Annotated in this window: 41 protein-coding genes and 3 tRNA genes (1 of these 44 running past the window's edge); 40 read left to right on the top strand and 4 right to left on the bottom strand. The window is 43.4% G+C overall.

Translation table 11 applies throughout. The annotated features are described in order from the left end of the window. The first annotated feature begins 88 nt into the window (after positions 1-88). The 30 genes from ATZ99_RS06830 to ATZ99_RS06685 all read left to right on the top strand — a co-directional run bounded on the left by ATZ99_RS06830 (position 89) and on the right by ATZ99_RS06685 (position 29,228). Entirely contained in the window at positions 89-1,309 is a 1,221-nt protein-coding gene (locus ATZ99_RS06830) for a uroporphyrinogen decarboxylase family protein (protein WP_068748487.1), read from the top strand. A 131-nt stretch (positions 1,310-1,440) separates the two neighbouring features. Continuing rightward, on the top strand, positions 1,441-3,210 hold the full coding sequence (locus ATZ99_RS06825) for an ASKHA domain-containing protein (RefSeq protein WP_068748486.1): 1,770 nt from the start codon (positions 1,441-1,443) through the stop codon (positions 3,208-3,210). A 109-nt stretch (positions 3,211-3,319) separates the two neighbouring features. Further along, complete coding sequence (locus tag ATZ99_RS06820; RefSeq protein WP_068748485.1) at positions 3,320-4,129, top strand: methyltetrahydrofolate cobalamin methyltransferase; 810 nt, start codon at positions 3,320-3,322, stop codon at positions 4,127-4,129. 96 nt (positions 4,130-4,225) lie between these two features. Further along, the gene (locus tag ATZ99_RS06815; RefSeq protein ID WP_068748484.1) at positions 4,226-5,092 is read left to right on the top strand and encodes an amidohydrolase family protein; all 867 of its coding nucleotides are present in this window, start codon (positions 4,226-4,228) and stop codon (positions 5,090-5,092) included. Between the two features lie 96 nt (positions 5,093-5,188). Next, positions 5,189-5,857, top strand: a complete 669-nt coding sequence (locus tag ATZ99_RS06810) for a cobalamin B12-binding domain-containing protein (protein WP_068748483.1) — start codon at positions 5,189-5,191, stop codon at positions 5,855-5,857. Beyond that, positions 5,854-6,603, top strand: a complete 750-nt coding sequence (locus tag ATZ99_RS06805; protein WP_068748482.1) for a GntR family transcriptional regulator — start codon at positions 5,854-5,856, stop codon at positions 6,601-6,603. The genes ATZ99_RS06810 and ATZ99_RS06805 overlap by 4 nt, the downstream gene beginning before the upstream one ends. 79 nt (positions 6,604-6,682) lie before the next feature. After that, entirely contained in the window at positions 6,683-7,024 is a 342-nt protein-coding gene (locus ATZ99_RS06800; protein WP_068748481.1) for a PAS domain-containing protein, read from the top strand. Positions 7,025-7,105: 81 nt separating this feature from the next. Beyond that, positions 7,106-7,181, top strand: a tRNA-Lys gene (locus ATZ99_RS06795). Positions 7,182-7,189: 8 nt separating this feature from the next. Continuing rightward, positions 7,190-7,264, top strand: a tRNA-Glu gene (locus ATZ99_RS06790). A 79-nt stretch (positions 7,265-7,343) separates the two neighbouring features. Further along, positions 7,344-7,418, top strand: a tRNA-Gly gene (locus ATZ99_RS06785). A gap of 349 nt (positions 7,419-7,767) precedes the next feature. Further along, positions 7,768-7,947, top strand: coding sequence for an SHOCT domain-containing protein (locus tag ATZ99_RS06780; RefSeq protein WP_068748480.1), 180 nt, complete (start codon positions 7,768-7,770; stop codon positions 7,945-7,947). A 12-nt stretch (positions 7,948-7,959) separates the two neighbouring features. Beyond that, positions 7,960-8,238, top strand: a complete 279-nt coding sequence (locus ATZ99_RS06775; RefSeq protein WP_068748479.1) for an SHOCT domain-containing protein — start codon at positions 7,960-7,962, stop codon at positions 8,236-8,238. A 204-nt stretch (positions 8,239-8,442) separates the two neighbouring features. Continuing rightward, a complete protein-coding gene (locus ATZ99_RS06770) occupies positions 8,443-8,865 on the top strand; it encodes a DUF6917 domain-containing protein (RefSeq protein WP_068748478.1) in 423 nt (140 codons plus the stop codon). A 43-nt stretch (positions 8,866-8,908) separates the two neighbouring features. Then, complete coding sequence (locus ATZ99_RS06765; protein WP_068748477.1) at positions 8,909-10,375, top strand: hypothetical protein; 1,467 nt, start codon at positions 8,909-8,911, stop codon at positions 10,373-10,375. A gap of 15 nt (positions 10,376-10,390) precedes the next feature. Further along, positions 10,391-12,205 (top strand): cobalamin B12-binding domain-containing protein, encoded by a 1,815-nt coding sequence (locus ATZ99_RS06760; protein ID WP_068748476.1) that lies wholly within the window; start codon positions 10,391-10,393, stop codon positions 12,203-12,205. Positions 12,206-12,310: 105 nt separating this feature from the next. Then, positions 12,311-13,804, top strand: a complete 1,494-nt coding sequence (locus ATZ99_RS06755) for a M1 family metallopeptidase (RefSeq protein ID WP_068748475.1) — start codon at positions 12,311-12,313, stop codon at positions 13,802-13,804. A 23-nt stretch (positions 13,805-13,827) separates the two neighbouring features. After that, positions 13,828-14,688: a DMT family transporter gene (locus ATZ99_RS06750; RefSeq protein WP_068748474.1), complete on the top strand. Its 861-nt coding sequence runs from the start codon at positions 13,828-13,830 to the stop codon at positions 14,686-14,688. A gap of 104 nt (positions 14,689-14,792) precedes the next feature. Next, positions 14,793-16,145 carry a peptidoglycan DD-metalloendopeptidase family protein gene (locus tag ATZ99_RS12220; RefSeq protein ID WP_068748473.1) on the top strand — a complete coding sequence of 451 codons (1,353 nt, stop codon included), beginning with the start codon at positions 14,793-14,795 and terminating at the stop codon, positions 16,143-16,145. An 80-nt stretch (positions 16,146-16,225) separates the two neighbouring features. Then, on the top strand, positions 16,226-16,975 hold the full coding sequence (gene dapB / locus ATZ99_RS06740; protein ID WP_068748472.1) for a 4-hydroxy-tetrahydrodipicolinate reductase: 750 nt from the start codon (positions 16,226-16,228) through the stop codon (positions 16,973-16,975). Between the two features lie 74 nt (positions 16,976-17,049). Then, the gene (yycF, locus tag ATZ99_RS06735; protein ID WP_068748471.1) at positions 17,050-17,736 is read left to right on the top strand and encodes a response regulator YycF; all 687 of its coding nucleotides are present in this window, start codon (positions 17,050-17,052) and stop codon (positions 17,734-17,736) included. A gap of 15 nt (positions 17,737-17,751) precedes the next feature. Next, complete coding sequence (pnpS, locus tag ATZ99_RS06730; protein ID WP_068748470.1) at positions 17,752-19,506, top strand: two-component system histidine kinase PnpS; 1,755 nt, start codon at positions 17,752-17,754, stop codon at positions 19,504-19,506. An 83-nt stretch (positions 19,507-19,589) separates the two neighbouring features. Next, positions 19,590-19,979, top strand: coding sequence for a hypothetical protein (locus tag ATZ99_RS06725; RefSeq protein ID WP_068748469.1), 390 nt, complete (start codon positions 19,590-19,592; stop codon positions 19,977-19,979). A 13-nt stretch (positions 19,980-19,992) separates the two neighbouring features. Next, positions 19,993-21,291 carry a two-component system activity regulator YycH gene (gene yycH / locus ATZ99_RS06720; protein WP_068748468.1) on the top strand — a complete coding sequence of 433 codons (1,299 nt, stop codon included), beginning with the start codon at positions 19,993-19,995 and terminating at the stop codon, positions 21,289-21,291. Next, entirely contained in the window at positions 21,291-22,019 is a 729-nt protein-coding gene (gene yycI, locus ATZ99_RS06715) for a two-component system regulatory protein YycI (protein ID WP_068748467.1), read from the top strand. Before yycH ends, yycI begins: the two co-directional genes overlap by 1 nt. A 94-nt stretch (positions 22,020-22,113) precedes the next feature. Beyond that, positions 22,114-23,430 (top strand): nickel-dependent lactate racemase family protein, encoded by a 1,317-nt coding sequence (locus tag ATZ99_RS06710; RefSeq protein WP_068748466.1) that lies wholly within the window; start codon positions 22,114-22,116, stop codon positions 23,428-23,430. Between the two features lie 37 nt (positions 23,431-23,467). After that, positions 23,468-24,589 carry a DUF362 domain-containing protein gene (locus ATZ99_RS06705; protein ID WP_245641332.1) on the top strand — a complete coding sequence of 374 codons (1,122 nt, stop codon included), beginning with the start codon at positions 23,468-23,470 and terminating at the stop codon, positions 24,587-24,589. Positions 24,590-24,636: 47 nt separating this feature from the next. Next, positions 24,637-25,701, top strand: a complete 1,065-nt coding sequence (locus ATZ99_RS06700) for a S1C family serine protease (protein ID WP_068748464.1) — start codon at positions 24,637-24,639, stop codon at positions 25,699-25,701. A 47-nt stretch (positions 25,702-25,748) separates the two neighbouring features. Further along, positions 25,749-27,755 carry a molybdopterin-containing oxidoreductase family protein gene (locus ATZ99_RS06695; RefSeq protein WP_068748463.1) on the top strand — a complete coding sequence of 669 codons (2,007 nt, stop codon included), beginning with the start codon at positions 25,749-25,751 and terminating at the stop codon, positions 27,753-27,755. Beyond that, positions 27,752-28,231: a 23S rRNA (pseudouridine(1915)-N(3))-methyltransferase RlmH gene (gene rlmH, locus ATZ99_RS06690; RefSeq protein ID WP_068748462.1), complete on the top strand. Its 480-nt coding sequence runs from the start codon at positions 27,752-27,754 to the stop codon at positions 28,229-28,231. Before ATZ99_RS06695 ends, rlmH begins: the two co-directional genes overlap by 4 nt. A gap of 58 nt (positions 28,232-28,289) precedes the next feature. Beyond that, positions 28,290-29,228, top strand: a complete 939-nt coding sequence (locus ATZ99_RS06685; RefSeq protein ID WP_068748461.1) for a DMT family transporter — start codon at positions 28,290-28,292, stop codon at positions 29,226-29,228. On the opposite strand, the gene ATZ99_RS06680 is transcribed toward ATZ99_RS06685, so the two are convergent. Next, the gene (locus ATZ99_RS06680) at positions 29,201-30,418 is read right to left on the bottom strand and encodes an MFS transporter (protein ID WP_157074728.1); all 1,218 of its coding nucleotides are present in this window, start codon (positions 30,416-30,418) and stop codon (positions 29,201-29,203) included. The genes ATZ99_RS06685 and ATZ99_RS06680 overlap by 28 nt on opposite strands. 180 nt (positions 30,419-30,598) lie before the next feature. Here ATZ99_RS06680 and ATZ99_RS06675 point away from each other — a divergent pair, with 180 nt between their 5' ends. Continuing rightward, positions 30,599-31,141 carry a flavin reductase family protein gene (locus ATZ99_RS06675; RefSeq protein WP_068748459.1) on the top strand — a complete coding sequence of 181 codons (543 nt, stop codon included), beginning with the start codon at positions 30,599-30,601 and terminating at the stop codon, positions 31,139-31,141. On the opposite strand, the gene ATZ99_RS06670 is transcribed toward ATZ99_RS06675, so the two are convergent. Together ATZ99_RS06670 and ATZ99_RS06665 are read right to left on the bottom strand one after the other, a co-directional pair. Next, positions 31,128-31,553 (bottom strand): EamA family transporter, encoded by a 426-nt coding sequence (locus ATZ99_RS06670; RefSeq protein ID WP_068748458.1) that lies wholly within the window; start codon positions 31,551-31,553, stop codon positions 31,128-31,130. The two genes, ATZ99_RS06675 and ATZ99_RS06670, sit on opposite strands and share 14 nt — an antisense overlap. Then, positions 31,550-32,206: an endonuclease III domain-containing protein gene (locus ATZ99_RS06665; RefSeq protein WP_068748457.1), complete on the bottom strand. Its 657-nt coding sequence runs from the start codon at positions 32,204-32,206 to the stop codon at positions 31,550-31,552. Before ATZ99_RS06665 ends, ATZ99_RS06670 begins: the two co-directional genes overlap by 4 nt. Positions 32,207-32,315: 109 nt before the next feature. Between ATZ99_RS06665 and ATZ99_RS06660 the strand changes: the two genes are divergently transcribed. Further along, a complete protein-coding gene (locus ATZ99_RS06660) occupies positions 32,316-32,987 on the top strand; it encodes a GntR family transcriptional regulator (RefSeq protein WP_068748456.1) in 672 nt (223 codons plus the stop codon). A 35-nt stretch (positions 32,988-33,022) separates the two neighbouring features. Here ATZ99_RS06660 and ATZ99_RS06655 read toward each other — a convergent pair whose 3' ends face one another. Further along, positions 33,023-33,382: a MerR family transcriptional regulator gene (locus ATZ99_RS06655; RefSeq protein ID WP_222927092.1), complete on the bottom strand. Its 360-nt coding sequence runs from the start codon at positions 33,380-33,382 to the stop codon at positions 33,023-33,025. 305 nt (positions 33,383-33,687) lie between these two features. Here ATZ99_RS06655 and glnA point away from each other — a divergent pair, with 305 nt between their 5' ends. From glnA to ATZ99_RS06615, 8 genes are all read left to right on the top strand, one after another. Then, positions 33,688-35,022 carry a type I glutamate--ammonia ligase gene (glnA, locus tag ATZ99_RS06650; RefSeq protein ID WP_068748454.1) on the top strand — a complete coding sequence of 445 codons (1,335 nt, stop codon included), beginning with the start codon at positions 33,688-33,690 and terminating at the stop codon, positions 35,020-35,022. Between the two features lie 352 nt (positions 35,023-35,374). Then, entirely contained in the window at positions 35,375-35,905 is a 531-nt protein-coding gene (gene ilvN, locus ATZ99_RS06645) for an acetolactate synthase small subunit (RefSeq protein WP_068748453.1), read from the top strand. After that, a complete protein-coding gene (gene ilvD / locus ATZ99_RS06640; protein ID WP_068748452.1) occupies positions 35,902-37,560 on the top strand; it encodes a dihydroxy-acid dehydratase in 1,659 nt (552 codons plus the stop codon). The genes ilvN and ilvD overlap by 4 nt, the downstream gene beginning before the upstream one ends. 387 nt (positions 37,561-37,947) lie before the next feature. Next, positions 37,948-44,928, top strand: coding sequence for an IPT/TIG domain-containing protein (locus ATZ99_RS11845; RefSeq protein ID WP_068748451.1), 6,981 nt, complete (start codon positions 37,948-37,950; stop codon positions 44,926-44,928). A gap of 45 nt (positions 44,929-44,973) precedes the next feature. Next, positions 44,974-47,502, top strand: a complete 2,529-nt coding sequence (locus tag ATZ99_RS06630) for an S-layer homology domain-containing protein (protein WP_157074727.1) — start codon at positions 44,974-44,976, stop codon at positions 47,500-47,502. Positions 47,503-47,519: 17 nt separating this feature from the next. Next, the gene (locus ATZ99_RS06625; RefSeq protein WP_068748449.1) at positions 47,520-49,055 is read left to right on the top strand and encodes an S-layer homology domain-containing protein; all 1,536 of its coding nucleotides are present in this window, start codon (positions 47,520-47,522) and stop codon (positions 49,053-49,055) included. Positions 49,056-49,144: 89 nt separating this feature from the next. Next, positions 49,145-49,345 carry a CLC_0170 family protein gene (locus ATZ99_RS06620; protein WP_187694832.1) on the top strand — a complete coding sequence of 67 codons (201 nt, stop codon included), beginning with the start codon at positions 49,145-49,147 and terminating at the stop codon, positions 49,343-49,345. 28 nt (positions 49,346-49,373) lie between these two features. After that, positions 49,374-50,875, top strand: the 5' portion of a protein-coding gene (locus ATZ99_RS06615; protein WP_068748447.1) for a spore germination protein. It continues 109 nt past the right edge of the window; the window shows 1,502 of its 1,611 coding nt (coding positions 1-1,502); its start codon is at positions 49,374-49,376; its stop codon lies off the right edge, out of view.

The raw sequence follows: 50,875 nt of genomic DNA, 5'->3' as shown, positions 1-50,875 counted from the left end.
GTATGCGGGGGCGGATGCGTGGGCTGACGATGCGGCAAAGGGAGTAAGGCTGTGCAAAGAATTAATGGGGATAGAGGGGTGATGGAGGATGGCAAAGACACCGGAGGAACTGGCAAAAGAGCGTTATAATAGAATAATGGCCGCTATCAACCTTCAGGAGCCCGACAGGGTTCCCCTGAGAGGCTTTGGAGGCGATATTGTCCCGGCTTATTACGGAATTACTCAAAAAGAATTTTGCTTTGATTATGAAAAAGGCACAAAGGCGATAGAAAAATATCTTACTGATTTTCCCTTTGACTGGCCTTCTGCGGCAATAACCGGTCTGGACGGCAGGGTATTCAGCGTAGCTTTTTCGGAATACCCGGAGGTAGCCGTAAGCACGACTTTTATCACCGGTCCCATGCATGAAGTCCTGGGAGATAAATACTATCGTTTTCCGGGTATGGAAATAGCCGAAATTGCATCTCCTCAATTCATAGGCGGTACTTTTATGCAGCCCGATGAATACGACGAACTCATCGAGAATCCGCCGAAATTCGTAGCGGAAAAAGTTCTGCCGAGAGCCTGCAGGAATCTTGATACACCGCAAAAAACCATGGCTACCATGGTAAAATTAGGAATAGAATTTACGAGATTCGGTTCTGTGGGAAGGGAAATTGCAGGAATTGCTGCAAGGCTCGGGTATCCATCCATTCCGATGGGCGGTGCTTATGCACCTCTGGATATCATAGGAGACTTTTTAAGGGGAATAGAAAACGTTCTTTTGGACATAAGGAGATACCCGGATAAAGTAAAACAGGCTGCGGAAGCTCTGGTCGAGCCAATAATAAATTATGCTCTATCCTTCAAAAAAAGAGGCTTTAAATGGGTTATGATCCCGCTGCACCTCAATGAATACCTTTCTCCAAAACTTTATAATGAATTCTACTGGCCGACATTGAAAAAGGTAATTCTAAGATTGCTGGAAGAAGGGATGCAGTCCCAGGTATTCTTTGAAGGTCGTCACGATGTCCATTTAGAGACCATTCTTGAGCTTCCTAAGGGCTGGGGCATAGCCTATTTTGAAAAGACGGACCTGGTAAAGGCGAAGAAGGTTTTAGAAGGACATACCTGCGTAATGGGCGGAATACCGATGAGCCTTATCGTAGGTGGAACTCCCGATAGCATCAAAGAATATATGAAAAACCTCATCGAACAGGTAAAACCGGGAGGAGGGGTCATCCTCTCTCCGACCATAGGGACCGCTCCAAAAGAAACGCCAATAGAAAATATCTATGCATTAATCGAAGCAGTAGAAAAGTACGGATAGGATTAAAAAACACCGGTGGGTTAATGCCCACCGGTGTTCATATAAATTTAATAATTATTATGCTAAAATATATTATAATATTTATTAAACTTAGAATTTACAACATATTATCAATTTAAGGTGGTGCTGTAATGGGAAAACATCTTGTAAAATTTATTCCGGATAATATAGAAGTAATGGTCGAAGACGACGTTAGATTAAAAGACGTAATTGTTCAAAAGGGTATAAAGTTTGAATTTCCCTGCGGTGGAGTAGGTAAGTGCAAAAAATGTACGGTGGATATCATAAAAAATGACCGGAGAATAAATACCTTAGCATGCCAGGTAATGGTAAAAGAAGATATGGTTGTGGAAATTGCCAGGAAGGATAAAAATTACAGCATTCTGGATAAGGGAGAAGAACGCAAGGTAGATGTGCAGCCGGTTATAAGGAAGGTGAAGGTAAAAACTTCAAATCCCTCCTTAGAAGACAACAGGGATGACTGGAGCCGGGTAAAAGAAAGCTTGGGGATGGAAGAAACAGGTGTTAAACTTAATGTGCTGCAGGACCTTCCGGAAAAAATCCGGGATGGTAATTTTGAAGTCACCCTTATCTTTTCTGGAGACGAAGTAATTGCCGTGGAAAGTAAGGATACCACGGATAGGTTACTGGGCATGGCTTTTGATATCGGTACCACCACCCTGGTAGGGTATTTAATAGACCTGAATACGGGAAAGGAACTTACCCATGTTTCCTCCCTTAATCCGCAGACCAAGTACGGTGCGGATGTAATTTCAAGGATAATATACGCTTCGCAAACGAAAGAGGGCCTGGAGAAACTGCACGAAGAAGTAGTCGGGGAGATGAATAATCTAATAAAAAAAGCATCCGGGGATACGGGATACAAGCCCGAGGATATCTATGCGGTTACGGTAGCCGGAAACACTACCATGCATCATCTTTTTTTCAAAATACTCCCTCGCTATTTGGCCAGCGCCCCTTACGTTCCTGTAGTAAAGGATAGTTTAACGGTAGATGCTTCGGAAATCGGGATAAAAATAAACCCTGCGGGGAAGGTGATAGCATTACCCAACATCGCAGGCTTTGTAGGGGCGGATACGGTGGCTGCTGCCCTGGCGGCCGAGATGGATAGGGCAGAGGAATTAAAACTTTTGATCGACATAGGTACAAATGGAGAAATAGTGCTTGGGACGAAAGATAGGCTTTTTGCCTGCTCTACCGCAGCCGGTCCTGCCTTTGAAGGTGCTCATATATCCTGCGGGATGAGAGGAGCTACCGGGGCGATAGATCATATTACAGTTGGTGAGGATTATAAATACACTGTAATAGGAAACACTATGCCGGCAGGAATTTGCGGGTCCGGGTTGCTGGATGCGGTGGCAGAACTTTTAAAAATAGGTATAGTGGATAAAAAGGGAAGGATTTTAAGACCCGAGCAGATTACTAATGATATTGGAATGCGGTATAAAGAAAGGATCAGAAATATTAATGGAATACCATCCTTTATACTGGAAAACGAAACTTCTACGGGCAAACCGGTATACATAAATCAGAAGGATATTCGTGAACTTCAATTGGCAAAGGGAGCTATTGCAGCTGGAATCCAGGTTCTCTTAACATTATACGGGGCAAAAGTAGAAGATATTAAGGAAGTACTTCTCGCAGGGGCCTTCGGTAACTATTTAAAACCCGAAAGTGCATGCAAAATTGGGTTGATTCCCCACGAGCTGGAAGGAAAAATCAAAGGGATAGGTAATGCGGCAGGGGTAGGAGCAAAATTAGTCCTTTTATCCAAACGCGAGTTAGAAAGGGCAAAACAGCTTTCTAAAAAAATTAAGTATGTGGAACTAAGTGCGGTAAAGGAATTCAACAGCTTTTTCGCAAACAATATAGGATTCTGACAATATTAATAAAAATAGAAAAATAAAAAAATATTGACAAAAAGAAAGAAAAATGATAATTTTAAGATGTATATACATGTTATATATTTTATAGAAGGAAGGGATATTTATGATAATAATTGGAGAAAAAATAAACGGGACTATTCCATCGGTGGGACAGGCGATTCAAAACCGGGATGAAAATTTTATCCGGGATTTAGCAATAAGGCAGGCGGAAGCTGGTGCCGATTACATTGATGTTTGCGCCGGGACATCACCCGAGGAAGAACCGGATACCTTAAAATGGTTGATGGATATCGTGCAGGATGCGGTTGATAAACCCCTTTGCATCGACAGCCCCAATCCTAAGACCATAGAAGCGGTTTTCAAGTACGCTAAAAAGCCCGGGATTATAAATTCCGTATCGGGCGAAGGGAACAAATGTGAAATAATCTACCCCTTAATCCAGGGGACACCCTGGCAGGTAATAGCCCTTACCTGTGACGACAGGGGGATACCTTCCGATGTGAACACCCGGGTGGAGATATCAAAAGTGCTGGTAGAAAAAGCCCTGAAGTACGATATACAGCCGGAGAGAATACATATAGATCCTCTTGTAATATCGTTGCCCACGGATAATCAGTCTCTGCTGAAATTTGTTGAAACGATGAACATCATAAAGCAAATGTACCCAACGGTTAAGATAACTTCCGGTTTAAGCAATATTTCCTTTGGCATGCCTTACAGGAAAATAGTAAATATGTGCTTTTTAACCATTGCCGTTTTTTCCGGAATGGATTCGGCTATTATGGATCCGTGCAATAGAGACATGCTCGCGGCGGTACTGGCAACAGAGGCCCTTATCGGCAAAGATAGATACTGCAGGAAGTACAACAACGCTTACAGGAAGGGATTAATAGGAGTGAAAAAAGAGGGTTAAGGGATAAAATTAAAAGTACCTGTCGTCCCAGACGGCAGGTATTTTTAAATATTTAATTTAGCAAATAAAACCTAATTTTTAGAAGGGAAGCTTTATATGTATATTGATTGCCATATTCACATTGCATTGATGGGAGAACGCACAAAGGAATACCGCGACAGGATACTTATGGGAGATTTCTTTCCTTTACAGGAGGTTTTAAAAAAGTACAAAGATAAAAACATACTCTACTTGAGGGATGGAGGAGATAGATACGGCATATCTTTAAAGGCAAGGGAACTGGGTAAGGAGTTTGGAATGGTTCTAAAAACTCCTGTTTACGCCTTTTCAAAAAAGGGAAAATACGGTAATTTTCTCGGGATACCCATATCGGGGATGGACGATTTTAACAGAGAATTCAAAAACCTTCTCAAATTAAAACCGGATCATTTTAAACTAATTATATCCGGAATTGTGGATTTTAATTATCCCGACCGGGTTACCGAAGAGCTAAATTTTGCATTTGATGAGATATATTATATGATACAAAAAGCAAAAGACAAAAACCTCCGGGTAATGGTGCATGCGAATTCTTCAAAAGCGGTGCAAGCTGCGGTAAAAGCCGGAGCCGATACCGTAGAGCACGGATACTTTATTTCGAAGGAAGAGTTGTATTTAATGGCGGAAAATGATGTTATCTGGGTCCCCACTGTTTCACCGCTGGGAAACCTGATCGAAAAGGAAGATAAAAAATTTAAAAATCAGCTGGAAAATATAAGAAGGATTTATTTGAAACATATTGAAAATATAAAAGAGGCTTTTGAATTGGGTATAAAAGTAACTGTCGGGAGTGATGCGGGCACTTACGGTGTGGACCACGCAGATGGCTTTTTTAATGAAATACGGCATTTGAAAAATACAGGATTAGATGAAGCAAAGATAATGGACAAAGTTTTTAAAAACGGTATAAGGCTTTTTTTGTAAAAATCAGAGAAAAAAATTTTAAATAACAAGACTTTGAAGAAAAATCCGAAAAATGATATAATACCTGATAGGCAAAAAAATATGAGGAGTGTTTATATGGAAAGGCTGCTGGATAAGTCCATTGTGAAAGCGGTGGAGGAGCTCAATGAGGATAATGTACTTATGCTGGTAAAAAACTCCTTGGAACAGGGGGTAGATCCTTTCTATTTATTGAACTTAGTGAAAAAAGGCATGGACAGGGTAGGCAGGCGATACGAAAATAAGGAGTATTATATTGCAGACCTTATTATGGCAGGTATTATATTTAAAGAGGTATTGAATATTATTAAAAACACCGATGTGTTCAAATACTCCCAGAAAATGTTCATGGGGAAAGTGGTTCTCGGCACGGTAAAAGGGGATTTGCACGATATAGGGAAGGAAATTTTCAAGGGGCTTATGGAGGCCAGCGGTTTTAACGTGATTGACCTGGGGGTAGATGTGCCCAAGGAAACATTTGTGAAGACCGTTGAGCTCTATAGGCCGGAAATAGTAGGCATGAGCAGCGTCCTCACCTTTACAGTAGATTCCATGAAGGATATAGTAGACGCACTGATTGAGGCGGATTTGCGGAAGGACGTGTTCGTAATTGCAGGAGGTAGTCATTTGAATCAGGAGTTATGCCGGTACATAGGCGCTGATTATTTTACTAATGATGCATTGAAAGGTGTAAAAAAGTGTAAGGAATGGATTGAAAAAATTAAGAATAAGGAGATGCAAAAATGAAGCTGCCGGTATATCTTAAAATTGCTGCAGATATTAGAGAAAAAATTTTAAAAGGGGAATTAAGACCGGGGGATGCGATATATTCCGAGCATGAATTGTGCCGGGAATACAATGCGAGCAGGATGACCGTAAGGAAAGGGCTTGCGATATTATTAAACGAAGGGTATATTTATTCCATTCAAGGCAAGGGAAATTACGTAAAGGAACCGGAACACGACAAATACGTGCTTTATTTCAATGAAATAAAAAGCATTACCGGAAAAGTAAACAATATGAAGCTGTTAAAGGCAGACATTATAAAGCCTCCCGTAGATATATGCAACCTTTTGCAGATTTCGGAAAGCAAAAATGTGGTTTTGATAGAAAGGCTGTTCTATGAGGACGACGAACCTGTGGCGTACGATAAAAAATTTTTGGTTTACTTTAAAGGTATGCCCATTATTGAAAAAGAATTAATATTTTACACCTTCCCCGAACTTGTTGCAAAAAGCTTTGATGTTTACACTATGAAAAAGGAGCTAACCATTTACGCTAAAATGCCCGATGAATTCCTCAAAGATAAGCTTAAAATCTCCGAGTTAATGCCACTGATGGTGGTAGAGCAAAAGCTTTACAATAAAGACAACAGGCCCGTAGGTTTCGGCACGGTATATTTTAGAGGAGATTATTTTAAATTATTTGCTCAGGCTTCGCTTTCGGATGATAATAATAAAAAATTAGTGAAAGAAAATTTTTTCTCTCCTTGAGGAGAGACTTTTTTATATTGAATCGGGGTTAAAAGTCAAGTAATATAAAACTAAATATATTTAGAAAGGGAGAACTGAAATGGAAAAAGATTTTATCCATAAACTGCCCGTAGCGATTACCGTATGCGATAAAGAAGGAAAAATAATTTATATGAATGAAAAGTCCTGCGAGACCTTTAAAGAAGACGGAGGGGAAGACCTTATAGGGGAAAATGTCCTGGACTGCCATCCCAAAGGTGCCAGGGAAAAATTAGAGCAAATGCTTTCCAAAGGGGAAAAAAACTGTTACACCATCGAAAAAAAGGGTGTAAAAAAATTAATTTATCAAACCCCCTGGTACGATGAAAAGGGAGAATATGCCGGCTTTGTGGAACTTTCTTTGGAAATTCCCTGGGACATGCCGCACTTTGTCAGGGGCTGAAAATGGGTAAAAAATCCTTTAAATTCGGGGTTGACAGAATAATTTTTTTATAGTAGTATTATATTTGCTTTTGCAAATTCCGAGCCATTAGCTCAGTCGGTAGAGCACCTGACTTTTAATCAGGGTGTCCCGCGTTCGATTCGCGGATGGCTCACCATTTTAAGTGGCCCCGTGGTCAAGTGGTTAAGACACCGCTCTTTCAAGGCGGTAACAGGGGTTCGACTCCCCTCGGGGTCACCATTTTGTATTGGTGTTAAAACCTGATAATATTGACTTAAAAAAATTATCTGATATAATTATCTTTAGAAAAATTAAACGGGCGGAAGTAGCTCAGCGGTAGAGCATCGGCTTCCCAAGCCGAGGGTCGCGGGTTCGAATCCCGTTTTCCGCTCCAATAAGGAAAATAAAGGGTTCTGGTGATCGGCACCGGAACCCTTTTTTGATACTTAGTGAAAAGTCTTTTGACTTTTAAAAATCTAATTTTTTATCGTTTGAGTCCCATCGAATTAAATATCAGCATTAAGATATTAAATTAAAAGGCACGTTTTATGTGTTAAAAGGTGGACAATCATTTAAAAAGCGCTTTAAGGTAAAAATAATTCTCACTAAGGATGAGGATTTTTTTATGCCTCTATTTAGGACATAAAACCTTCACAAAAAAATCAAAAATCAACGGGGAAACTTCATAGTTTCATAAAAAATAAGTGATAAAGTGTAGATAGTAAAAAGGAGGGACATTTTCTATGATGTGTATTTTATTTTTGTTAGTCATCGCCTTTATATTATTAAACTCTAAGGGAATTTTTGAAAGATTTGACAGGTTTGATAAAAATAATGCCTTAGCCCTTTTAAACGAAAAATACGCAAAGGGCGAAATATCCGATGATGAATACGAAAAAAGAAAAAAAATATTAAGCACATAGGAGGGATTTATTATGTGGAGAGGATGCGGTTTTTTTGGATACGGCCCCAATTTTATCGGTAGAGGCGGTTTTGACCTGTTCCCGTACTGGTATATAATGCTCGGAGTTAAGGTGGTAATAGGCATAGCTTTTATCTTTGCGGCTATTTATTTGGCGAAACTTTTATTAAATAAAACCTATGCCAAAGGTATTTCAAGTGCAGCACTGGAAATATTGAACGAAAGATATGCCAAAGGGGAAATCGACGAACAGGAATACATCAGCAGAAAGAAAAAAATTCTCGGTTATTAACTGAAAAAGAATGAATTTTAACAGGGTGGACATTTAAAAGTTCTACCCTTTATTTTTTTTTTTTGATATAAATTTTTTCCAAAACAAATTCAAAAAATAATATAAAAAAATATTTCAGGAAAATTAATTTATTAGCAGGAATTTGAGATTTTATAGAGAATACTTATTTAGTAAATATACTCATCAGTGATGAGGAGGTAAAAAATGAAGGATCCCTATAAAGAGGGAATGTTCAAAAACAATCCCTATGCAAAAAAAAAGCCCGTTAAGGGTATCATAAAAGTAGTATTGGATGGAATTTACGATGAAAGGGGGTTAAATTTAATAGTTCAACCCTCCAGGTGTTTGTTAAAAAACGAAATTCACGAACTTATTCTAACTACCGAAGAAGTAAAACCCGGGGACGGAGTAAATAAAATCGCTTACTTGGGTTTTTTTGAGGTAACGGAAGGATCGGTGGCAGTATACGGAGATCCGGTCAAGATAGGTGGAAAACAGGTGGGAGTTATTGCCGGATACGATGAAACCCATTTCCCCAACCACTACAACATCGTGGTGAAGGGAACGGAGCTTTTATCGGGCAAGGATAGACTTTTGGAACTGGATATGGAAGTGGAGATTGGATAATAAGTTTTTTAACATAAATAATAAATTAAAAGGAGGACTTAGTATGCCAAAGTTTAAGAAAAAGTTTGAAATGTACCGTCACCTTCAAATGAATATTCCCAATATCTATGCAGAGGCGAGAAAAGCAGCCGATGAAATAGGTATCCCTGCGGAACTTCGCGGGAAATTCGGCCTTACGGGTGCTATTTCCGGATGCCCCTCTCCTTTAACCAAAAAGGTCAGGGAAGCTCTGGATAAGGGAAGCACCGAGGTTATACCCTTAGCCAAGCTTGTAGATGAAATAAGGTCTATTGTAAAGGATGTTTACGGAGATGAGTACGATGCAGCCCCGATTAACACCTGTGAAGCAGGGCTCTGGGTTACCTTCGACACCCTTTTCACACCCCCCATGCAGGGAAGAGGGGATAACTATTTAACCAGGTACATCATACCCTATGAAAAGCACCTGCATCATCACGGAGGTTATGGAAGGCCCTTCCCGCCAAAATTCAAGGATATTCTCGCCGACAGGGGTTGCACCGCTGGAGAGCTGGGATTTTACGGCAAAAGGCAGAATAACCTGAGTGAATACATCGTTCCCTTAGTAGGAGCCGACTATTCCGTTCACGGAATTAAGTACCATCCGGTCATACTCCTTACAAAAGTAGATCCCGAAGCCTCCGCCAAAAAGATCAAGGTCGTAGCGGAAAGACATTGCACCATGCTTTCGGGTATTACATCCTTGGGATACGATACCCCGGGATACGGCTACGGTGTAAAAGACCCGGATGGCACGCCGGTGCTCCAGAAGAGACTGGCAGAAATAGCCCATGAATACGATGTACCTTATGTCATCGATAACGCCTGGGGCGTACCTTTTGTAGGTCACGATATAAGAAAGAGCGGTGCGGATGTGGTAATTTACAGCATGGACAAAGCCAGCGAATCCACCACCGCAGGTTTAATAATAGGTAAAGAGGATGTAATGGTGCAGATAAGAAGGGCCTTGGGATATCACGGCGACAGGTATGGCACCACCGCCTCTTACGGAAAAGCGGCATACGTCACCAACGACCCCGGCAAGGAAGCACTGCTCGGAGTGATAGAAGCGTTAAAAGAGTTAAGGGACAATCCCGAAGCCCTTACCAAACCCGTCGATGACCTTTACGAAGTCGTTGTAGAAGAATTCGAACAAATTCATCCCAAGATAAAGAAAGGGCTTATCATTACCAAATCCTACAACAGCAGGGCGGTAGAAGTAAACTACGAGAACACATGGACAAAGGATGAACTGGGACTCCCCATATTCTCCATAGAGGATATGTACGCCGGCTCCAATATATTCCAGAGCGGTGTGTCTCAGATGGGCGTAATACCCACCGTCGCCTATGATGCCAACATCTTCATTTCTCCCGGACTTGGAACGACGGATGAAGACGGCCAGCTCATTAAGGACAATGCTAGATTCGCGGTCAGGGCTCTGGTAAAACTTATGGAGATAGTTGCAAAATACAGCGGTTATCTCGACTAAGAAGGAGTATAAATTATGGCTGGAGTAAAAAGGAAGGTCCTTCTTGCTCCGCTTGACCCGGTCCACGATATAGGCCTTAAAGTAATTAAGAGGGGGCTGGAGAAGGCAGGTCACGAAACCATTCTCCTCCCCCCTGACCTTACTCATGAGGAAGTAATAAAGGCTATAATAGAAAACGATGTGGATGTGGTTCTTATAAGCAGAACCCTGGGTTACGGAGTTGCCGAACTGCTCGCCCGATTTATCGACTTGACCGAGGCAGCAGGCATCAGGGAAAAAGTAAAAATCGGTATAGGAGGCATGGCGATTAAACCTGAACTTGCTGCGGAACTGGGTTTTGATGCGGGATTTGGTCCCGGAACCACCGTGGAAGAAGCGATTGCTTTTGTAGAGGGCAGGGAATACGTGCCCGTAAATTACACCCAGGAGAAGCAAAAGGTAGATATCACCGAAGGTTACACCTATGCTTTTAAAAACAAAAACATTGAAAGCCTGCTTCTTAAGATAACCGATGGTATCTTAGATTACGTTAAAGGCCTTTCTACCCCCGGTATTAAAAGGGCACAGATCCGGGAGAAAATCCTTGAGGAAAAGGATGAAAAAACAAAGGATGTTCTTCGCAGGGAATACGCTTCTTACTGTGATGAGATGATAAAAGCCTTTTACGAAAAAGGCAACTTAAAGAGCAAAACCCGTTTTCTGACACAGAAAGAAATAGCCTCCTTAAAGGATTACGTACAAAGAACCAATGAAAATCTCCAAATTACCAGGCTGCAGCATATAAAGGAAAACCCGGTGGTTTTTGCCCAGTACGGCACCGGCTGCCCCTTTATGGATATTGCCCATATAAAGGTGTGTGAAGCCTGGGGGGCGGATGGAGTTGTACACTTTGACCCTTCCTGGGGAGCGAGAACCGAAGGGTTTTACGAGGGATATATCACCCATGAGGAAGACGGCTCGGTAATTACTTACGAGAATTTAAAAGGAATTAAGGACTCGCTTTTACCCTCCACTCTCTGGCAGGTAAGGGCTCACAGGGGTTTGAACACTCCGGAAACCGTACTTTTGGCGGGTAAAATCGGCGCCGACCTCACCAAAATTAACATTGCCTACGGGTCGCTGGGAGGCGGTACCGATCCCGAAAGGCTGACGGTTGATGCGGTAGAGGCGATAAGATACGCTGCAAGATTTAACATGCCCTTTGATGTGGTGACCAACGAAGAGCTCTGCGGAGTGCCCGCCTTCAAAGCCTTTGCCGGCATGCTCATAACGGTGATGCTGGGCATAAGACTCGGGGCAAAGCCAATCCTTCAACCGCTCTTTTGCTATTCTCCCGAAGTTATGATAAACGGCAGAATGGAAAATAACTACGTGGATTTCAATGCGGCAAAAATTATTGCTTTGAGGAATATAATCGATGCACCCATATGGTGCGGTGCACCCATAGGTTTTCTCACTCAGACCGAAGACAGGGTGCAGTCTTCTCTGAGCACAGCCCTTCATGCATCCTTGGCCTCTTCCTTGGGAGTTGATGCCATTACCATTGCTTCTGCCGACGAAGCGTATTCGGGAGGGCCAATTTCCGCAGCATCGAGGGTTGATACCCTCCGAGCTGTCCAGGCTTCCTTCAGGTTTTTTGGAAACTGCAGTATAGCACCTTCGGATAATGCTGAAAAATGGGCCCGGGAGTTAATTGAAGGTATAGAAAGGGTGCTTTACCGGGTTTCCACGGCGGAAAGCTTTGTTAAAGCTTTATACGACGGGGTGATGGGAAGCAGAGAAGATGGCGCCTATCCCGGCAGGGCCGGTCAAAATTCAACCTTTCGGTAAAATCACCGAAAGGTTTTTTATTATTTAAGGTTTTATAAAAGGAATAATGAAATTAAGGGGGAATATAATTAAGTAATATAAAATTTAAATATAGGAGAGGTTTTGATGAAAAAAAGACAACTATTTTTTATATCTCTGATCGTAATTATTTTACTTTTTGCGCTTGGCTGTTATTTCTTTTTTTCATCAAGGCAGCCCGGCCGGGAGGCTCTACCCTCTGTTAACGACATACCAAGATACGAAATTGAAGGTGAATTTTTTCCGGATTCGGGGGTTTTTTCCGGAAAGGAAATGGTATATTATAAAAATAACGAAGGGGAGCCTTTAAAGGAGCTTTTTTTTCATATTTACCCCAATGCCTTTAACAAAAAAGAGACGGCTCCTTTTACCGCTGAAGAATTCGAACTGGCCTATCCCGAGGGTTTTTCCTGGGGAGGAATTGCCATTACCAAAGTTTTATTGGATGGCGTGCCCGCTGTTTTTAAAACCGAGGGAACCATCCTTGCGGTGAATTTGAACGGAGAATTAAATCCCGACCGGGAAGTAAAGGTATACATAGAGTTTAAAATAAAACTTCCAAAAAGTCCCGGCCGTTTTGGATATTTCAAGGATACGTACAATTTCGGCAACTGGTACCCAATCCTTTGCGTTTATGATAAAGAGGGCTGGCACAAAGACCCCTATTATAAAATAGGCGATCCCTTTTACAGCGACATAGCCTATTATAATTTCACCCTTTACGCACCCTCGGAGTACATTCTGGCAACAACGGGAGAGATAGTGGAGCAAAAGGAAGAAAGGGGCAAAAAGAAATGGGTTGTTAAAACCGGTCCCGTAAGAGACTTTGCCTTTGTAATGAGCAAAGAATTTAAAATTAAGGAGGCGTATGCGGGAAAGACCAGGGTAATTTCTTATTATTTTAAAGAAGATGAGGAAAACGGTAAGAAAGCCTTAGAGGCCGCCAGAAAGGCAATAAACTATTTCAGCGAAGCTTTTGGCCCATATATATACAGCACCTATTCCGTTGTGGCTGCGGATTTTTACATGGGTGGGATGGAATACCCAAATCTGGTTCTTATAGATAGAAACCTTTATAAGGACGGGCTCATGCTGGAATACGTAATAGCCCACGAGACGGCCCACCAGTGGTGGTACGGAATGGTAGGAAACGATGAAATAAAGGAACCCTGGCTGGATGAAGCTGTTACGGAATACTCCACAATACTTTATTTTGAAAAGCACTACGGAAAAAGGCAGGGTTCGGAAATTTACGAGAATTTCATCCTGAACCCTTATAAATTTTACCAGATGGCCAGAAATACCGGGCCAATTATGCGACACCTGAGCGAGTTTAACGACTGGAGGGAATACGATGCAGCAGTATATAAAAAAGGGGCTATTATGCTTAAGGAGCTGGAAAAAAGAATAAGCAAGCCCAAAATGATAAAAGCCTTGAATGTCTATTATCACCGAAATTTTTTGAGGAATTCAACGGTCGAGGAATTTATCAGGGCAATAAACGATACTACGGGTACGGATTTCAGGGAGTTGATTTTTAAAATGCTAAGAGAAGAAAAGGAATTAAATCTTGCTGCATGACTTTTTTAAAAGGGGGTAATTTTTTGAAAGTAAGAAGCAACAAGGGGCTTTTTCTTGCGATCCTGGGGACGGTGTTTTTTAGCACAAGCCCCGTTCTGACCAGGATGGTACACAAAATACCTTCCCAGGAAATAGCTTTTTTCAGGATGCTCTTAGGGTCCCTCTTCATATTTACCGCTTCCAGGATTTCCGGGGTAGATCTCACGCTGCAGAAAAGGGATATTGTAAAGTTTGGATTTTACGGAATCATTACCGCCCTGCATTTTCTTTTCTACATAGAGTCGGTGATGTATACGACCATTGCCCACTCCTTGAGCCTTGTATATACTGCGCCCATAATGATTACCCTGCTTTCGGGAATTATTTTAAAAGAAAAGATACCGAGAAAAAAATACTTGGGTATACTGGTGGTTATCTTAGGAGTGGTTATCCTTGCGGGCTTTGAACCGGTGCTGACGAAAAAGATGATCCTGGGGGACGTTTTTGCCCTTTTATCCGCTTTTTGTTTAGCCCTTTATTCCATAGCGGGAAGAAGGGAGAGGGATGCCTATCCCCTTTTAAAATACGTTTTCTGGGTCTACTTTTTATCAGCCCTGTTTTTATTTTTACTTTCCCTCAGGAATTTTGTAATGCCCTCCGCGTTGAGCCAGTGGATTCCTTTGGTACTTCTGGGGCTGTTACCAACCACCTTAGGGCACACTTTGTATAATGCGGGACTCAGGTATATCCATCCCACCTACGCAAACCTCATTTCCACCCAGGAAGTAACGGGAGGGATAATCCTCGGCATATTATTATTAGGGGAGGTACCTTCTCTGAATTCAATAATAGGGATTCTTGTGATGTTCGCCGGGCTTTACTGGGTTCTTTCCGATGTTGGATAAAAAAAGAATTTGATTTAGAAGGAAAAATATGATATATGTAGAAATATAAATATTACAAAAGGATTACATTTTTGTTACAAACTGTGTAAGAAAGGAGTGGGGGGATGAGGTTAAGGGTCCCTTCCGGGTGGAAAGGCAAAAATCCCATTTTTTTTATTACACCACTGGTGATCTTTTTGCTGGTGGCGGTAGCTTCATTAAGAAGCGGAGCGTACATAATTACCTGTAACGGTCAGGAACTGGGCGGCGTAAAGGATAAAGCGATGCTGGAAAAGGCAAAACAAAAGCTTACCGAAAAGTACAGAGGAACCTACGGCAGCGATATAATAGTTGAAGGGGAATTTACTTTCCTACCTCTGAGGAAGGAAAATGTCCAATTTTTAAATGAAGAAGAATTGGCTTCTAAAATTGAAAAAAGCGCAAGCCTTAAAGCCAAGGCTGTTGCTATAAATATCAACGGCAAGGATGTAGCCTTTGCCAAAAACCAGGAGGCGGCTCGGCAAATCCTTGAGGATGTTAAAAAATATTACGTGGATATGGTACCCGGTGAACTTGTGAAGGTGGAATCACCGGATGCGATTAAATTAGAAGAAAAGGCAGTGGAATTGGAAAAAATTCTGGGGGATACTGAATTAAAGCAGCTGTTAATAAACGGAACCCCGGAATTTAAAGAATACAAAGTGGCTCAGGGAGATACCCTGTGGGGTATAGCAAAGAAAAACGGAGTATCGCTGGAAAAACTGGTGGAAGCAAACCCCCATTTGAAATCGGCAGACCGCCTTTCGCCCGGAGATAAAATTTACTTGGAGGAGAAAAAACCCCTGCTCAACTTTACCGTAGTAAAGAAAGTTACTTATCAAAAGGCAATTCCCTACAATACAGTAGTGGAAAAGGACAGTTCCATGTGGAAGTGGGATCAGAAGGTTAAGACCGAGGGCAGGGAAGGTTTAAAAGAATTAGCTTCCCAGGTTATATATAAAAACGGAGTTAAAGTAGATGAGCAGGTTCTGGGAGAAAAAATAATCAGGGAACCCGTGACAAAGGTTGTGGTAAGGGGGACAAAAAGCGAGGTAGCTTTCCGCGGCAGCGGCCGGTTCCTATGGCCGATAACGGGCAACATCACTTCTCCCTACGGCAAAAGAGGCCGTGATTACCATGAGGGAATAGATATAGGAGCTCCCTACGGATCACCGGTGGCAGCTTCCAACAGCGGCGTTGTGGTCTTTGCCGGAAGAAACGGAGCCTACGGAAATTTTATAATAATAGACCACGGCGGTGGAATTCAAACCTATTACGCCCATCTGAGCAAGATAATGGTATCGGAAGGGCAGAGGGTAGAGAAGGGAAGCGTCATAGGGAGGGTGGGGAGCACCGGGAGGTCTACCGGACCTCATCTGCACTTTGAAGTGAGGGTTAACGGAGCTACCAAAAACCCTATTACCTATCTGAACAAGTAGTAAATTTAAAGTATAAAGTAAAGCCTGGCAGGGAAATTCCCTGCTTTTATTTTGGAAAAATTTTTAAGGGAGGCAAAAGTATGCTTGAAGCACTGGTAATAGGACCGAGAGGTAAGATGGGAAGGCTTATCGTGAAATCCCTGGATGCGGCAAAAAATGCCAGGATAGCCGGGGCTCTGGCACCGAAAGGGGCGGAATATGTGGGCAAGGATGTGGGACTTTTATGTGGATTGGGGAAGGAAATAGGTGTTAAGGTGACGGACGACCCGGAAAGCGCTGTAAGGGACTGCAATGCGGTGATAGACTTTACATTTCCGGAAGTTTCTATAGAAGTACTGAAGTATGCGGTAAAATACAAAAAGGCGCTGGTTTGCGGGACAACCGGCTTTAAAAAGGAACAAAGGGAAGAATTTTTAAAGGCATCCGAAGTGATACCCATCGTATTTGCAGGAAATACCTCTATTTTAATCAATCACGTATACAGGATACTGGAATATTTAGCAAAAAATGTGGGTGAATTTGCGGATATCGACATAGTGGAGATGCACGACAGGTATAAAAAGGATGCGCCCAGCGGAACATCCCTCGAGATGCGGGAGGTTCTTAAGAGAATTCTACCCGAAAAAAACGTAAATATTCACTCTATCAGGGGTGGGGATGTGCCCAGCACCCACAGGATAATATTTAATTTGCCCGGGGAGAGGTTAGAGCTGACCCATCACGCCACCACCTTTCAATGTTTTGCCGAGGGTGCGGTTAGGGCGGCAGAATTCCTGCTCTCAAAGGAAAAAGGTTTTTACACTATGAAAGATGTGTACGGTATATCCTGATGGAAAAAATAAGAATTGGTTTTAGGAAGGGAAAACGTTATAAATGGCGAATATAAATTAAAGAGGTGGTGGTCTTGAAAAATAAAATCCTGGTGGTTGATGACGAAAAACCGATTGTGGATATTTTAAAATACAACCTTTCCAAGGAAGGCTACGAGGTAGTTGCCGCCTTTGACGGAGAAGAAGCCGTGGAAATAGCTTTTTCTGAAAAGCCCGACCTGATACTTCTTGACATAATGCTGCCCAAAAAGGACGGTTTTACCGTTTGCAAAACCCTGAGGGAAAAGATGACATGCCCTATTATCATGCTTACGGCAAAGGGCGAAGAAGTTGACAAGGTTCTCGGCCTTGAGCTGGGGGCTGATGATTATGTCACCAAGCCTTTCAGCATGCGGGAACTTTTAGCAAGGATTAGAGCCAACCTGAGGAGAATTAGTTTGAATGGCGATGAGAGCTCAAAAAAGGTCATCCGGGTTCAGGACCTGGAAATTGACCTCACCAGTTTTCTGGTAAGGAAAAAAGGAGAACCGGTAGAACTGACCTTCAGGGAATTTGAACTTCTTAAATTTCTTGCCAACCAGCCCGGAGTGGTTTTTACAAGGGAAAAACTGCTGGAAGAGGTTTGGGGTTACGAATACTACGGAGATGTTAGGACCGTGGATGTTACCATCAGACGGTTGAGGGAAAAAATTGAAGATGATCCCTCCGACCCAAAATACATAATTACCAAAAGGGGTATTGGATACTATTTTGTAAAATAAAATGGGGGATCCCTTTTGTTTAAAAGTATACAGATGAAACTTGTAACTATATACATACTTTTAATACTCCTTGCCATGGAAGTGGTGGGTGTATATCTTTTACAATCTTTAGAAAGATATCATATAAAGAACTTCTCTACCTATTTGAACGGGCAGGCCCAGATAATCTCCAACCTTCTTTCAAGATACTTAGTAGAAGAGAAGAAGGTAGACGAGATTCAGGTGATTGTGGAAGGATATATAAAACAGATTTCCCCAACTGTAGAGTGTATGCTGGTTCTCGACGACAAATCTACGGTGCTGGCATCCACTAATGAGGAGATTTACCCGAGGGGTAAAAAGATACTCCAGCCGGAGTTGATAAAGGCTTCCTTCGGCCAGGTGGGAGAGGAAATACGGCTGGATTCTTCCAAGGGAAGGTACGATTATCTGGCATATCCCATAAAGGAAAATAACCGGGTGGTGGGGATAGTATATCTAATTTCTCCCATGGAGAGCATTTACGAAACATTGAGCGAAATAAAAACCATACTATTTACGGCCACCTTGATAGCCCTTTTAATTACCGGAGTGCTGGGGTATTCCCTATCAAAAACTATAACCGGGCCAATTCAGGAGGTCACCAACAAGGCAGCCCTTCTTGCCGAGGGGAATTTTGACCAGAAGATAGAAGTAAAATCCAAGGACGAAGTGGGAAAACTCACCGAGATGTTCAACTTCCTGGCGGGAAGGCTTAAGGAAACCTTGGAGCAGATATCCGAAGAAAAAAATAAGATGGAGGCCATATTTAAAAATATGGCGGATGGCGTAATCGCCCTTGATAAAGAGGGGGAGGTAATATACGTAAACCCCGCCGCCTTTAAACTGCTCGAGGTGGAAGAAGGCAATTCCTACCGGGTCTTAGGGAAAAAATTAAAGGAAGAACTGAAGATAGACATTAAGGAAGAAATAAAATCCCAGAAGGATTTTATGGCAAAAATTAACGATTCGATTTTGAAAGTAATCATTGCTCCGATGAAAAGGGAAGAGAAAACCGCAGGGTTTATACTTATCCTTCACGATATTACAAAGGAACAGAAGTTAGAAGAAATGAGAAGGGAATTCGTGGCAAACGTGTCCCACGAACTCAGGACGCCCCTTACCACCATAAAAAGCTATACCGAAACCCTTCTGGATGGGGCTTTAAATGATGAGGAAGTTTCAATGCAGTTTTTGAATGTAATTAACGAGGAAACCGACAGGATGACCCGCATCGTAAACGATCTTCTCGAATTATCCCGGCTCGACAACAAAGAGGCGCGTTTTAATAAAAAGGCTATAAATCTTTCGAAGGTTTTAGCCGCTGCCGTATCAAAAATGAAGGTTAATGCTAAGAAAAAGGGAATTACGATTTGCGAAAACGTAAAAGAGGATTTGCCTCTCTGCTATGCCGATGCGGATAAAATGGAGCAGGTTTTTCAAAATATCCTCTCCAATGCCATAAAATACACTCCTGAAGGTGGAAATATAACGGTAAACCTCTGGTGCGAAAGCAATTTCGTAATAACTTCCATCAAGGATACGGGCATAGGTATACCCCGGGAGGACCTGCCCCGTATTTTTGAAAGATTTTACCGGGTGGATAAGACGAGAAGCAGGGAATTTGGCGGAACCGGCCTTGGCCTTTCTATCGCAAAGGAAATAGTAAAGGCCCATGAGGGAGAAATAGAAATAAAAAGCGAACTCGGCGAAGGAACGGAGGTTACGGTAAAAATCCCCTGTATAGTGTAATTTAAAATTAATTTGCGTGTAATATAAATGTAATAAAAATAGATTAAACTAATAGTAGAAATATATATAAAAGGGTGTTTTTTATGAAGAGAATCGGGATCGCTCTAATTTTGGTGCTGATGATGTTGTTTTTGTTTACCACTCTTGCATCGGCCGAAGAAAATTTCATAATTTTTAAGCCCGAAAAGGATTCTACATCGGAAAAAGTTTTACCAATCTCCGGACAAACGGAGCCCGACTCGGTTATCGTAGTTTTCCTGAATGGGGAAAAGAAGGATGAAATTACGGTTGGTGCATCGGGCATTTTTGCTACTCAGTTAGAGCTAACGGAAGGGGTCAACAGGATTAGCTTTAAGGTTACCTTCCCCTCGGGAATCACCAAAACCTTTACAAAAAAGATCCTGCTAATTAACGAAGATCAGATGAGTACCAGTATTTTACAATTGATAAAAGCAATACTTATTTTAAAATAAAGGCGGTGCTTATGTGAAGAAAGACGGATTTAATTTCCTCGTTCTCCTTCTTCTTGTATGCACCAGCCTTTTTCTTTCTTATATGACCTGGTCGCAAATATCCAGCGGCCCTGTCAAAAAAAGCTTTGAACTCATTGAAAACAGGCCTGTAGACTTAGAAGAGTTTTTAAAACCTTCTCAGGTAATTGTGAGCTTTGGCCAGAATACACATACGGTGTTAAATCAGGAAAACCCCTATTTTGAAGAAACATGGGGGTATTTAAAATCCTTTACCAGTAAAATAAATTCTTCGGTTAGCGTAACCGGCACTGCGAATACCGATAAATCTCTACAAAAAAGAGGAATCGAATTTGTATTTGACAGCTCCCTCCCTTATTCTCTTTTAAAGACCCTGTTGAACTTAAATGTGGACACACCGGTACTGAAAGAAGACCAGAGGATAGTTTCGGTGGTGCTGGCGGAAGAGGATGGCCTTTCGGTGTTTTTAAAAGGGGAATCGGGAGAATTATTTAAAATAGGCAGTACAAAGGAATACGGGGAATTTACCTCCATTGTTACAAGGATTAAAGAGGCTAAAACCCCTCTGTATACCCTTCTTCCAAAGACAAACCTTTATATTAAAATATCTAAGGACATTTACATTCCCCTGGATAATCTTCAGTTACCCGTTTACTCCGTAAAATCTGCTAAAAATAACCTGCAAAACATAGCACCAAAGTTTTTTCCGGATTTTACCCTGGCAAGAAAAATAGAAGAAAAGGATGGGGCTATAATTTTCACCGATGGCACGAGAGGGCTGAGAATATTCCCAAAGGGCGGTCTTGAATTTACAAGGCCTCTTTTCAAAGAACAGAAAACTAAAGGAAATTTTAAGGATTCCCTCACCAATGCGGCTAATTTCATTGCCTCCCACGGGGGATTTCCCAAAAGTGCCTACCTCAGCTCTTATAAGATAAACAACCAGTCATTCACCTTTGTATTTCGAGAAAGGCTGAACGGCTTACCCTTGATAAAATCTAAGGATTACCTTGTGGTAACGGTGGAGGATAATCAGGTAACCTACTACTATAGATGGCTTAAGGAAGGAGAAAAGATCGAAGAAAGGATAACCGCGGTTTCGCCCATTAAAGCCATTGACATGGCAGTTGGTACAAAAAAAATAAAGGAAATATACGACCTGTATTTGGCTTATGTGGAAAAGGACGGTTTTTACTTGCCCGTATGGGTTATAAAAACTGACAAAGGGGAATTTTATGTAGATGCGAGAAACGCCTCGGAAATAACGCTAACGCCCTCCGGAGATGATGTTTGATGGACTGGAAAAAAGCCATAACGATACTTGCAGTCTCCTTTTTTTTGGTGAATCTTTTTATGGCGGCAAACCTTTATATGAGGGATGTCATAAATGAAAGGATTTCGGGTTTTAACACGTCTTTGGAGGTAATGAATCTTCTTAAAGAAAAGGGGATTTCCGTAAAAGGAAGCCTTCCCTCTAAAGGGCAGGATGCCTGGTGGCTGGAGGTAGAGCCCCGGGAAAATATAATGATGGAGGGTTACAGCCGCGAAGTAGAACGGGGTTTCTGGAATATGGATGCAGCTGAGGTAAGGAAAATAGCCCGGAACTTCGTCCAGGAAAAGGTAGGTATGCCTTCCGATGCACGGTTTTTCAAGCAGGAATTCGACAGGGAACTTAAAGAATACCGGGTGGATTTTCTGCAGGTGTACAGGGATATACCCATTTACAACAGCTATATTAAAGTGAGGATAAGGGCGGATGGCAGGATATTAGTAGAAAAAAACTGGTTGAAAATAGAAGGATTTAAAGGCAAAAAAAGGGAAGTCGTTTTACCCGTTGTAGCCCTGCTGAAGGTGGCGGAACTGAAGGGAAGGGATAAACCGATATTTGTAACCAGCATAAAAGAGGGATATTTTTCAAAACCGGTGAATGGCGAAAAATGGCAGATTCCTCCGGTATGGAGGGTGGAACTGGATGATGGCGAAGTTTTCTACATAAACGCATTTACGGGGGAGCGGGAATAAAAAATTTTTGCACCGAAGGGTGCTTTTTTATTTTGCCTTTTTTTAATTTTTTAATATAATAATAGAAAATATAAAAAACTAAAGGAGAGTTTTTATGGGCAAAAGGGTGGTTAGTTTACCTTATGGTAGAAAGACAATGGAATTTGAGATTGAAGAAGAAAATATTCTGGGAGTGATTGAGGGCAAAAAATTCGATATTATCCCGAACGAGGAAGAAGAGATAAAAAAAGCCCTGAAATCTCCGATAAAATCAAAACCCCTGAAAGCAATGGTGAAAGAAGGGATGAGGGTTGTTATTATCGCCAGCGATATCACCCGGGTGGCGAAAAATGATGTGGTGGTTCCCCTTTTGCTGGACGAACTGAACGAGGCTGGAATCCCCGATGAAAATATTACAATTATCACCGCCACGGGAACCCACAGAAAGCACGAAGAAAAAGAGCTTAGGGCGCTTTTCAAAAGCGCTTACGGCAGGGTAAAAATAATAGACCACGATGCCCGGGATGAAAGGAATCTGGCGTACTTGGGCAGGACTTCCAGGGGTACGGAAATATACATAAATAAGAGGGTATTCGATGCCGATTTCATAATATTAACCGGAGCCATCAGCTATCATTTTATGGCTGGATTCAGCGGGGGAAGAAAAAGTATATGCCCGGGGGTATCGGGCTACAAAACAATACAGATAAACCACAAGCTCATGTTGAATCCTGACGAAGAAAAAGGGGGCATACACCCCGGCGTAGGCCATGGCAGGATAAAAGGCAATCCCATGGCGGAGGATTTAGAGGAGATCTGCGACAGGGTGAAACCCGATTTTGTAATAAACGTCATTTTGGACGATGGGGGCAATCTGGTAAAGGTGGTTGCCGGTGACTGTAAGGAGGCGTTTTATGAAGGGTGCGGCCTGGCGGAATCCCTTTTCAGCGCAAGGGTTCAAACTAAAGCGGATGTTTTGTTCCTTTCCTGCGGCGGATTTCCAAAGGACATCGACTTTTATCAGGCAACGAAAGCTGTGGAAAACTGGCTGAATGCGGCAAAAGATGGAGGTTATATAGTATTATCGGCGGAATGCCCCGATGGGATAGGCCATGAGGGATTTTACGAAATTATAATCCGCTACGGTAACAGGAAAGAAAGAGAGCAAGCCCTGAGGGAAGATTTCAGCATAGCGAGGGCGGTAGGTTACATCCTCACCCTGGGGCTTGAAAAGATAAATATCATTTTGGTTTCATCAATGGAAGAAAAACTGGTCAGGGAGATGGGCATGATACCCGCTCACGATTTGAACGATGCGGTTAATTATTTATATAAAAATTTTAAGTCCGATTTTAAAGCCTATGTTGTACCCCATGCTTCGACAATTGTTCCCTTTTTGGAAAATAATGATGAAATATTTCCCGGGAAATAAAATATTGCGATTATAAGGGGGGATTTTTTTGAAAAGTGTGGTCTATTTTGCCGATGCCCGGGCAAAGGAGTACGATTACAGGTACAGCTTCGTGGCAAAATTCGAGGAAATTTTGAACAGGATAGACTTTGCCTCGTTTATTAACAAGGACGACTACGTAGCCATTAAAACCCACTTCGGGTCCTACGGTGCCCATAGAATAGTAAGGCCTGTGTTCCTGAGAAAAATTGTGGAAAAAGTAAAAACGGCAGGCGGCAAACCCTTTGTTACCGACACGGTGAGGATACCGGGCCTGGAGTATCTTGAAGTAGCCAATATGGAGGGGATAAACCACCTCTCGGTAGGGGCTCCGGTAATCCTTGCGGACGGAATTTTCGGCAGGGATCAAATAAGGGTAAAATCCGGTCCCATATTAAAAGATGTGGGCGTAGCTTCTGCCATTTATTATGCCCCTGCCATGATAGTGGTGTCCCACTGTAAAGGACATATCGGCTCCGGCTACGGAGGAGCTATAAAAAATCTGGGTATGGGAGGTATAAGCTGTAAGGATCACTGCGGCAGGGGCGAAAGGGGAAGGATTCATTTTTATGAAAACAAGCATTTGATCTGGCTTAAGGAAAAGTGCATTAAATGTTTTAGCTGTATAAATGTCTGTCCCCATAAGGCTATAAGGTTTGAGGGCGATGATCTCATTATAGATAAAAGCATATGTGTAAAATGTGCCCGGTGCGCGAGGGTTTGCAAAGAAAAAGCCTTAGAGGTGCCTATAGATGAGGAAACCTTTCAAAAAGGGCTTGCCGAAGCCGCCTATGCGGTAATCTCCACCTTTGAAAAAGGAAGGATACTCTACGTTAATTTTATTACCGAAGTTCAGCCCGAATGCGATTGTATGCCCATGGCCGATACTCCGCTTATACAGGATCAGGGTGTACTGGTTTCCTTCGACATTGTAGCGGTGGAACAGGCCTCGCTGGATTTAATTAACGGTGCGGATCCCCTCCCTCAGTCTAAAGCATCGGATAAAAGCGTCAAAAAGGGGGAAAATATTTTAAAGAAAGTTACGGGAAAGGATGCCCAGCTTCAAATTGATGCAGCCTTTGAACTCGGCCTTGGAAGCAGGGAATACGAACTTATCGAAATAAAGGAAAAAACCACATGAAAGTTTTTTGAGGAGGGGTACGTACGGTAAAAAATGCAAAAACCCTTGTGGCTATAATCCTGATAAGTGCATTAATAGGAGCGGTTTCCTCTACCTTTGTTACAACCAAGATAATCTACGGGGAAAGGCAAAAATCTTTCGAACCACCTGCCAGGACTCAGACTTTTTCCGACAAAGATATGCCGATCCCGGATATAGCAAGAGAAATCACTCCGGCCGTAGTGGGTGTTGTAACCACCTATATAGATTATGATTTCTTTTTCAGGAAGGTGGAAAGCCAGTCTATAGGTTCGGGAATACTGGTGGACGAAAGGGGCTATATACTTACCAATGCTCATGTGGTGACGGGATCGAACAGCATCACGGTTTACCTGTACGATGGGAGAAAATTTAAAGCGAACAAAATCTATGAGGACGGGGAACTGGATTTGGCGGTAATCAAAATCGACGGAGACAATTTAACCGCTGCAAAGCTCGGAGATTCGGACAAGGTGGTGGTGGGGGACAGGGCTGTAGCCATAGGAAACCCCCTTGGTCTTACCCTTCAAAGAACCGTAACGGCGGGTATAATCAGCGCATTGAACCGAACCATAGCGGTGGGCACAAAAAGGAGCATGACCCTTATTCAGGATTTGATTCAAACCGATGCTTCAATAAACCCCGGCAACAGCGGAGGGCCTCTTTTAAACGGTAAGGGAGAAGTTATAGGGATAAATACGGTTAAGGCTACGGAAGCCGAGGCTATAGGCTTTGCAATACCCATTAATTTGGCAAAACCAATAATTAAAAAAATACAGGAAACGGGCAGATTTGAAAAGCCCTACATCGGCATTGAGGGTATAGACAGGGAAATGGCAAGGCTTTTTAACATAGAGGTGCCGGTAGATGGAGGCATATTTGTAATCAAGGTGCATGAAAACAGCCCTGCGCAGGAAGCAGGAATAAGGCCCGGGGATATAGTATTAAGTATAAATGGAGAAAAACTTACGAAAGTTTCACATTTAAGAAAAATGCTATACGCTTTAGGACCCGGACAGACTGCCGAGGTGGAATTGCTGAGGGGAAAACAAAAAATGTCGGTGTCAATTTTAATAGGAAGAGAACCTCAATAAAGGATTTGAGCTTACAGGTTTAAATACTTTTAGGAGAGGAGAATACGATGAAGGTTTACAGGACGGCATGTCCGAGGGACTGCCTGGGAGGCTGCGCTCTGAGGGCAATCGTAGATGAATCGGGGAGGCTTGTTAAGGTACGGGGGGACGAAGACCACCCCTGGACGAGGGGTTTTACCTGCATTAAAGCAAAAAGTTACCCGGAAATCGTCTACAGCGAAAAAAGGCTGAAAAAACCCCTGATAAAAATGGGGGAGGAATTTAAAGAAGCCTCCTGGGATTATGCCCTGGATGAAATATGTAACAGAATGCAAAAGGTTATTGAAAAATACGGGAGTCTTGCAATTCTTCACGAGTCTTCGGGAGGCTCCGAAGCCCTTACGAAAAATATAGACAGGGGCTTTTTTAACGCTCTTGGAGGGGTTACAGTAACCGAGGGGTCCCTCTGCTGGGGCGCGGGCATAGCTGCACAAAAATACGATTTTGGGGGGCTTTCTGAAAACGACCTTACGGAAATTGAAAACGCAAAAACCCTGGTTCTATGGGGGAGGAATATCCTTTCTACCCAGCCCAATGCTTTTTATTTCATTAAAAGGGCGATTGAAAAGGGAGCAAAGCTCGTTATAGTAAATCCCTTTTATACCGGCCTTGAAAAAATGGCAAGCCTTATAATTAGGCCAAAGCCCGGCACCGATTCCGCTTTGGCCCTGGGAGCCTGCGCCTTCCTGGTGGAAAAAAACCTCTTTGACGATGAATACGTAAATAAGTTCTGCTACGGCTTTGAGGAATTTAAAGAAATTTTAAAGGATTACACCCTTTCGGCGGTGCAAGAGATTTGCGGTTTGCCGAAAGAACAAATTGTGGAGCTTGCAAACTATTATTCCATTAATAAACCCGTAACCACCCTGCTGGGATACGGCCTTCAAAGGTACAGGGGTGGGGGAAACACCGTAAGGGCAATAGATGCGCTTTCAGCCCTGACCGGTAACATTGGCAAAAATGGAGCAGGTGTATCCTACGGAAGCGATATTTTTTGGAACATGTTTTCCAATATACTATTCGAGGAAGAGGTAAGGTTTAAGCGGCATTTTAATAAAACCGCCCTGGCAAGGGACATATTAAAGTCACAGGACCCTCCCATAAAATTTGCACTAATAAACAGGGCTAACGTTATGGCGAATACCCCCAATGTGAAATTAATGAAAGAAGCCCTTGAAAGCATCGATACCGTTGTAGTAATTGACCTTTTTATGACCGATACGGCAAAACAAGCGGACATCATCCTTCCCTGCACCACCTTTTTTGAGGAAGAAAACGTTAAGGTAAACTCCTGGAGTCCTTATATCTATTACTGCCCTAAGGTCATAAACCCCATTTTCGAAGTAAGATCCGATGAGGAAATTTTCCTGGAACTGGCAAAAAGGCTGAACCTCAGACCTTTCTATGGTTTAACAAAAGAAAACTTATTAGAATGGGCTGTGAAACCCTTGCAGGGTATAGGCTTGAGTTTTGCGGAGTTGAAGGAAAGGGGATTCGTAAGGCATCCTTTTGCTCCTTACGTAGCCTGGCAGGATGGTAAATTCAGGACACCCAGCGGCAAATTTGAATTTTATTCGGAAAGGGCTGAAAGGGACGGCCAATCTCCGTTACCCTTATATCTTAAACCCTATGCAAAAGAAAAAGATTATCCCTATTATCTGATCTCCATGCACTCCAGGTTCAGGATACATACTCAATTCCAGCAGGCAAAAACCATTGAAAAAATTAATCCCTTCCCGAAAGTATTTATACATCCGGAGGAAGCCGCAGAAAAGGGCATTTTAGAAGGAGAGATAGTAGAGGTTTTTAACGAGAAGGGCAAAATAAAGGTGCGTGCGGTTTTCGAGGAAAACATGAGAAGGGATATACTGATGGTAGAGTCCGGATGGGAGCTGGAAAGTGAAGGCAATGCGAATATTATTATTGAGGAAAATATTACGGAGATGGGAAACAGCGCCGCTTTATATGATGAAAGGGCGGACATAAGAAAGGTAACGGCAGGGGATAAAAATTGAACGTACACATCATTGCTGTGGGAAAAGTGAAGGAAAGATACCTGAGGGAAGGAATAAAAGAATATGAAAAAAGGCTCCTGCCCTATTGCAAAATAAACACAATTGAGGTAATGGAGGAAGAAGCCCCGGCACAAGCCATCGCTATTGAGAGGGAAGCCTTATTAAAAAAAGAAGGGGAAAGAATATTGAAGGCATTAAAGCCCCATAGCTATAAAATAGTCCTGGCGGTTGAAGGAGAAAGGCATACCTCCGAATCCATGGCGTCAAAGATGGAAAAACTCATGCTTATGGGGATTTCCGACTTCACCTTTATAATAGGTAGTTCCTTTGGCCTTTACTCGGAAATAAAAAAAACTGCCGATCTGGTTTTGTCTTTTTCTGATTTTACCTTTCCTCATCAAATGATGAGGCTTATTTTATTAGAACAAATTTACCGCTGGATGAAGATAATAAAAAAAGAGCCCTACCACCGTTAACAATGCTCATAAAATTTAATAGGTGACATTGGTTGCCGCATCGGAGGAGGAATATATAATGCAGAAAGAAGAAAAAAAGGCGATAATCGCCGGGTTGATCTGTTCAATGATTTTTGGTTTTTCCTTTTTGTTTACAAAGCGAGGGCTGGAAGTAATGGATATTTATCACCTTCTCGCCCTGAGGTTCAGCTTTGCTTTTATTGTTTTTTTAATACTCCGGGGAACCGGTTTTGTAAAGGTGAACTTAAGGGAGAAATCCATTTTACCCCTTATTCTGATAAGTATTATTGAACCCATTTTATACTTCATCTTTGAGACCACCGGGGTAAAGCTCACTTCTTCTTCCGAAACGGGGATGATGATAGCGGTGATCCCGGTAGTAACCCTGATTTTTGCCTTTTTTATTCTTGGAGAAAGGTCCGGCAGAAAACAAATATTCTTTATTTTTCTTTCCGTTTTCGGGATGGCTTTTATGATATTGATGAAGGGGAAGCTGGAAGTGGGGAAAAACCTTCTGGGCACCGTATTTGTGCTGGGGGCGGTGGTGAGCGCCGGGCTTTACAATGTGATTTCAAGAAAAATATCGAAGGAGTACACTCCCGAGGAGATAACTTACTTTATGATGATCGTGGGAATGTTCTTCTTCAACGCCGTGTCTATAATAGATCATACAAAAAAAGGAAATATCTCAGGGTATTTTCTTCCCTTATTTAATTTGAAGGCTGTTTTTTCTGTGGTTTATTTAGGATTTTTTTCCTCGGTTGTAGCCTATTTTCTTTTAAATTATATGCTCTCAAGAATAGAAACCTCCCGCTCTTCGGTTTTCAGCAACCTTACCACATTAATTTCAATTATTGCGGGAGTAATCTGGGGAGATGAGAGTTTTTACTGGTACAACGCCGTGGGAAGCCTTTTAATCCTCATCGGCGTATGGGGCGCCAATCGCTTTTCGGAAAAAGCACAGGTTGATTACGCTTCCGACCTCAGACCGGAATAGATGTAATTTGTTAGCAAGGTCAAAAATACAGCCGATATAAGGGGAAGTATGTATACCGGGACATTATCTACCAGCAGTCCTGCCAGGAACATTCCCACCGGCTCCATAAAAGAACTCATCGAAGAAATAAGCCCGAAAACCCTTCCCCTTAAATCGGCAGGTATATTTTTTTGAAGCAAGGACAGTATGGGAATGTTGGCAAAGCTTGAAGAAATACCCGCAATTAAGATCAAAAAGATGTTTGCAAAAAAGTAAAAGTTTTTTGAAAGAATTCTTAAAAGGAAGGGCAATACAATAAAGCCGGTAATGAATATGTAAGCACTAATGGTTAAAAGACTGATGTACAGGGTTAAAGCCAGATTCTTTCTTTCGGGCAAAAGGGCCAGGACCAAAGAACCCATAAGCATACCCGCAGGGAAAAAACTTTCCAAGATACCGAATTGCGAAGGGGAAAGGCCTATCACGTTGTTTATAATGTAAGGGAAGGGGACATTGATTCCAAAGTTGAAAAAGAAATTAATGAAAACCGCTGCCGAGAAAATAATCAGGATGGTTTTCTGGGACCTTACAAAAGAAAAGCCCTCCTTTAATTCTGAAAAAACTAAGTCAGGGTTTAAAGCCTTTTTTTGAATTTCCGGCGCTTCTTCGGGGAACAAATTAAAATTTATTAAAAGCTCTAAAAGTGCCGCCAGAAGAAAGGAAAGGGCGTTTGCCATTATAAAGAAGTTTAAATTGACAAAACCGAAAATAATACCGCCGATAAAGGGCCCGGCAATGGAAGAAAGAGAGGTTATACCCGAGTTTATAGAATTTACCCTTGTTAGGTTCTGCCTTCCGGCGATTGCCGGCATGGAGGCATTGAAGGAGACGTCTTCAAAAATATTGCAGATGGCCAGGATAAAATTGACCGATAGGACAAGTAAAAGGTTTAATTTTGAAGGATCAAAGATAAAGTAAAACAACGTTAAAGTAGCAAAACTTATTAAATCGGAGAATACCACTATTTTTTTTCTGCTGAAATTATCGCAAAAAACTCCGGAAAAGGGGCCAAAAATCACCCGGGGGAGGGTGCCGGCTACCAGGCTTAATGAAAAGGATAGCCCCGATCCCGTCATTTTCAAAACGTACAGGCTGATGGCAAAATTATAAAGATAACTTCCCAGCAGGGAAATGGATTTTCCAAGAAACATCAGGACCACGTTTTTTATAATTCTTTTTTCGATTTTTGAGCCCCCCTTTTTTCAGAAAATACAAACCATATTTATATTATTCAAAAGAATAAGTATTGTCAATAAAAACAGGGTGAAAATTTGGATAAATTATGCAATAATTTAATAAAAATGAGAATAATACAAAGGGAGGAATAAAAGATGTTTAAAAGGATCACTTTAAAAGAGGCTTCTTCATATATTGCCGAAGGGCTGAAAAAAGGAGCTTTTCTTACGGTTAAATCAAAGGATAAGGTAAATACCATGACCATAGGGTGGGGATTTACGGGGGTGCTCTGGCAAAAAGAGGTATTCTGCGCCTTTGTAAGACCTTCCCGCTACACTTTTAAATTAATAGAAAAAGCGGACTCCTATACGGTGAGCATACCTCTTAGAGCAGACCTTTCAAAAGAGCTGAGGCTGTGCGGCACGCTCTCCGGTGAGTCCGTGGACAAAATAAAGGAATTAAACTTAAAGCTGTTACCGGGAGAAACCGTTGATTCGCCGGGGATAGAAGACTGCGATTTAGTAATAGAATGCAAAATTATCTATAAAGCATCCATCGAGAGGAATGCAATCCCCGGAGAAATAAAAGCCTCCTTTTACCCGCACGGGGATTTCCATCACATGTATATCGGGGAAATTACCGCTATAAGGATGAAAACCGAACAAACCGGTTTTGAAAGCTCGGCTACAACCTCATGACAATGATACCCAGAATAACGATTAAGGCTCCGACTATTTTATTTAAAGCCAGGGATTCCTTTAAAAAGAGAATTCCGAATAAAAGGGCAAATAGAGGGTAAGTTGCACTCAATGGTACCACCAGCGAGACGTTGCCTTCCTTCAAAGCGTAAAAATAAGCAAAATGCCCCAAGAAGGAGGCCAAAATCCCCTCTAAAACGATAAAAATAAGGGTGCGTTTATCCAAGGTAAAGGCCGGCAGGTACCCTCCCATATACGAGACCAGAAGGCAGATTCCTACGGCTATGCTTATGCTGAAGGTTCTTATAAAAAGAGCTGCTAAAGGCGGCAATTTGGTAAGCCCCATTTTTCCGAATATCGGGGCTAAACCCCAGAAAAATGCGGTGAGAAGGGCAAAAATAATGGGTCTCATTTCTTAACCTCCTTACATAAATCACTTAACGGACAAAACCCGCAGCCGGGTTTTGTCCTGCAGACTTCCTTTCCGAGCTTTACAATAAGTGCATGGTATTCATTAAACAGGGAAGTATCCAAAGGTAAATTCGACATAAACAATTTCTGGAGACTTTTGTAGTCTATATCTTCCGTTATTATACCCAGCCTGCAAAAAATCCTTTTGGTGTAGGCGTCCACCACAAAAATCGGCTTTTTTGCGGCGTAAAGAATGATGGAGTCCACCGTTTCTTCTCCCAGCCCTTTTAATCCCAGTAGTTCCTCCCGGAGTTCATATACGTCTTTATCGAACAGCCTGTATAAACTGCCGTCGTAATTTTTCAAAAGATACCTGCAAAAATTTTTGAGCCTTTCCCCCTTTTGCTTGTAAAACCTTGTGGAGCGAATAAGCCCGTGAAGTTTTTCGTCATCAATTTCGGATAACGCCCTGGGGGAAAGAAGATCTTCCCTCTTGAGATTTTTTATGGCCTTTTCCACGTTGGACCAGGATACGCTCTGGGTCAGTATGGCGCCAACTACAGTTTCAAAATCGCTTCCGGCAGGCCACCAGTGTTGAGGTCCGTAAGCCTCAAACAATTTCTCAAAGATTGCAAGGAAAATATTATTTTCCATTTTTGCATTCCCACCCTTTTTATTATTTGCTTTAAATAAAATTTATCATATGTTATAATTAAATTGCCCAAAAGGGCGCGAATTTTTAATTTATTTGAGGAGGGCTTTCATGATAGGGCAGGGACAGGAGAGCGGGTACTCGTTGAGAAATAAGATATATCAGCATCTGAAGAATGCCATTCTAAACGGAGTATATAAACCGGGAGAAAGCCTTATAGAACTTAAAGTGGCCCGGGAACTGGGAGTGAGCAGGACTCCGGTAAGGGAAGCCATAAGGCAGTTAGAACTGGAAGGTCTTGTGTCCAGCATACCCAATAAAGGGGTAATTGTCGAGGGTGTTACCGAAAAAGACGTGGAGGACATATATACCATACGAAAAATGATCGAAGGGCTGGCGGCAAGGTGGGCAGCCGAGAAAATTACTCCGGAGCAGCTGAAGGAGTTAAAGGATATACTGGATTTAATGGAATTTTACACTCAAAAGGGGGAAATAGAAAAAGCGTCGGAGCTGGATACGCAGTTCCACGACCTTATTTTCAAAGCCTGCCAGAGCAGACCCTTAGAATCCGTTTTATCTCACTTTAACCATTTTATACAGCGGGCAAGGCTGGTGTCAATTAAGAGCATAGGAAGGGCACCCTATACCTTAGAGGAACACAAAAAAATTTACGAAGCCCTTGCAAAGAGAAATCCCGAGGAAGCGGAACAGGCCATGATAAACCATGTGGAAAAGGCAAGGCAAAACCTTAATCCTTATCTAAAAGACAAAAAAGTATTTTAGTCCGGTGAAGAGCCGGACTTTATTTTTTATGGATTTTATTTGCCGTCCTTTGTCTTATCTAAAAGCTTCATTAATATGGCCCGGTTGGAAACAGGGTATAGCGATGAGATTTTTAGCTCCGCCGGGGAAAGGTTGGCAAGGCTTTCCAAGGACAGCTCCCTCTCAAATTCTTCAATTTTTTCTTTAATGGATTTTAAATCAAAACCGTTTTCCTTGAGGTATTTAATCCTTAAAAGGCAGAGCACGTCCCTTTCGGTGTATCTTCTCTGGCCGCCCTCGGTTCTTTCGGGCTTTATAAGCCCCAAATTTTCGTAATACCTTATCTGTCTTGCCGATAAACCGGTTCTTTGCTCCACAGCCCCAATTCCGTAAAAACCCTTTTCATCCTTTTCCACAGGGCATCCTTCCTCCCGTAAAATTTTCCTAATTTTAATTCTAACAAAACCTTCCGGCATGAGTCAATACAAACCTGACATTATTATAGATTAAAAAAAATATTAAAATAAAACCTTACAAATAGTTGACACATAAAAATAAGAGTGATATTATACTTAACAAATGTATTAAATGCGGTTTAAGAAATAAATGATTGCGGGCATGCAGCAAATGCAGATATAAAGGGAGCCTGGAAATGCTAAAGTAAGTGGCTGGCGAGTTTACCGTGAATCTAATAAAATAAAATTTTAAAAGGAGTGAAATTATGCCCAAGTACACCAAAAGCGATATTTTGAAAAAGGCTCAGGAACTGGATGTAAAGTTCATCCGGCTTCAATTCACGGACATTCTGGGGATAATTAAAAATGTCACGATTACCGTAGAACAGCTGGAAGACGCCCTCGACGGCAAGATAATGTTCGACGGCTCCAGTATCGAGGGTTTTACCCGGATTCAGGAATCGGATATGTACTTAAGGCCCGATTACGATACCTTCTGCATTCTCCCCTGGAGGCCCAGGAGGGGTGCGGAAGCAAGGCTCATGTGCGACATATACACCACCGATCAGGAACCCTTTATAGGGTGCCCCAGGACAATTCTTAAAAAGGTCTGCGATGAAGCCAAAGCAATGGGTTACGAATTTCAGGTTGGACCCGAACCGGAATTTTTCCTATTTCAGCTGGGCGAGGATGGCAGACCCACCATTAAGACCAACGACAGGGGAGGATATTTCGACCTTTCTCCCGTGGACTTAGGAGAAAACGCCCGGCGCGATATTGTTCTTGCATTGGAAGAGATGGGCTTTGAAGTGGAAGCTGCCCATCACGAGGTAGCTCCGGGACAGCACGAAATAGACTTTAAGTACGCCCCGGCTCTGAGAACTGCCGATAACATAGTTACCTTTAAGTTTGTAACCAAGGCTATTGCCATGGAACACGGGCTTTACGCCACTTTCATGCCGAAACCCATTTTCGGTGAAAATGGATCCGGAATGCACCTTCATATGTCCCTTTTCAAGGATGGGGTAAACGCTTTTTACGACCCGGAAGACAGGGAAACGGGACTTTCTCAGATAGCAAAATACTTCATAGGCGGCATACTGCACCATGTGAAGGGATTTACCGCAATTACCAACCCCACGGTGAACTCCTATAAAAGGTTGGTTCCGGGCTACGAAGCTCCCGTTTACATTTCCTGGTCGAGTAAGAACAGGAGCGCTCTCGTGCGGGTGCCCGCTGCTCGGGGCAATGCCAGCAGGATAGAGCTTAGAAGCCCCGATCCTTCAGCAAATCCCTACCTGGCTTTGGCGGTAATCCTGGCAGCCGGCTTGGACGGAATTAAAAATAAGATTGAGCCCGGCCCCCAAACCTTCGACAATATTTACGAGATGACTCCGGCGGAAAGGCTGGCCCAGGGGATAGAAAACCTTCCCGGCACTTTAAAGGAAGCACTGGAGTATCTTTCTAAGGATGAAGTGATAAAAAAGGCCCTCGGCCCCCATGCTTACGAGCACTTTGTGAAGGCAAAATTGATAGAGTGGGATACCTATAAAACTCAGGTACATCAGTGGGAATTGGATCAGTATTTACCCATATTCTAACGGTTTAAATAATTTAGCAGTTTTTCAATCTATGTAACCTCTATTATTTTCATAAATGGTAGTGTTTTACCGAATATAAATGACAGGTTTGCTAAATATGGATGGCTAATTATTAATTTATATAGATATATTTAAAACTAAATGTATAAAAAGCCTCTTTCTTAAAAACTACCCGGTAGATAACTCTACCGGGTAAATTTTTTATCTTAAAAAGTCAATGCATCAAAATTTAAATAGGGAATTTGCCAAAATAAATAATGCAATATTGATAATTTTAAGGATTTTTATGGTATAATAATTTAAATTAAAAAAACCGGGCGTAGGATTTTTCCGGGGAAAAGGGGTGAAGATTTTGCGAAGAGCCGTATTTTCCGTGCTGGTACATAATGAATACGGGGTTGTAACCAGGATATCGGGGCTTTTTACCAGGAGGGGGTTTAATATTACCAGCTTCACCGGAGAAGAGACGGAGAACCCGAAAATATCCAGGATAACCATTGTAGCCGAGGGAGATGAAAGAGAGCTGGATCAGATAAAGAGCCAGGTGGAAAAGCTGGTGGATGTGATAAAGGTGGTGGAATTGGACGTAAAAGCTTCGGTTCAAAGGGAACTTGCCCTGATTAAGGTCAAAACCGATGATAAAAACAGGACGGAAATTTTTCAAATTGCCGAGTCCTTCCGGGGGAAAATAGTGGATATCGAGCCCGAATCGGTAATTATTGAAATAACCGGTGACCTGGAAAAGATAAAGGCTTTTTTAAACATGATGAAGCATTACACCATTATCGAAAGCGTGAGGACGGGGATTATAGCCCTGCAGAGAGGTAAAAAAGGAATTCTGGACGAAGATGACACAAATGAGTCAAAGGAGGCTAAAGTATGATAAGCGACAGGGTTAAAAAAGGATTTCAGAGGGCACCCCACAGGTCCCTATTTTACGCTATGGGATTTACCGGGGAAGAACTGGAAAGGCCCATCATCGGTGTGGTAAACTCCAAAAGTGAAATAATTCCCGGCCATGTGCATTTAGACAGGATAGCTTCTGCGGTAAAAACGGGAATTTTGATGGCAGGGGGCACTCCCGTAGAAGTGCCCGCAATAGGCATCTGCGACGGCATTGCCATGAACCATGTGGGTATGAAATATCCCCTGGCCAGCAGGGAACTTATTGCCGATTCCATTGAAGCCTTAGCGATAGCCCACGCCTTCGATGGGCTCGTCCTTATCCCCAACTGCGACAAAATTGTACCGGGAATGCTTATGGCCGCGGCCCGGCTTAATATACCCGCGGTTGTGGTGAGCGGAGGGCCAATGTACGCGGGCAGGCTAAAGGGTAAAAAGATAGACCTCTCCACTTGTTTCGAAAGTGTTGGGAAATACAGCCGGGGGGATATAACCGATGAGGAATTGGAGGAAATAGAAAAAAGCGCGTGCCCCGGTTGCGGTTCCTGTGCCGGGCTTTTTACGGCGAACTCCATGAACTGTATGGTGGAAGCTCTCGGTATGGGGCTTCCGGGCAACGGCACAATCCCCGCCTACGAAGGGGCAAGGATAGCCCTTGCCAAAAAAGCGGGGATGGCGGTAATGGAACTGGTAAAAAAGGACGTGAAGCCCAGGGATATAATGACGAAAAAAGCCTTTGAAAACGCCATTGCCGTTGATATGGCCATGGCCGGATCTTCCAATACGGTGCTTCATCTTCTGGCCATTGCCCGTGAAGCAAAGGCGGATGTAGACCTTAAGCTCTTCGACGAAATCAGCGCAAAAACCCCGAATTTGTGTAAAATAAGCCCGAGCGGTGAGCACAGAATGGAAGACCTGCACGAGGCGGGGGGAATCCCGGCCATTATGAAGGAGCTTTCAAAAAAGGGTTTAATTCACTTAGACCAATTGACGGTAACCGGAAAAACGGTAGGTGAAAATATAGAAAAGGCCGGGACTCCGGATGGGGATGTCATAAGGACTGTGGAAAATCCTTACAGGGAGACGGGCGGCCTTGCGGTGCTTTTCGGTAACCTGGCGCCCGATGGAGCTGTGGTAAAGGAAGCCGCTGTGGCTCCCGAGATGCTCTACCATGAGGGCCCGGCCAAGGTATTCGATTCGGAGGAAGAAGCCGTTGATGCTATTCTAAACGGTAAAATAATTAAGGGGGATGTGGTCGTAATAAGGTACGAAGGGCCAAAAGGCGGTCCCGGAATGAGGGAGATGCTTTCGCCTACCTCGGCCATAGCGGGGATGGGCCTTGATAAGGATGTAGCCCTGATTACCGACGGCAGATTCTCCGGGGCCACCCGGGGAGCTTCCATAGGGCACGTATCTCCCGAAGCCATGGAAGGAGGGCCTATTGCCCTTATCAAAGACGGAGATAGAATCAGGATAGATATTAAGGGCAGGAGGCTGGACGTTTTGCTGAGCCGGGAAGAACTTCAGGAGAGGGAAAAATCCTGGGTATGCCCACCACCTAAGGTGAAGGAAGGGTATTTAGCCCGCTACAGCCGGATGGTAACCTCCGCCTCAACGGGTGCGGTATTGATATAAAAATATTAAAAAATAAAAAAAGCCTTTAAAGCTGCGAAAATATTAAAAATCGCAGCTTTTATTTTTTAGTTTTAAAAAAATCGGATTTTTCCGGGATTAACTTGGAGAAAAATATGTCGATAAAAAATAAAAAAGTATTTATTAACAACTGTGGAAAGCATGTGGATAAATTATACACAATGGGGAAAACCCTTCTTAACCTGCAGTAAATCTGAAGGACAAGAAGAGCAAATTATCAACACCTGTGGATAACTTTGTGGATAATCTGGATAATTTTCTTTTAAAAGGATTTTAATGGTTTTTTGTCGAATTAGATAATAAAATTTTCGTAATAAATGACAATTAATATTCCTTTACATAGAAAAAATTGCCGGAGGAGGAATTCGGGTGTCGAAAATAAATAAAATAAAGACTTTGCATAAAATTTTATCCCTGATAATGCTCATATCGCTTTTTATAACCTTTTTTCCTTATAAAGCTGCTTTTGCGGATGTGCCGGTCATACAGGCAATCACTCCCAGCAGCGGAAGCGCTGCGGGAGGGGAGACTGTTACCATTCAGGGGCAGAATTTTGCTCCTGCTAATAAGATAAAGGTGCTCTTTGGAAGCATAGAGGCCAAGGTTATTTCGGTGAATTCGGAGGGGACACTTATCACCGTAGAAACCCCCTCCTATCCCCAGCTGGGGAGCGTCAGCGTCACGGTCAAAAATTCCGACACCGAGGTGGCTATATCCGACCCGTCCGGTGGAGGTGGATTTACATACCTGCAGAGTAAACCCCAGATAGATTCCGTTACACCCCTGACCGGAACGGCCGGTACGGAGATCACCATTACCGGAAAGGAATTCATGAAGGATATAGATTCCCAAAGAAAGCTAATTGTTCAAATAGGTGGCTATGTGGCAAGCAAAATTACCTATGTCAGCTCTACCGTTATCAAAGCTATCGTTCCCGCCATGTTTATCGGTTACAAGGATATCCGTGTGGAAAATCCTGATGGAGGAACCGCTGTCTATAACCCGGCGGAAGACAGCAAAAAGTTTTACTACCAGAAAAGCACCCCCACGATAACCAGCATTAGCCCTACAAAGGGGCCCATTAATACCGCGACGGAAATTACCATAAAGGGTACAAATTTCGTATCGGGGTATTATCCGGGTACTACCAATCCAATTACTACCGTCACGATCGGGGGTGTAGCGGCAACAGATGTTCAGGTAATAAACGAAACCACAATAGTTGCAAAGACCCCACCTTTATCAAGCCTGGGGGCTCAGCATGTAATCGTAACCGTTGACGGTGTAAGTGCCATAAAAGAAAACGGTTTTACTTATATTTCAAACCCTAAAATAGATGCCGTAAATCCAACAAGCGGCAGTGTGCTTGGAGGCATTGCGGTAAGCATAACGGGTTCGGGATTTATGAGCGGTGCTTCTGTAAAATTTGGTGCAATAGCGGCAAAAAATGTGGTGGTACAAAGCTCTACATTAATTACAGCTACACTGCCTGAAAGCACCGTTTCTGGACTTGTGTCGGTTACGGTTACAAATACTGACGGCGGAAGTTATACAAAGGATAATGCTTTTGAATATACCAGGACCACCCCGGTTATTGAAAAAGTATCGAACAGCATGGATTTTTCCGGAGCGGCTGAGGGCAGCGTGCTCGGAAACCAGTGGGTATATATAAAAGGAACTAAATTTGGGGATGACGGTTATCCCGATGAGGTAAAGGTGTATTTTGGGACAAAGCCCGCTTTGGAAGTTCGTTTAACGAAAACAGCAGAAGGGGATTACATAGCGGCATTGACACCTCCGAGCAGCGTTGAGGGCACGGTTACATTGAAGGTGGTAAATAAGGATGGAGGTACTGCTACTTCCTCTTTTACATATACGAGGAGTAAGCCTGCAATAACGAGTTTTCTTCCCACATCTTCTACAACCACAAAGCAGGAAGATGTTACTATTTACGGCGACAACTTCATGGATGGAGCAAAGGTTTACTTCGGAGGCTATGAGGCAAAAAACGTTGTTGTTTCAACTGATAAAAAGAGCATTAAAGCAACTATTCCCGAAAGTCCGTCACCGGGGCTTGTGGATGTAAAGGTGGTAAACCCCGATCAGGGCACGGCGGTTTCCTCGCAAAAGTTTGAATATGCAAAGAGCAATCCTGAGGTTACATCTCTTGTCTACGATAAGGATGTGGGGCAGTACGTATATGCACCTGTTAACGCGAATATTGAGTCCCTTATGAATATAAAGGTTAATGTTGGGACCACAAAAGGAGGCAACAATATAAGGATAGAAGGAAAGGACTTTTCAAACAATGCTACGGTTACCGTAGGAGGAAAAGCGGCTTTAAATATAAAGGTAACCAAAGAATCGCCTGCAAGGCACATAATAACCTTTGAAACCCCTCTTGGAGATGTAGGGGTAAAAGACGTTGTTGTACAAAATCCTGACGGTTCAAAGGTGACTGTGCCCTTCAAATACGTTATATCTCCTACAATAACCGGCATCACACCTTCAACGGGTACCACGGAAGGAGGAGACATAGTAGAGATTTCAGGCACCAACTTTGCGGGTAAGGCTGAGGATATTAAGGTATTCTTCGGAGGGGCAGAAGCACAGATTCAAAGTGCTTCATCAACTAAGATAGTGGTGAAAACCCCAAGGAATCAGGAAGGCGCAAAAAATGTCACGGTGATAAACCTTACCGATTACGGAATTGATATTAAAAAAGATGGTTTCACCTATGTGCTTCCCCCAAGCAATCCAAAGGTAGAAAGCATCAGCCCCTTATCGGGTCCCACCACGGGAGGCACCGAAGTAACTGTTGTGGGCTATGACATAAGAAGCGGTGCAAAGCTTTACATCGACGGAAGGGAAGCCCAGGTCACCTCAATTGAAATAACGGAGGAAATTTCAGAACAGGGCGTAATCTACAAAACCACTTTGAAGGCTTTGACGCCTTCCGGTACAGCAGGGGAAAAGGAGGTAAAGGTGGTAAACCCCGACGGAAAATACGCCGTATCAGCAAAACCCTTTACTTATAAAATTCCCGAGAAAGCGTTATCCATAACGAGCATTACACCCAATAAGGGCTCGGTGCTGGGAGGTACCTCGGTAACCGTAAAAGGTGCAAATTTTGTAAAAAGGGAATTGGTAGGAGGCACAATATACCGAAAGACTAAACTCACCATAGGCGGCAATGAAGCATACAGCGTAGACGTAAAGGATGACCTTATCACCGTTACCGCGCAAACTCCGGGTGGCTCCCTGGGAGCTCAGGACGTTATAGTTAAGGTAGTCAAGGTGGATGAATCCAAAAATCCCGAAGAGGAATTGGAAATAGAAAGCTCCGCGGTTTTAAAGGGTGGATTTACCTATGAACTCCCGAAAAGCCAGCCTAAGATTACCAAAGTATCAGCATACAACCAGAGGACCGGGCAGGAAGAAGCGGCGGTAGGCCCTGCGGGCGGAGGAACTATCGTAAGAATATACGGGGAAGAGTTCATAGCCGATTCGGGCGGTAAGCGGCTGGAGGTGTATTTCGGGAAAAATAAGGCAAATATAGTGGAGGTCGTAAGCTCAAACCTTGTTCAGGCTATAACCCCTTCGAGCACCCAGGTGGGGGCCGTTGATGTAAAGGTGGTAAACCCCGACGGGGGCGAGGCTGTTGCCTACGGAGGATTTATTTACAAGGGGAACAACATAATCGTTACGGGCATTACGCCCAATACCGCCAGCGTGCTCGGGGGAATTAGTGCGGTGGTGTTCGGTGCCAACTTCATAGAAGGCACCCAGGTTGCCATTGGGGGAGAGGCGGCGCTGAACGTAGTAGTTGAAAGCCCAACCAGGATTTCCCTTGTGGTGCCCGCCAATACGCCCGGGCAAAAAGATGTGGTGGTCTACAACGGTTTTGGAAGCGCAACCCTTCCAAAGGCCTTCCTCTATTTTGTGGAACAGACAAAACCCGTAATAACGGGGATAACCCCCGATTTTGGGAAATCCACCGGCGGGGACAAAATTACCATTACCGGTCAGGACTTTATGGCAGGCCCCGGCACAAAGGTTTTCATCGGGGAAACTCAGGCACAGCAAATAAATGTGAAGAGCACCACCGAAATAGAGGTTATAACACCTCCCGGAACGCCGGGTTTTAAAAGCATAACCGTGGTGAACAGCGACGGAGGGACTTATACCCTAACTAACTGTTTTCAATATATAAGCACACCGGTAATAGAATCCGTCACACCTCAGAAAGGCCCGGTTGAGGGAGGAATGTACATCGAAATAAAAGGCAAAAACTTTATTCCGGGCCTGACGGCAAACTTCACGGGGAGCTTTGTCTACCAGGGGCAAAATTACATAGAACTTCAAAACGTTCAGGTGCTAAATGAAACCGTGATTAAAGCCTTTACCCCGCCTTCACCGGGGGGCTACAAAGGTTTTGTCGACCTGGAAATAGTCAACCCGGATGCCCGGGGCGATGCAGGCAAAGCCAGAAAAGAAGGGGCATACCTTTACAGGGATACCTATACAAAGCCCGAGATTTACTATATTACTCCCAATAAAGGCCCGGTGGACGGCGGCACCGATATCACGATTACGGGAAAGGACTTTGCAAAGGACGCTGCGGTAGTCTTCGGCGACACCTTCTCGCCTTCGGTGACATATAAAAATTCCACCACCCTTATCGCTAAAACACCTCCGGGCAAGGAAGGTCCGGTGGACGTGCAGGTGATAAATCTAAGCGACGGCGGTTTTGCAAAAAAGGAAAAGGGCTTTACCTATACCGTGCCTCGAAGTTCACCCAAGATAACTTCGGTAGTCCCCAATAAGGGAAGCTCTGAAGGAGGCACTCCGGTTACAATTTACGGAAGTGACTTCAGAGAAGGTATAATAGTCCTGATAGACGGCAAGGAAATTCCAAATGACAAAGTAAACCTGATAAGTCCCACTGAGCTCAGGATAAAAACACCTGTAGCCGATACCTACGGCAAAAAGGCTGTAACCGTTGTAAACCAGGACGGCGGGACGTTTACATTAAAGGACGGGTTTGAATACGTACCGCCCGCTACATTGCCGGTAATTACCGGCGTAACCCCCGTTCAGAGTACAATTTTTGGAGGCGCCCTTGTTAAGGTTTACGGGAAAAACTTTGTTTTGGGTGCGAAAATATACTTCGGGGGTGTGGAGGCTAAGGAGGTGGCGGTGGATGAAACGGGAGAGCTTGCCACCTGTGTCACACCCGCCTATAAAACGGGCACGGCGGATCGGCTTGAAGAGGGTAAATATCCCGTTGAGGTGATACTCGTAAACCCGGATGGGGGGCTTGCCCTTTACGGAGAGGAATTTTATTTTGTGGTCCCCGAATCAAAGCCCAGAATACTTGAAGTAAACCCGGCTAAAGGGCCGAAAACCGGAGGGACTTTAATAACCATTAAGGGAGAGGATTTCAGAAAGGATGCCCGGGTGTATATAGGGAAAAATGAGGCAAGGGTGGAAAAAATTGAAGACGATACGGGCAGGCTTTCCACCGATGAGGGGTTTACAGCGGGTACAAAAATTACCGCAGAAGTTCCTTCGGGGGAAATTGGTAAGGCGGACGTAAGGGTGCTTAATCCCGATGGAGGCCTTGCCATCCTTTCCAAGGGATATGAATATTTAAATATTGCCGGCGAGGTGAAACTGGAATTTATTAACCCCGCGGAAGGAGCGGTTTCCGGGGGAACTCCCTTTATCATAAAGGGCAGCGGTTTTGTAAACCCCGTGAGCGTCTACTTCGGAGGGGAACTGGCCAAAAACGCCACGGCGGTGGACAACAGCACAATAAAAGGATACACCCCACCCAATACGCCGGGTAAAAAGGATGTGGTGGTATTAAACGGCAATGGCCTTTCCGGAGCGCTAAAAGACGGCTTTGAGTATAAAGTGCCCGAAAAATATCCGAGGATTACCGGGATTGACCCGTCAAAAGGCCCTGCCTACGGCGGCATTGAGGTAAATATTTACGGTGAAAACTTTTTGAGCAATGCAAAGGTGTTTATCGGCGAAAACGAGGCTCAGGTAACCCTTGTTGAGCCAAATCATGTAAAGATAATTCTCCCGCCGGGAGAGCTGGGGGTAAAGGATGTAATAGTTATCAACCCCGATACGGGAATTGACGTTCTGGAAGAGGGTTTTACTTATGTAGATTTCCCAAAAATCGAAAAAATTGAGCCTTCCGAAGGTCCGGTAGAAGGCGGAACCGAAATTACAATCACCGGAAAAAACTTTAAGCAGGGACTTGTGGTGCTCATAGGAGGAAAAACCGCTCAAAACGTAAATGTGCTGGGAGATACGAAAATCACGGCTAAGACACCGCCCCACACGGCCGGTTATAAAGAGGTAAAGGTAATTAACCCGGACGGTGCGGAGGCTACCTTAAAAGACGGGTTTTACTATAAACCCCCCAGGACAAAGCCGGAAGCCCCTGCGAACCTCTGGGCCTCGGGTTTTGATAAAACTACAATTAAACTTTCCTGGGAACCTTCGCTTAATGCCAACTATTATGAAATTTACGGAGCGGAAGGCAGCAGTTCCAATTACAAATACATCGGCAAAACGGCGGACACGGTATTTTTCGTGACGGGGCTTATACCGGACACAAAATATTACTTCAAGGTAAGGGCGGTGAATGAGCTCGGCATATCTGACTTCTCCTATGCCGATTACGCCTATACAAAAAAGGGAGAACTGGAAAACCTTTTGGAGCTCCCTTACGATTATTCCGAGGATAAGAGCAAATCCCAGGTGACCGTTTATATAAAAAGCGAAGGGATTTTGAAGGATAAGGGTTACAAAGTTACGGTGAAATCCAGCAAGGCTTTAAACTACAAAAATTACACCGCTTATCTGCCCCTTGGAATCCTCTCTAAGGCAAGCTCTGTAACCCTTGTCTTCGATGAAGTGGTTATAAATTTAAATTCCGACTCCCTTTACTCTTATAAAATTGCTTCTTTGAGCGAAAAAGAAAAAGAGGACACGAGCCTGATAATAAAAGTTAAAAGGGCAGAAGGCAAAGAAAAGGATGAGCTGTTAAAGGGCCTTTCCAAAGGGGATGTGGTTCTTTCGGATGCGGTTTATGTGGACTTTGATTACAAGGTTTCTAAATACTACACGAAGCCAGATTATGTGAAAGCAAACCTTTACATCGATTACGATTTTAACACCTTTTATCAGAAAGGGCTAAAGAGCGCGGATTTGAAAAAATACGATGATAAAAAACGCTCCTGGGCTAAGGTTTCCGAAGCGGCCGGGTATTACTTCACTTCGGGGGGAATAATAACCGCCCCGGGTTATTACGGGGTTATAGGAAGGTAAATTCAGGTGGCATGGGAGGGCCTCAAGAGGGAAGGAGAGGGTAAGATGCATTATTACGAAAATAGTAGGAATAAAAATTGGTGTAATATGCGTTTTTATAAAAAGAAAGTCTTTTTTTCCGGGAGATTAAATAAATGTAACGCTCTTTTGATATTAATTCTGGCTTTAAGCATAATCATCAATCCTCTTCTTCCTTTTCCTGCGGCATCTGCCGGGGAAGGCGACTACAAAGGGGTGCCTTATGCCGGAGTTTTTCAAAAAACTCCCGATTTTCAGGATACAAAAAATCACTGGGCAGAGTCCTCAATAAAAAGAGTTTACTCCCTCTTACTCATGACGGGATATGGGAAAAGGTTTTATCCCGGGAGGAATTTAAAGAGGGAGGAAGCCCTCTCGGTATTGGTAAGGCTTTTTTATGAAAAAGCGAAAAATTATGGGGCAAACAACTTGCCCGGCTCGACAGCTACAGCTCAGGTTAAAGCCTCCGAATGGGCAAAAGAGGATATCATGAAGGCAAAAAATATGGGGATAATTTCCGATGAGGAAATAAATTCAATGGATTTTACCCTGCCCGCTTCCCGGGAAGAGATATTTTATTTTACCGCGAAAGCCCTGAACTTACAGGCAGAGGAAAACTACGGCCTAAACCTTTCGGTATTCCAGGATGCCGGCGAAATAGATTATAAAAAGGCGGGTTATATAGCCTCTCTCTTTGAAAAGGGCTATATTTACGGTTCTGCAGGGAAGCTTTACCCTAAAAAGTCCATTACGAGGGCGGAATTTGCCGCCTTTTTGGACAGGTTTTTGGAAAAAGATTCATCACCTTACACGGTAAAAGAGGGGAAGGTAACGGGCAGGGATTCCGCCTATATACAAATAAGGCTTTATACCGGCGAAAATATAAAAATAGAAAGGGTAAAGGGAAGCCTGGATTTTCCGGTATTAAAAGGGAAAAATCTTTATCTTTCGGATTCCCTTAATGCGGGCGACCAGGTCAAATTGTTTATAAAAAATGATTCCGTTTTACTCGTTCAGGTTCTCGGCAATGGAGAAAAGGCTATTTCCGGAACCATAGAAAAATACGATCAAACAAAAAGGCTGATGGTGTTAAAGACAGAGGACAAAAATATTAAGGATTATTACCTGGTCAGCGGAGCCGAGGTCTACATGGGCCAGGAAAGGGTGAGTGAAAAGGAAATACAATCCGGGGTTGAGGCTACGGTCCGGGTATTTGGGGACAGGGTTTTTGCGGTATACCTGAAAGGTGAAGATTATCGGGCTCCCGGGGAAGTGACCGTAAAAGGGATGGTGCTGACGGCAAGCGCTGAAAAGGATGCCGTAAAGGTCACTCTGGTAAATTTTGACGGAGAGAGCCGGGTTTACGAGGAATTTTACGTATACCCCGATACCGAAGTGCTGAAAGCCGGAAACAAGGTGGATTATGAAAATATAAGCCCGGGGGACGAATTGGAAGCCAGGGTTATTTCTTCAGGGCAGACAAAAAAAGCCCTGCAGGTAAGCCTTCTTCCCGGCGGGAGGGTAAACGCAATTTTAAAAGGCAAAATAGAAAAATCCGATTTTAGCGGGGCCCTTTTGCTTTCCAATGTAAAGGAATTTTTTATGGGGAGGTTCTACGATAAAGGAAGGCTTTTCAAAATAAATATAGATGGGGATACAAAAGCCTACCTTTCCGGAGAGAGAATTCCCGTCAATGATGTTTTAAAACTTCAGGGGAAAGAAGCCTATGTGGCCTGTTCGGGGGAAGAAAAAAACTATAAAGCCCTGAAGGTGATAGTAAAAAACGGAGACGAATATTTAGAAAACGGATTTTTTAAACCCGTATGGTCATTAAACATCATTAACTTTACCGGCTCCCAGGGCACCTTCGATGATTCCACCATTGCATCCTATAACGATACACTAATTTTACCCGAGGTGCTGGAAGAACAAAAAGAAGCTTTTGCTGTGTTTAATAAGGAAGGTAATTCTATAAGAATCCCTATTATTTACCAGCCCGTCTATTATCCTCCGGATATTAGCATTATTAAGGGTAAAATTTATGAAATCCGGGAGGACAGCGTGGGCATAAAATACCAGAGGGAGCTTTACAAAAACGATTGGAACAGCAAGGATTCCGCTATAAATTACCACAACTTAAAGGATTCGCTTTACTTTGTAGACTTTACTTCCTCAAAGGCAAAGGTCCTTACCAGAGAGGATTTTATAAAGGACAGGTTTTACAAAAACTACTATTACAAAGAGGCTTATTTGGTGAAGAAAAGGGACTCGGTCCTGGGAATCGTACTTGTGGATGGTGAAAAGGAAGATATAATAAGCCTTGGCAGGATTTCGTCCATTGCAATGCCACCAGAGGCGGCGACAGTTGAAAGGATGCAGGATTTTAGCCCCTTTAACGGCAAATGGAATTACGATTCCGCATCACTGGATATAAACCTCAGCGGGGCGCTGGTGATAAAAGAAGGAGAAATCCTTGACCCTTACGGGTTGAATGTAAGCGACAGGATATATTTTATAAGGGATAACAACCGGGCTTTAGTAATCTTTAAATTCTAAATATAGAGGGATATACCATGAAAAAATTGCAAAAAATTAAGATGTTTTTGGGTATGAACCTGATATTCGCCCTCGCCTTATACCTATTTCCGGTTCGAGCCTTTGCCCTTCCGGGCTATGAGGGGGGGATAAAAAATGAGGTGGAGTACGTCGAACCCCTGTTTCTGACGGGAGAACCGGTGCTTTTGAAGGGAAAGGTGACAATAACCGAAGGCAGGGTAAAAAACGGCAAAAGGCAGGACAGGATAAGCTACAGCCTTTCCGATGAAGAAAAGACGATTCAGCTTACAAGGAGCCTTACTTTCGACGTGACGGTAAGGGAAATAAAGGAAAAAAGGCAGGTAATAGAAGATGCCATCCTTTCCCGGTTCAGCGAAAACATCACCGTGAAGCGAGGAAAAACGCAGGATAGGTACAGCCTGGTTTCTTATTCCTTTTCCTCCTCTCAGGTTACCGATATTACACCTTCGGTCGATTATACCTCCCTGAATTTCGGCGGAAGGAAGGTATACTCGATAAACCGGGATGAAGGGGAAGTGGTAGTGGAATTTTCTTCAAAAGGGGTTGAATACAACAGCCCTTTCGGCGGCTTAGAGATAAGGAAAAGCACCTATTTGATTACCTGCAGCAGGAAGGAAAACTCAAAACAAAATATTCCCGCCCATTCCTGGGATGCTAAAATAGGTTCGGAAATATACCGGGAAATAACCAGGGATTTATCATATATCAAAAACGATCCAAAGCTCATAAGCTTCGAGGGAGGATTTCTGGAGGAAACCAGAGAGTTTTCGCGGATGAAATACGATTACGACCTCCCCAGGATGAAGGATGGTGTCCCGCTTTCGTCAGGCAGGAATTCGGGGGCAATGGAAAAGACCCTGGAAACGTCGCCGGTCAGCAAACGGATGCAAATCGTGAAGGCGGCAGATTTGAAAAACCACTGGGCAAAAGAAGATGTGGAAAAGCTCCTGTCCCTTGGAATACTAGTACAAACGGGAAACTATTTTTACCCGGAAGGTTATGAAAAAAGGGGCAATTTTGCAAAGGCCTTAGGAAGGCTTATGGATTCCCCTTCAAGGGTTTCTAAGATCCTGGAAGGGAGCGGTGCGGGCCTTTTGAAAAACCCCGGTGCAAATGGGGGAAAATCCCTGTACGATGATGTGAGCGAAAAAGAAGAAGGCTACGAATACATTGAGAGCCTCTACCGGTTTGGGGTTATGGAGGGGACGGCCTACCGGCTCTTTTCCCCCGATAAAACTCTTACCAGGGCGGAAGCGGTAACTTCCCTGGTAAGAGCCCTGGGCCTTATAAATGCGGCGGGAGAATATCCGGGTAGCACTGGGTTTCTCGATGATGACTCCATTCCCTCCTGGGCAAAAAGGGCGGTTTTTGCGGCAAAGGAGCTGGGACTTGTAAAGGGAGACAGGGCGGGCTGCTTCAGACCTTTTGACCCGCTCACTAAGGCGGAATCGGCGGTGCTGCTTTCCAGATTTTTAAGTTATTTAAAGGATGATATTAAAAAGGATTTTATAAAAAGGAGCTTGAGTTTTTAAAGGCTTTTAAAGCCTTTTTTATTTTGCCTGTATAAAAAACCGTGCCGGGCAAAAAACTATAAAAAAACAGGAAGTGAAGGAATATGACATTGAAGGATTTTATTAATTCCTTCAATATAACTCAGGTGATAATTTTTATAGCTTCCGGCCTTTTTCTTCTTCTTGTGGACAGACCATATTTGAAAAAAAAGGGCTATACTCGGGACGAGAAGTTCTGCACCGCTGTAGGGTTTTTCTACATTTTTGGGATTCCCGCCCTTTATCTTCTTATCTCCCTTTTCCTGAAATAACTTTTCCACAATCGAAAGGGTGAGGCCGTTGAAAAAGCTCTTTAAAACCCTTTTTAACACGGAAAAAACGGAAATATACCATAAAAAGGATATTTATCCGGACACTTCGCGAAAGCTGAACAAGGATATAAAGGAAAATTTAAAAATTTTAAGTGAAGAGTATTTTATAGACTGCGATGACGTCATCCTCAGGGAATTCGATGTAATGGACGCATCCGGGAAAAGACACAGGATGGCGGTGGTGTGGATAGACGGCCTTGTGGATAAACAGCTAATTCAGGATCACGTGATAAAAGCCCTTTTAATCTTTGGAAGGGAAATGCCACCTGCCGCCGGGGCGGACCGATTTCTTTTGCTCATCAAGGAGAGCTTTTTAACGGCTGCGGATTTAAAGGAATCGGACAATTTCGGAGAGGCGGTGCTTGCGGTCTTAAGCGGGGATACCCTTTTGCTTTTGGACGGTGTGGGGAAAACCCTGATAATCAGCTCCCGGGGCTGGGAAAAAAGGAGCATTCAGGAACCCTCTACCGAAGCGGTGATCCACGGCCCAAAGGACGGCTTTACCGAGACCTTCAGGATAAATGTGGCCCAGGTGAGAAGAAGGATCAAAGACCCCAATCTGAAGATAAAGACGATACGTTTGGGGAGGCATACCCGCACCGATGTGGCGGTAATGTACATAAAAGGGATTGCAAACCCGAAGGTGGTGGAAGAATTTCTAAAAAGGCTCGACAAAGTGGATGTGGAAAGCATCATGGATGCAGGGTATTTAGAGCAGTACATCGAAGACTCCTGGGCATCGCCCTTTCCCCTTTTTAGAAGGACGGAAAGGCCCGATGTGGTAAGTGCTGCCCTCTTAGAAGGTTGTGTTGCTCTGATATGCGATAATACCCCCTATGCCCTTATAGCCCCCGTTACCTTCTGGAGCCTGTTTCATTCCGCCGAGGACTTTTATGAAAGGTGGCATATTGCAACCCTGGTGAGGTATTTGAGGTTTCTTGCGGTTTTTACCGCCACCTCCGCCCCTGCCCTTTACGTAGCCTTTGTCTCCTTTCATCCGGGGCTTTTGCCCACCGACCTTGCCCTATCCATAGGTGCCAGCCGGGAGGGCGTCCCCTTTTCTTCAACCATTGAAGCCCTTATCATGATGACCGCTCTGGAGCTTTTGAGAGAAGCGGGGGTAAGGCTCCCGGGGCCTATCGGCCAGACCATAGGTATTGTGGGCGGCCTTGTGGTGGGGGAAGCTGCTGTAAGGGCGGGCATCGTAAGCCCCATAATGGTCATAGTGATAGCGGTAAACGCCATATCCTCCTTTGCCATTCCAAGCTACAGCGTGGCCATAGGTTTCAGGCTCCTTACCTTTATATTTTTAGCCCTGTCTTCCTTGGCGGGGCTGTACGGCATAGCAATAGGTTATATCTGGTTTGTTCTTTACCTTTGTACGTTAAAGAGCTTTGGTGCCAATTATTTGGACCCTTTTGTGAATTTGGACCCGGAAAAAATGGAAGATTTGATGGTGAGATACCCCCT

It is taken from the genome of Thermovenabulum gondwanense (assembly GCF_001601575.1).
Lineage (GTDB): Bacteria > Bacillota > Thermosediminibacteria > Thermosediminibacterales > Thermosediminibacteraceae > Thermovenabulum > Thermovenabulum gondwanense.
Note: the sequence above shows the minus strand (reverse complement) of the source record. Positions and strands in the feature narration are given on the sequence as shown.

What these genes read in the sequence shown, in the direction of transcription:
- ATZ99_RS06775 (WP_068748479.1), top strand. Translation starts at nt 7,960, where the DNA reads ATGTGGAGAGGATGCGGTTTTTTTGGATACGGCCCCAATTTTATCGGT.
- ATZ99_RS06805 (WP_068748482.1), top strand. Translation starts at nt 5,854, where the DNA reads ATGAAGCTGCCGGTATATCTTAAAATTGCTGCAGATATTAGAGAAAAA.
- ATZ99_RS06800 (WP_068748481.1), top strand. Translation starts at nt 6,683, where the DNA reads ATGGAAAAAGATTTTATCCATAAACTGCCCGTAGCGATTACCGTATGC.
- ATZ99_RS06765 (WP_068748477.1), top strand. Translation starts at nt 8,909, where the DNA reads ATGCCAAAGTTTAAGAAAAAGTTTGAAATGTACCGTCACCTTCAAATG.
- ATZ99_RS06680 (WP_157074728.1), bottom strand. Translation starts at nt 30,418, where the DNA reads ATGTTTCTTGGAAAATCCATTTCCCTGCTGGGAAGTTATCTTTATAAT.
- ATZ99_RS06825 (WP_068748486.1), top strand. Translation starts at nt 1,441, where the DNA reads ATGGGAAAACATCTTGTAAAATTTATTCCGGATAATATAGAAGTAATG.
- ATZ99_RS06770 (WP_068748478.1), top strand. Translation starts at nt 8,443, where the DNA reads ATGAAGGATCCCTATAAAGAGGGAATGTTCAAAAACAATCCCTATGCA.
- ATZ99_RS06710 (WP_068748466.1), top strand. Translation starts at nt 22,114, where the DNA reads ATGGGCAAAAGGGTGGTTAGTTTACCTTATGGTAGAAAGACAATGGAA.
- ATZ99_RS06755 (WP_068748475.1), top strand. Translation starts at nt 12,311, where the DNA reads ATGAAAAAAAGACAACTATTTTTTATATCTCTGATCGTAATTATTTTA.
- ATZ99_RS06675 (WP_068748459.1), top strand. Translation starts at nt 30,599, where the DNA reads ATGTTTAAAAGGATCACTTTAAAAGAGGCTTCTTCATATATTGCCGAA.
- ATZ99_RS06665 (WP_068748457.1), bottom strand. Translation starts at nt 32,206, where the DNA reads ATGGAAAATAATATTTTCCTTGCAATCTTTGAGAAATTGTTTGAGGCT.
- yycI (WP_068748467.1), top strand. Translation starts at nt 21,291, where the DNA reads ATGGACTGGAAAAAAGCCATAACGATACTTGCAGTCTCCTTTTTTTTG.
- ilvD (WP_068748452.1), top strand. Translation starts at nt 35,902, where the DNA reads ATGATAAGCGACAGGGTTAAAAAAGGATTTCAGAGGGCACCCCACAGG.
- ATZ99_RS06625 (WP_068748449.1), top strand. Translation starts at nt 47,520, where the DNA reads ATGAAAAAATTGCAAAAAATTAAGATGTTTTTGGGTATGAACCTGATA.
- ATZ99_RS06695 (WP_068748463.1), top strand. Translation starts at nt 25,749, where the DNA reads ATGAAGGTTTACAGGACGGCATGTCCGAGGGACTGCCTGGGAGGCTGC.
- glnA (WP_068748454.1), top strand. Translation starts at nt 33,688, where the DNA reads ATGCCCAAGTACACCAAAAGCGATATTTTGAAAAAGGCTCAGGAACTG.
- ATZ99_RS06815 (WP_068748484.1), top strand. Translation starts at nt 4,226, where the DNA reads ATGTATATTGATTGCCATATTCACATTGCATTGATGGGAGAACGCACA.
- ATZ99_RS12220 (WP_068748473.1), top strand. Translation starts at nt 14,793, where the DNA reads ATGAGGTTAAGGGTCCCTTCCGGGTGGAAAGGCAAAAATCCCATTTTT.
- ATZ99_RS06630 (WP_157074727.1), top strand. Translation starts at nt 44,974, where the DNA reads ATGCATTATTACGAAAATAGTAGGAATAAAAATTGGTGTAATATGCGT.
- ATZ99_RS06670 (WP_068748458.1), bottom strand. Translation starts at nt 31,553, where the DNA reads ATGAGACCCATTATTTTTGCCCTTCTCACCGCATTTTTCTGGGGTTTA.
- ATZ99_RS06830 (WP_068748487.1), top strand. Translation starts at nt 89, where the DNA reads ATGGCAAAGACACCGGAGGAACTGGCAAAAGAGCGTTATAATAGAATA.
- ATZ99_RS06725 (WP_068748469.1), top strand. Translation starts at nt 19,590, where the DNA reads ATGAAGAGAATCGGGATCGCTCTAATTTTGGTGCTGATGATGTTGTTT.
- dapB (WP_068748472.1), top strand. Translation starts at nt 16,226, where the DNA reads ATGCTTGAAGCACTGGTAATAGGACCGAGAGGTAAGATGGGAAGGCTT.
- ATZ99_RS06660 (WP_068748456.1), top strand. Translation starts at nt 32,316, where the DNA reads ATGATAGGGCAGGGACAGGAGAGCGGGTACTCGTTGAGAAATAAGATA.
- ATZ99_RS06780 (WP_068748480.1), top strand. Translation starts at nt 7,768, where the DNA reads ATGATGTGTATTTTATTTTTGTTAGTCATCGCCTTTATATTATTAAAC.
- ATZ99_RS06685 (WP_068748461.1), top strand. Translation starts at nt 28,290, where the DNA reads ATGCAGAAAGAAGAAAAAAAGGCGATAATCGCCGGGTTGATCTGTTCA.
- ATZ99_RS06810 (WP_068748483.1), top strand. Translation starts at nt 5,189, where the DNA reads ATGGAAAGGCTGCTGGATAAGTCCATTGTGAAAGCGGTGGAGGAGCTC.
- ATZ99_RS06820 (WP_068748485.1), top strand. Translation starts at nt 3,320, where the DNA reads ATGATAATAATTGGAGAAAAAATAAACGGGACTATTCCATCGGTGGGA.
- ATZ99_RS06760 (WP_068748476.1), top strand. Translation starts at nt 10,391, where the DNA reads ATGGCTGGAGTAAAAAGGAAGGTCCTTCTTGCTCCGCTTGACCCGGTC.